Origin of the sequence: Allobacillus salarius, from assembly GCF_007559425.1 — a bacterium.
Lineage (GTDB): Bacteria > Bacillota > Bacilli > Bacillales > Alkalibacillaceae > Allobacillus > Allobacillus salarius.
The window spans coordinates 173014-230684 of the sequence record NZ_VMHE01000001.1; the positions used below are offsets into that span (position 1 = coordinate 173014).

61 protein-coding genes, 6 tRNA genes and 2 riboswitches (2 of these 69 only partly in view) are annotated in these 57671 nt (G+C 37.5%); of the genes, 24 read left to right on the plus strand and 43 right to left on the minus strand.

Annotated features, from left to right (window positions below):
* The 14 genes from accC to FPQ13_RS00985 all read right to left on the minus strand — a co-directional run.
* Positions 1-94, minus strand: the 5' portion of a protein-coding gene (accC, locus tag FPQ13_RS00920; protein WP_144087421.1) for an acetyl-CoA carboxylase biotin carboxylase subunit. 1268 nt of this gene lie to the left of the window's left edge; the window shows 94 of its 1362 coding nt (coding positions 1-94); its start codon is at positions 92-94; the stop codon falls past the left edge of the window.
* Positions 95-107: 13 nt separating this feature from the next.
* A complete protein-coding gene (gene accB / locus FPQ13_RS00925) occupies positions 108-623 on the minus strand; it encodes an acetyl-CoA carboxylase biotin carboxyl carrier protein (RefSeq protein WP_144087422.1) in 516 nt (171 codons plus the stop codon).
* A 248-nt stretch (positions 624-871) separates the two neighbouring features.
* Positions 872-1576, minus strand: a complete 705-nt coding sequence (locus FPQ13_RS00930) for a SpoIIIAH-like family protein (RefSeq protein WP_144087423.1) — start codon at positions 1574-1576, stop codon at positions 872-874.
* Between the two features lies 1 nt (position 1577).
* A complete protein-coding gene (gene spoIIIAG, locus FPQ13_RS00935) occupies positions 1578-2198 on the minus strand; it encodes a stage III sporulation protein AG (RefSeq protein ID WP_144087424.1) in 621 nt (206 codons plus the stop codon).
* Positions 2199-2202: 4 nt separating this feature from the next.
* Positions 2203-2799 carry a stage III sporulation protein AF gene (spoIIIAF, locus tag FPQ13_RS00940; protein ID WP_186279499.1) on the minus strand — a complete coding sequence of 199 codons (597 nt, stop codon included), beginning with the start codon at positions 2797-2799 and terminating at the stop codon, positions 2203-2205.
* Positions 2800-2811: 12 nt separating this feature from the next.
* Positions 2812-3978 carry a stage III sporulation protein AE gene (gene spoIIIAE / locus FPQ13_RS00945; RefSeq protein WP_144087426.1) on the minus strand — a complete coding sequence of 389 codons (1167 nt, stop codon included), beginning with the start codon at positions 3976-3978 and terminating at the stop codon, positions 2812-2814.
* Between the two features lie 16 nt (positions 3979-3994).
* Positions 3995-4387: a stage III sporulation protein AD gene (gene spoIIIAD, locus FPQ13_RS00950; protein ID WP_144087427.1), complete on the minus strand. Its 393-nt coding sequence runs from the start codon at positions 4385-4387 to the stop codon at positions 3995-3997.
* A 13-nt stretch (positions 4388-4400) separates the two neighbouring features.
* The gene (gene spoIIIAC, locus FPQ13_RS00955; protein ID WP_144087428.1) at positions 4401-4610 is read right to left on the minus strand and encodes a stage III sporulation protein AC; all 210 of its coding nucleotides are present in this window, start codon (positions 4608-4610) and stop codon (positions 4401-4403) included.
* An 18-nt stretch (positions 4611-4628) separates the two neighbouring features.
* Positions 4629-5141 carry a stage III sporulation protein SpoIIIAB gene (gene spoIIIAB, locus FPQ13_RS00960; protein WP_144087429.1) on the minus strand — a complete coding sequence of 171 codons (513 nt, stop codon included), beginning with the start codon at positions 5139-5141 and terminating at the stop codon, positions 4629-4631.
* Positions 5083-6078: a stage III sporulation protein AA gene (gene spoIIIAA / locus FPQ13_RS00965; RefSeq protein ID WP_144087430.1), complete on the minus strand. Its 996-nt coding sequence runs from the start codon at positions 6076-6078 to the stop codon at positions 5083-5085. The genes spoIIIAB and spoIIIAA overlap by 59 nt, the downstream gene beginning before the upstream one ends.
* A gap of 267 nt (positions 6079-6345) precedes the next feature.
* Positions 6346-6906 carry an elongation factor P gene (gene efp / locus FPQ13_RS00970; RefSeq protein WP_144087431.1) on the minus strand — a complete coding sequence of 187 codons (561 nt, stop codon included), beginning with the start codon at positions 6904-6906 and terminating at the stop codon, positions 6346-6348.
* Positions 6907-6929: 23 nt separating this feature from the next.
* Positions 6930-7991 (minus strand): M24 family metallopeptidase, encoded by a 1062-nt coding sequence (locus FPQ13_RS00975; RefSeq protein ID WP_144087432.1) that lies wholly within the window; start codon positions 7989-7991, stop codon positions 6930-6932.
* A gap of 13 nt (positions 7992-8004) precedes the next feature.
* A complete protein-coding gene (gene aroQ, locus FPQ13_RS00980) occupies positions 8005-8439 on the minus strand; it encodes a type II 3-dehydroquinate dehydratase (RefSeq protein WP_144087433.1) in 435 nt (144 codons plus the stop codon).
* Between the two features lie 80 nt (positions 8440-8519).
* On the minus strand, positions 8520-9002 hold the full coding sequence (locus tag FPQ13_RS00985) for a YqhR family membrane protein (RefSeq protein WP_144087434.1): 483 nt from the start codon (positions 9000-9002) through the stop codon (positions 8520-8522).
* Positions 9003-9125: 123 nt separating this feature from the next.
* Here FPQ13_RS00985 and FPQ13_RS00990 point away from each other — a divergent pair, with 123 nt between their 5' ends.
* Complete coding sequence (locus tag FPQ13_RS00990; protein WP_144087435.1) at positions 9126-9485, plus strand: SA1362 family protein; 360 nt, start codon at positions 9126-9128, stop codon at positions 9483-9485.
* Between the two features lie 165 nt (positions 9486-9650).
* Here FPQ13_RS00990 and FPQ13_RS00995 read toward each other — a convergent pair whose 3' ends face one another.
* Positions 9651-13337: a vitamin B12-dependent ribonucleotide reductase gene (locus tag FPQ13_RS00995; protein WP_144087436.1), complete on the minus strand. Its 3687-nt coding sequence runs from the start codon at positions 13335-13337 to the stop codon at positions 9651-9653.
* Between the two features lie 293 nt (positions 13338-13630).
* Here FPQ13_RS00995 and FPQ13_RS01000 point away from each other — a divergent pair, with 293 nt between their 5' ends.
* Positions 13631-14023 carry a rhodanese-like domain-containing protein gene (locus FPQ13_RS01000; protein ID WP_144087437.1) on the plus strand — a complete coding sequence of 131 codons (393 nt, stop codon included), beginning with the start codon at positions 13631-13633 and terminating at the stop codon, positions 14021-14023.
* 49 nt (positions 14024-14072) lie between these two features.
* Here FPQ13_RS01000 and FPQ13_RS01005 read toward each other — a convergent pair whose 3' ends face one another.
* The 4 genes from FPQ13_RS01005 to gcvT all read right to left on the minus strand — a co-directional run bounded on the left by FPQ13_RS01005 (position 14073) and on the right by gcvT (position 18940).
* Positions 14073-14858: an SDR family oxidoreductase gene (locus FPQ13_RS01005; RefSeq protein WP_144087438.1), complete on the minus strand. Its 786-nt coding sequence runs from the start codon at positions 14856-14858 to the stop codon at positions 14073-14075.
* A 158-nt stretch (positions 14859-15016) separates the two neighbouring features.
* Positions 15017-16480, minus strand: coding sequence for an aminomethyl-transferring glycine dehydrogenase subunit GcvPB (gene gcvPB / locus FPQ13_RS01010; RefSeq protein WP_144087439.1), 1464 nt, complete (start codon positions 16478-16480; stop codon positions 15017-15019).
* On the minus strand, positions 16473-17822 hold the full coding sequence (gene gcvPA, locus FPQ13_RS01015; RefSeq protein WP_144087440.1) for an aminomethyl-transferring glycine dehydrogenase subunit GcvPA: 1350 nt from the start codon (positions 17820-17822) through the stop codon (positions 16473-16475). The genes gcvPB and gcvPA overlap by 8 nt, the downstream gene beginning before the upstream one ends.
* 14 nt (positions 17823-17836) lie before the next feature.
* The gene (gene gcvT, locus FPQ13_RS01020) at positions 17837-18940 is read right to left on the minus strand and encodes a glycine cleavage system aminomethyltransferase GcvT (RefSeq protein WP_144087441.1); all 1104 of its coding nucleotides are present in this window, start codon (positions 18938-18940) and stop codon (positions 17837-17839) included.
* A 61-nt stretch (positions 18941-19001) separates the two neighbouring features.
* Positions 19002-19085: riboswitch (glycine riboswitch) on the minus strand.
* A gap of 3 nt (positions 19086-19088) precedes the next feature.
* A riboswitch (glycine riboswitch) is annotated at positions 19089-19177 on the minus strand.
* Between the two features lie 125 nt (positions 19178-19302).
* Between gcvT and FPQ13_RS01025 the strand changes: the two genes are divergently transcribed.
* Together FPQ13_RS01025 and FPQ13_RS01030 are read left to right on the plus strand one after the other, a co-directional pair.
* A complete protein-coding gene (locus FPQ13_RS01025; protein WP_144087442.1) occupies positions 19303-20907 on the plus strand; it encodes a DEAD/DEAH box helicase in 1605 nt (534 codons plus the stop codon).
* Entirely contained in the window at positions 20894-21700 is an 807-nt protein-coding gene (locus tag FPQ13_RS01030; RefSeq protein WP_144087443.1) for a YqhG family protein, read from the plus strand. Before FPQ13_RS01025 ends, FPQ13_RS01030 begins: the two co-directional genes overlap by 14 nt.
* A 104-nt stretch (positions 21701-21804) precedes the next feature.
* On the opposite strand, the gene FPQ13_RS01035 is transcribed toward FPQ13_RS01030, so the two are convergent.
* The gene (locus FPQ13_RS01035; RefSeq protein ID WP_186279500.1) at positions 21805-22320 is read right to left on the minus strand and encodes a shikimate kinase; all 516 of its coding nucleotides are present in this window, start codon (positions 22318-22320) and stop codon (positions 21805-21807) included.
* A gap of 33 nt (positions 22321-22353) precedes the next feature.
* Between FPQ13_RS01035 and comGA the strand changes: the two genes are divergently transcribed.
* The 9 genes from comGA (at position 22354) to FPQ13_RS01080 (ending at position 26708) form a co-directional block, all read left to right on the plus strand.
* Positions 22354-23373 carry a competence type IV pilus ATPase ComGA gene (comGA, locus tag FPQ13_RS01040; protein WP_144087445.1) on the plus strand — a complete coding sequence of 340 codons (1020 nt, stop codon included), beginning with the start codon at positions 22354-22356 and terminating at the stop codon, positions 23371-23373.
* The gene (locus FPQ13_RS01045) at positions 23330-24373 is read left to right on the plus strand and encodes a type II secretion system F family protein (RefSeq protein ID WP_144087446.1); all 1044 of its coding nucleotides are present in this window, start codon (positions 23330-23332) and stop codon (positions 24371-24373) included. Before comGA ends, FPQ13_RS01045 begins: the two co-directional genes overlap by 44 nt.
* A gap of 20 nt (positions 24374-24393) precedes the next feature.
* Positions 24394-24720, plus strand: a complete 327-nt coding sequence (comGC, locus tag FPQ13_RS01050) for a competence type IV pilus major pilin ComGC (protein ID WP_144087447.1) — start codon at positions 24394-24396, stop codon at positions 24718-24720.
* Positions 24710-25192, plus strand: coding sequence for a competence type IV pilus minor pilin ComGD (gene comGD, locus FPQ13_RS01055; RefSeq protein WP_186279501.1), 483 nt, complete (start codon positions 24710-24712; stop codon positions 25190-25192). The genes comGC and comGD overlap by 11 nt, the downstream gene beginning before the upstream one ends.
* Positions 25193-25277: 85 nt before the next feature.
* Entirely contained in the window at positions 25278-25511 is a 234-nt protein-coding gene (locus tag FPQ13_RS01060) for a hypothetical protein (protein ID WP_144087449.1), read from the plus strand.
* Positions 25489-25935, plus strand: a complete 447-nt coding sequence (comGF, locus tag FPQ13_RS01065) for a competence type IV pilus minor pilin ComGF (protein WP_144087622.1) — start codon at positions 25489-25491, stop codon at positions 25933-25935. Before FPQ13_RS01060 ends, comGF begins: the two co-directional genes overlap by 23 nt.
* The gene (locus tag FPQ13_RS01070; RefSeq protein WP_144087450.1) at positions 25886-26293 is read left to right on the plus strand and encodes a hypothetical protein; all 408 of its coding nucleotides are present in this window, start codon (positions 25886-25888) and stop codon (positions 26291-26293) included. Before comGF ends, FPQ13_RS01070 begins: the two co-directional genes overlap by 50 nt.
* A gap of 12 nt (positions 26294-26305) precedes the next feature.
* Positions 26306-26377 (plus strand) — tRNA-Gln (locus FPQ13_RS01075).
* A 91-nt stretch (positions 26378-26468) separates the two neighbouring features.
* A complete protein-coding gene (locus tag FPQ13_RS01080; RefSeq protein WP_144087451.1) occupies positions 26469-26708 on the plus strand; it encodes a DUF2626 domain-containing protein in 240 nt (79 codons plus the stop codon).
* 111 nt (positions 26709-26819) lie between these two features.
* Here FPQ13_RS01080 and FPQ13_RS01085 read toward each other — a convergent pair whose 3' ends face one another.
* Positions 26820-27443: an MBL fold metallo-hydrolase gene (locus tag FPQ13_RS01085; protein ID WP_144087452.1), complete on the minus strand. Its 624-nt coding sequence runs from the start codon at positions 27441-27443 to the stop codon at positions 26820-26822.
* Positions 27444-27603: 160 nt separating this feature from the next.
* On the opposite strand from FPQ13_RS01085, the gene FPQ13_RS01090 reads away from it, so the two are divergent.
* Positions 27604-27777, plus strand: a complete 174-nt coding sequence (locus FPQ13_RS01090) for a DUF2759 domain-containing protein (protein ID WP_144087453.1) — start codon at positions 27604-27606, stop codon at positions 27775-27777.
* Positions 27778-27971: 194 nt separating this feature from the next.
* Here FPQ13_RS01090 and FPQ13_RS01095 read toward each other — a convergent pair whose 3' ends face one another.
* From FPQ13_RS01095 to FPQ13_RS01115, 5 genes are all read right to left on the minus strand, one after another.
* Complete coding sequence (locus FPQ13_RS01095) at positions 27972-29858, minus strand: LTA synthase family protein (protein WP_144087454.1); 1887 nt, start codon at positions 29856-29858, stop codon at positions 27972-27974.
* A gap of 124 nt (positions 29859-29982) precedes the next feature.
* On the minus strand, positions 29983-30174 hold the full coding sequence (locus tag FPQ13_RS01100; RefSeq protein WP_144087455.1) for a YqgQ family protein: 192 nt from the start codon (positions 30172-30174) through the stop codon (positions 29983-29985).
* A 36-nt stretch (positions 30175-30210) separates the two neighbouring features.
* Positions 30211-31752: a rhomboid family protein gene (locus FPQ13_RS01105; RefSeq protein ID WP_144087456.1), complete on the minus strand. Its 1542-nt coding sequence runs from the start codon at positions 31750-31752 to the stop codon at positions 30211-30213.
* A gap of 30 nt (positions 31753-31782) precedes the next feature.
* Positions 31783-32271 carry an endolytic transglycosylase MltG gene (locus tag FPQ13_RS13700; RefSeq protein WP_246065296.1) on the minus strand — a complete coding sequence of 163 codons (489 nt, stop codon included), beginning with the start codon at positions 32269-32271 and terminating at the stop codon, positions 31783-31785.
* Between the two features lie 14 nt (positions 32272-32285).
* Positions 32286-32525 carry a hypothetical protein gene (locus FPQ13_RS01115; RefSeq protein ID WP_144087457.1) on the minus strand — a complete coding sequence of 80 codons (240 nt, stop codon included), beginning with the start codon at positions 32523-32525 and terminating at the stop codon, positions 32286-32288.
* Positions 32526-32686: 161 nt separating this feature from the next.
* Here FPQ13_RS01115 and rpmG point away from each other — a divergent pair, with 161 nt between their 5' ends.
* Complete coding sequence (gene rpmG / locus FPQ13_RS01120) at positions 32687-32836, plus strand: 50S ribosomal protein L33 (RefSeq protein ID WP_144087458.1); 150 nt, start codon at positions 32687-32689, stop codon at positions 32834-32836.
* A 168-nt stretch (positions 32837-33004) separates the two neighbouring features.
* Entirely contained in the window at positions 33005-33592 is a 588-nt protein-coding gene (locus tag FPQ13_RS01125; RefSeq protein ID WP_144087459.1) for a 5-formyltetrahydrofolate cyclo-ligase, read from the plus strand.
* 130 nt (positions 33593-33722) lie between these two features.
* Here FPQ13_RS01125 and FPQ13_RS01130 read toward each other — a convergent pair whose 3' ends face one another.
* The 3 genes from FPQ13_RS01130 to FPQ13_RS01140 all read right to left on the minus strand — a co-directional run bounded on the left by FPQ13_RS01130 (position 33723) and on the right by FPQ13_RS01140 (position 37927).
* A complete protein-coding gene (locus tag FPQ13_RS01130; protein WP_144087460.1) occupies positions 33723-35828 on the minus strand; it encodes a peptidoglycan D,D-transpeptidase FtsI family protein in 2106 nt (701 codons plus the stop codon).
* Between the two features lie 87 nt (positions 35829-35915).
* Positions 35916-37121 (minus strand): MFS transporter, encoded by a 1206-nt coding sequence (locus tag FPQ13_RS01135; RefSeq protein ID WP_144087461.1) that lies wholly within the window; start codon positions 37119-37121, stop codon positions 35916-35918.
* A gap of 197 nt (positions 37122-37318) precedes the next feature.
* Positions 37319-37927: a superoxide dismutase gene (locus FPQ13_RS01140; protein ID WP_144087462.1), complete on the minus strand. Its 609-nt coding sequence runs from the start codon at positions 37925-37927 to the stop codon at positions 37319-37321.
* Between the two features lie 204 nt (positions 37928-38131).
* Between FPQ13_RS01140 and cydD the strand changes: the two genes are divergently transcribed.
* Both cydD and cydC read left to right on the plus strand, forming a co-directional pair.
* Entirely contained in the window at positions 38132-39859 is a 1728-nt protein-coding gene (gene cydD / locus FPQ13_RS01145; RefSeq protein ID WP_144087463.1) for a thiol reductant ABC exporter subunit CydD, read from the plus strand.
* Positions 39856-41556: a thiol reductant ABC exporter subunit CydC gene (gene cydC / locus FPQ13_RS01150; RefSeq protein WP_144087464.1), complete on the plus strand. Its 1701-nt coding sequence runs from the start codon at positions 39856-39858 to the stop codon at positions 41554-41556. The genes cydD and cydC overlap by 4 nt, the downstream gene beginning before the upstream one ends.
* Before the next feature lie 121 nt (positions 41557-41677).
* On the opposite strand, the gene cydS is transcribed toward cydC, so the two are convergent.
* From cydS to FPQ13_RS01200, 11 genes are all read right to left on the minus strand, one after another.
* Positions 41678-41791, minus strand: a complete 114-nt coding sequence (gene cydS, locus FPQ13_RS13975) for a cytochrome bd oxidase small subunit CydS family protein (RefSeq protein ID WP_377863226.1) — start codon at positions 41789-41791, stop codon at positions 41678-41680.
* A gap of 14 nt (positions 41792-41805) precedes the next feature.
* Positions 41806-42819: a cytochrome d ubiquinol oxidase subunit II gene (locus FPQ13_RS01155; protein WP_144087465.1), complete on the minus strand. Its 1014-nt coding sequence runs from the start codon at positions 42817-42819 to the stop codon at positions 41806-41808.
* On the minus strand, positions 42816-44156 hold the full coding sequence (locus FPQ13_RS01160) for a cytochrome ubiquinol oxidase subunit I (RefSeq protein ID WP_144087466.1): 1341 nt from the start codon (positions 44154-44156) through the stop codon (positions 42816-42818). Before FPQ13_RS01160 ends, FPQ13_RS01155 begins: the two co-directional genes overlap by 4 nt.
* Positions 44157-44450: 294 nt before the next feature.
* Positions 44451-45845, minus strand: a complete 1395-nt coding sequence (locus tag FPQ13_RS01165) for an MDR family MFS transporter (RefSeq protein WP_144087467.1) — start codon at positions 45843-45845, stop codon at positions 44451-44453.
* A 178-nt stretch (positions 45846-46023) separates the two neighbouring features.
* Positions 46024-46116 (minus strand) — tRNA-Ser (locus FPQ13_RS01170).
* 10 nt (positions 46117-46126) lie between these two features.
* Positions 46127-46203, minus strand: a tRNA-Ile gene (locus FPQ13_RS01175).
* A gap of 11 nt (positions 46204-46214) precedes the next feature.
* A tRNA-His gene (locus tag FPQ13_RS01180) sits at positions 46215-46290 on the minus strand.
* A 29-nt stretch (positions 46291-46319) separates the two neighbouring features.
* Positions 46320-46393: transfer RNA gene (locus FPQ13_RS01185), tRNA-Met, on the minus strand.
* A gap of 3 nt (positions 46394-46396) precedes the next feature.
* Positions 46397-46471: transfer RNA gene (locus FPQ13_RS01190), tRNA-Asn, on the minus strand.
* Positions 46472-46902: 431 nt separating this feature from the next.
* The gene (locus tag FPQ13_RS01195) at positions 46903-48534 is read right to left on the minus strand and encodes a Na/Pi cotransporter family protein (protein ID WP_144087468.1); all 1632 of its coding nucleotides are present in this window, start codon (positions 48532-48534) and stop codon (positions 46903-46905) included.
* Positions 48535-48650: 116 nt separating this feature from the next.
* The gene (locus FPQ13_RS01200; protein WP_144087469.1) at positions 48651-49289 is read right to left on the minus strand and encodes an NfeD family protein; all 639 of its coding nucleotides are present in this window, start codon (positions 49287-49289) and stop codon (positions 48651-48653) included.
* 192 nt (positions 49290-49481) lie between these two features.
* On the opposite strand from FPQ13_RS01200, the gene ispG reads away from it, so the two are divergent.
* Positions 49482-50594 carry a flavodoxin-dependent (E)-4-hydroxy-3-methylbut-2-enyl-diphosphate synthase gene (ispG, locus tag FPQ13_RS01205; RefSeq protein WP_144087470.1) on the plus strand — a complete coding sequence of 371 codons (1113 nt, stop codon included), beginning with the start codon at positions 49482-49484 and terminating at the stop codon, positions 50592-50594.
* Positions 50595-50649: 55 nt separating this feature from the next.
* Here ispG and FPQ13_RS01210 read toward each other — a convergent pair whose 3' ends face one another.
* The gene (locus FPQ13_RS01210; RefSeq protein ID WP_144087471.1) at positions 50650-51072 is read right to left on the minus strand and encodes a hypothetical protein; all 423 of its coding nucleotides are present in this window, start codon (positions 51070-51072) and stop codon (positions 50650-50652) included.
* 162 nt (positions 51073-51234) lie between these two features.
* On the opposite strand from FPQ13_RS01210, the gene FPQ13_RS01215 reads away from it, so the two are divergent.
* Positions 51235-51507 carry a DUF2624 family protein gene (locus FPQ13_RS01215; protein WP_144087472.1) on the plus strand — a complete coding sequence of 91 codons (273 nt, stop codon included), beginning with the start codon at positions 51235-51237 and terminating at the stop codon, positions 51505-51507.
* A gap of 7 nt (positions 51508-51514) precedes the next feature.
* Here FPQ13_RS01215 and FPQ13_RS01220 read toward each other — a convergent pair whose 3' ends face one another.
* Both FPQ13_RS01220 and FPQ13_RS01225 read right to left on the minus strand, forming a co-directional pair.
* Positions 51515-52405: a deoxyribonuclease IV gene (locus FPQ13_RS01220; RefSeq protein WP_144087473.1), complete on the minus strand. Its 891-nt coding sequence runs from the start codon at positions 52403-52405 to the stop codon at positions 51515-51517.
* A 17-nt stretch (positions 52406-52422) separates the two neighbouring features.
* Complete coding sequence (locus FPQ13_RS01225; protein ID WP_144087474.1) at positions 52423-53742, minus strand: DEAD/DEAH box helicase; 1320 nt, start codon at positions 53740-53742, stop codon at positions 52423-52425.
* Between the two features lie 147 nt (positions 53743-53889).
* On the opposite strand from FPQ13_RS01225, the gene FPQ13_RS01230 reads away from it, so the two are divergent.
* From FPQ13_RS01230 to FPQ13_RS01245, 4 genes are all read left to right on the plus strand, one after another.
* Positions 53890-54879, plus strand: coding sequence for a 4-hydroxy-3-methylbut-2-enyl diphosphate reductase (locus tag FPQ13_RS01230; RefSeq protein WP_144087475.1), 990 nt, complete (start codon positions 53890-53892; stop codon positions 54877-54879).
* A gap of 498 nt (positions 54880-55377) precedes the next feature.
* The gene (locus FPQ13_RS01235) at positions 55378-56331 is read left to right on the plus strand and encodes a glycine betaine ABC transporter substrate-binding protein (RefSeq protein WP_144087476.1); all 954 of its coding nucleotides are present in this window, start codon (positions 55378-55380) and stop codon (positions 56329-56331) included.
* 25 nt (positions 56332-56356) lie between these two features.
* A complete protein-coding gene (locus FPQ13_RS01240; protein ID WP_144087477.1) occupies positions 56357-57508 on the plus strand; it encodes an ABC transporter permease in 1152 nt (383 codons plus the stop codon).
* Positions 57501-57671: the 5' end (the start) of an ABC transporter ATP-binding protein gene (locus FPQ13_RS01245; protein WP_144087478.1), read on the plus strand. The gene runs 759 nt beyond the window's last position; only the first 171 of its 930 coding nucleotides appear in the window; the start codon lies at positions 57501-57503; its stop codon lies beyond the right edge, outside the window. Before FPQ13_RS01240 ends, FPQ13_RS01245 begins: the two co-directional genes overlap by 8 nt.

A 57671-nucleotide genomic window follows, 5' to 3' on the forward strand; every position in this document is an offset into this window, starting at 1 on the left:
ATACAGCGACACTCTCAATGCCCATTTCTTTACAAGCACGAATAATTCGCACCGCAATTTCACCACGGTTGGCAACTAATATTCGTTCGATCACGGACAATCCCTCCTTACGCTTTTTTAATTCTAAACAACGGTTGTCCGTATTCAACCAACTCGCCGTCTTCAACCAATATTTCCACAATTTCTCCGTTTACTTCGGCTTCAATTTCATTGAATAACTTCATTGCTTCTACGATACATACGATAGAGCTCGCTTCGACTCGATCTCCAGTATTTACATATGGACCTTCTTCCGGTGAAGGAGCAGCATAAAATGTTCCGACCATTGGTGAGGTAATCTCATGATCATAATCTGTATGAGTGGCTGTTTCTTCTTGCTTTTCTGATGATTCGTCAGTTGCTTTTTCTGTTTGATTAGCAGATTCAGACTTTTCAACCGTAGGAACTGAAGCTTGCTGCTCAGTTCGCTGTGCAACAGATGGCTGAACGACTGGAGCAGCTTGTACTTCTCCTGTTGCTTTCTTTAAATGAACCTCTGCATTTTCAGTTTCATACTTAAATTCTGTAATGGATGACTCATCAATTAGTTTTATTAGCTCCCGAATCTCTTGTACCTTTAGCATATTGATTGGCACTCCTTTTCGATTTTAATCATGCGTTAATGATTTAATTGTACGATAAATGATGTTCCATGTTCAACTTAATTTTCACAACAATTTGCCAACAGTAAATATAATCGAATTCAGTTTGCCCGCTGATCTCTCTCATTCCAACAACTATCACACCACATTTTTTGAAATAACACATAAAAAAACACCAACCAAGATTCAATAATCCCGATTGGTGATTAGTAGGTTGTATCAATTCTATTTTAAGCTTGGTCTTCTTGATTTTGTTCCTGGTCTTGTTCATCTTCCTCTTCTTGTTCTTGCTGCTGGGCATCATCCGATTGTTCATCATCATCTTCTTGCTCTTGATTTTGAGCATCATCCGATTGTTCATCATCATCGGACTCCTCTTGCTGACTTACCTCTCCTTGGTACTTGACTGTAACGTCCAACATACCAAATTCATCACGTGCCATTTGCATAATGTGGTTGGCATCAGTTTTAGATAATTCATTAGCCATAACCGTGACATTTACTTTATCATCGGCTTTTCGAACAAGGACATCTTCATAATTTTTCTCTTGAATAATCATCTTCTCAAGCAGAGATTCTTTTTGAGACATTGTTTCAATCGAATAGATTTGATCCATCGCATCATTTTTTTCTTCACTAGTTGCTGTAGTGGAAGATATGACTTCTGATAGCTTTTCTTTCATTTCACTTCTAGAGTCTTCCGTCTCAAGACGAATCGTTTGAAAGTAATCTCCCGTAGGCAATTCAGATACGACAAAGTTCTCACTTTCAGCCCCGTCCCCTTCTTCTTCATCTGAACGTTCTTCCTCTGTTTGCTCATCCTCTAAATCGGTCATTGCCGCCTGATCATCGCCCGGAAGCATATAATAAACACTTAACACAATCAATAAACTCAACATCGTAATTAACCAGACTGTCTGTTTTTTTAAAACCATTTTATTCCTCCTGACTTTTTGGCATTACTGCTATTCGGTGTGTAGATACATCTAGTAAACGTGAAACTGAATCGATTACCATTTGCTTAACTTGAATTTGATCAACCCCCTCTGCAATGACTAACACCCCTCTGATTTCTGGGTTTCTTGTTTGTATCAACAATGGTTCTTCATTATTGTTTTTTCGGATAAGTACTGTTTGGTCTTCGACTGTCTCGTCATCAACGGTCCTTGTACCGCCATTTTGATCATTTTCATCTGTTTTTTGATAGCTAGTCGTTTGATTCTTTTCGTAGATTTTTAAATCCGACGCATTTAATTGAACGACAACTTGTACATTCGATACGCCGGCCAAAGAGTTCAACGCTTCTGTCAGCATATTTTCTGTTTCTTCTTGAATTTGTGTAATATTTCGTTCATTCGTTTCTTTTGTGGCTTCTTTCTTCAGAAAAACTTCTTGTTCGTCTGTCATTGGTTGCTCATCCTCTTTCGAAGAATCCGGGAAGATATTTGAAACGAGTATGAACAAAATTCCAACTAGCCCAATTAATAAAATATATGATTTTTTAGTAGGTTTTTGACCTTTTTCCGAGTCAGTTTGAAACCATTGTTTAAGACCCATCGGATCATCCTCCTTCCCATTCAATTTCAATTGCCTGAAGAGGAAGATCTAATAATGAAGAAATCGACTTTGCGATTTCTATATCACGATCTCTCCGGTCTGTATGGTTATTAGCAGGGATTGATATCGTTTTAACTGGTTCGACCATATCTTGTTGCTGTTCTTCAAGCTTAAATGTTATTTCATCCATTTGCGGTTCTTCTTCGGATGTACTTTCTTGCATTTGGATAGAAATGTCTTGAATATTCACACCATATGTAGCCATCAACTCCTCACCTACCGTATTTTCTACTTGCTTTTCTAGCTGTTCTAATATATATGCATCAGTAGAGGCTTGTATTTCTATTTTTTTATCAGAAATCTCTTCTTTTATTGCATCTTCTCCTTGCATGAATTGCTCCAACTGAATTTGAGAGATGATTTGATCAGGATTTACTTGAAATATCATCTTTAAAGGATGAAGAAATAATAGAAATACAATTAACCCAAATACGAGCTTTATCACTTTTTCATGCGAATTTTTTGGAATCAATAAGGAGACGATTGTCGCCAAGAATATGAATAAAACAATTTGTGAAACCCAGTTCATCAAAAATGACATCGCCATTCCCCCTTATCGGATCATCAGTGTCATGTTACTGACGATTATCAACATGACAATCGCAAAGAAAAACATAAGTGACATTAGTAATAGAGCTACTAGAATATAAAGAATATATCTCCCCATCACATCGATTAAATCGACGACTGGACCATCAGCAATTGGCTGAAGGACTGCAGAGGTCACTTTAAAAATCAATCCAATAACAAGCACTTTAATGACTGGGAATAAAGTAATTAATAGGATGATGATGACACCTGCTATGCCAATTGAATTTTTTAGTAATATGGAAGCGGATAACACGGTATCCGTAGCATCCGTGAACATCCGACCGATGACTGGAATAAAATTACTCGTTACATACTTGGCAGCTCTAATGGCAACACCATCAGTTACAGCCGCATTTACACCTTGCAAAGACATGAGTGAGACAAATAGCGTTAAAAATGCACCCATTATGACGAATGCAACATATTTAAATAAATCAGCCAGCCGTGAAACGTTAAACTCTTCATTAATGAAACTAGCAATATGCAAAATGGCTGAAATGAATAGTAATGGCAATACCAATTTACTGATCAACACGCCCGAAACTTGTGTAAACAAAAGAATTAATGGTTGGAAAAAAGCAACCGTCGCTATATTTCCGAATGAAGCCATTAAACTTAGCATGAGCGGCAATAAGGCAAACATGAAATGACTTAAGGACTCAATAGTTTCCGTCGTGTAATTAACGGCTTTATAAAAGCTGGAAATTGCTATTGTCAATAAAACTCCAAAGATTACTAAGTAACTAATTTTACTGACTGAACTATTTTCAAATGAACCGACAAGAATTTTCAAAAAAACACTCAATAAAGAGAGTAAAAAAAGCATGCCGATCAACTTGCCATTCGTTCGCCATTCTTCTAAAAAAAATAATAGAAAACCGTTAACCCAATCTTTAATTGAAAAAATTGAACCATCCTTTACAGCATCTAACCAATGTTCCTCTGCTGAAAATGGTATGAATTCACGGTATTGTCTGAGTGCATCCTGCCAATAGACTTGCATCTCACCAGTATCAATCCATTGCTCATTCAGTTCCAAGTCCGTTTGCTGTCCCTCCGCAGTTGTATATACAGGAATAAAAACGAAGAGCATAATGACAACGACAGAGAAAGCGACGAAAAACCGCATCGATCTAAACTCCTTCTTATTGCGGGATAAATGACATCAATGTTTCAAGAACTGAGATGAAAATGGGTAAAGCAAGCAGTAGTATAAAAAGCTTGCCGACAATTTCAACCTTGACGGCGACTGAGTTCAATTGAGCATCTTTCAAAAGCTGTGAGATAAACTCTGTTAAATATGCCACGCCGATTACTTTGATCATCGTATCTAAATGAAGCAGTGATACATCGAATTTAGAGACAATGGACTGAAATAAATTGAAGAGTTGTTCGACTTGGTTCAGTACAAACAGAAAAACAAAGATTCCAAGGAGCAAAACGAGCAAAAAACTAATAGACTCATTTTGTTCGCGTACGATGATGACCAACATTGCTGCGACCATGATGATAACGAAAAGCTGTAAAATTGACCCCATGTATACCGTTCCTTTACAAGATCATTTGTAAGATAAAGACGGATTTAATTTGATTGAACAAACGGGATAAGTAATCGATGACGATAACTAAGACGATAATAAACCCAATTAACGTTGCCCAGTGAGCAATATCTTCCTTACCCATTTGTTTCAGAACGGTATGAATGATCGCGACAATAATGCCAACACCTGCCACTTGAAACAAAATATAAATATCTTGCATCGATTCATCCCTCCTCTCCTATATCAAAACCAATACAATCAAAACGCCAGTCAGCAAGCCCAATGTTCGACTCATATTCGCAAAGCGTTTCTCCTCTTCAACAGACTCATTCAACTGTTTGTGTAAATGAATCGATGCTAACTCAATTTGTTTCTTTTGTTGTACTAGATCATGCAAACCTAACGTATTCCCAAATTGCTTCAATACATGAAGATCTTTTTTTGTAAGCGCCAATCGGTGGGAATGAATATGGATTGTCTCCTGCCAAACGTCTTGAAGTGAACCATCAACGTTTAGAAGTCGTTTATTTATATCATCGAAGAAGTTGCTTACCGGCTGGCTCAATTGTTCAGAGAGTAACTGAAACAATGATTGAATTGGTAGCTTTCCAAATGTCATTTCAGCCTCCATTAGTTGAAGTGCTTGAATAAACTCTCGTAGTTGATTCGTTCTACCTTTATACCTATTTGATTTATCTAGCCCTACCCACGTGCACGTGAACAGGATGAGCAGCATGCCGATCCATTTCATGCTGTACACTCCTTATCGTCTTGTCTCTTTTGATTTCTTCAAATCGATGGTCATATACACTTTTGACAGTGCCTGGTTTCGACAGTCGATCTAGAAAAACAAAGCGCTCTATCGCTCTTTCACGAATCAGAGTTTGAATAGAAGGGCGTTTTTGTACGTCCTCTATTGAATCTCCGTGAACAGTGCAAATTAACTTAACTCCTGCATAGATTGCTTCAAGCAGACCGCGTGTGTCTTTTTCATGACCGATTTCATCGACAACAATCACTTCTGGTGACATCGATCGAATCATCATTAAGATTCCTTCTGCCTTAGGACAATCAGACATAACATCCGTTCGATTCCCAACAGGATGTTGCGGAATGCCGTTTAGCGTCGCTGCAATTTCATTTCGTTCATCGATTAATCCGACTCGATGATGACGAAAACCATTCTCAGCATCGCTTATTTGTCTGATGATATCCCGTAAGATAGTCGTTTTACCTGTTTTTGGCGGACCGACGATTAACGTATTCAACACGTTCGATTGGTTGTCCATAATCAAGGGGCTGATCATTTGAGCTGAACCGATGACTGCTTTCGCCACCCGGATATTAAAAGATGAAACATGACTAATGGCCTTAACTGAACCATCCTGAACATTCACTGAACCACTCAGTCCAATCCGGTGACCACCTTGCAACGTAATGAATCCTTTTTTCAACTCTTCTTCTAAGCGGTATACAGAATGTTGACTGATTCGAGCTAAAAATCTTTTCGACTCCTCTTGTGTAAGCTGAATGGAACGAATAACAATCGATTTGGACGTTAAAACGACTTCAGTCGGCCGATGTACGCGAAGTCGAATTTCTTCTAATTCTTTCAAATCTTTTTCTGAAACAGATTCTTTAATTTTACTTGCAATATATGGTGGCAATACGTTAAATATCTCTTCCAAAAGACTTCCCCCTTGCTTGTCTTATCTCATTCTATGAGTCCTCTGTTTCAGTTATGCGTTTGAAATCTATTAAGCGAAGTATAATATTTGAGTATTTGGTAAGATAGTTTAAAGAGGATTGGAAAAAAACTTTTGTGAGGAATGATCTTATAAATAAAGGGATCCTAGAATTGCTAATTGAATTGATATCATCATTTTGAATATAAAAAAACCTGCTATGAAAGTTAACATTCAACTTTCATAACAGGCATATGTTGAAATCAAATTTTAGTGAGCTCTCGATACATATTTACCTTCGCTCGTACTGATGATCAATCGGTCTCCTTTGTTCACAAAGAAAGGTACTTGTACGGAATATCCTGTTTCCAATTTGGCAGGCTTTGTTCCGCCACTGGCTGTATCTCCTTTAATTCCTGGTTCAGTTTCAATAACTTCAAGCTCTACGTTTTTCGGTAATTCGATACCTAATGTTTTTCCGTCATAAATCATAACGGTAACTTGGCTATTTTCCTTCATGAAATTTAGTTCTTCTTCGATTATATCTCCTGGAATATCCAGTTGCTCATACGTTTCTGTATCCATAAATGTATGGTTGTTATCTGATGCATATAAATATTGCATTGGACGACGGTCCAGATGTGCTGTATTCACCTTTTCTCCTGCTCGAAATGTTTTTTCTTGTGTATTTCCGTTTTCAAGATTTTTTAATTTTGAGCGAACGAACGCTGCACCTTTACCTGGCTTTACGTGTTGAAATTCAAGAACTTGCCAAATGGAGCCATCTAATTCTATCGTTTGTCCTGTTTTAAAGTCGTTTACTGAGATCATTTATATTCCTCCTCTACTCTGATTTACAGAGTAATTAATTCTTTTGTTGAAAAGTTCAATGGTTCATTGCCATTTTCGGTAATAACAAGGTCATCCTCAATACGGCAACCGCCGACATTAGGAACGTAAATACCTGGCTCGATTGTTACTACCATGCCCGGCTTCAACTCGGTATCTGACTTCAATGATAAGCTTGGAGATTCGTGTACATCCATACCTAAACCGTGACCTGTTGAATGGCCGAAATAAGAACCATATCCTTTTTCTTCGATGTAATCACGAGTAAGTGCGTCTGCTTCTCTACCAGTAATACCCGCTTTAGTTCCTTCCATTCCTTTGAGTTGCGCTTGCAAAACCGTGTCATAAATCTCTTTTAATTGATCACTAACCTCACCAACAGCTACCGTACGTGTAATATCTGAGCAATAACCTTTATACAACGCACCAAAATCAAGCGTTACTAACTCTCCTGTTTGAATCTCTTTATCCGAAGCAACTCCATGCGGTAAAGCTCCTCGGTAACCCGAAGCAACAATGATGTCAAAAGATGAGGATGTCGCTCCTTGCTTTCTCATAAAGAATTCCAATTCATTCGACACATCAATTTCTTTGACGCCTGGTTTAATAAAACCTTGAATATGTTCAAAAGCAGCATCTGCAATTTTTCCAGCTTCTTTCATAATGGCAAGCTCTTCTTCAGATTTAATAATACGTAATCTCTCTACTAGACCATTAACCGGAACAAATTCACACGTTAATTCTTTTTGATACTGTTCAAAAATTGCGTAAGTCAGATTTTGTTTTTCAAATCCTAATTGTTTGATTCCAAGTTGATCAACTTGTGAAGCTACTTCAAGGTGAACTGGACCTTTATGTTCTACAATCGTAAAGCCCTTTACTTGATCCTTCGCTTGCACTGTATAACGAAAATCAGTAATGAAAACAGCATCATTTTCAGTTACTAGTACGACACCGGCAGTTCCTGTAAATCCGGTCATATAACGTCTGTTCTGTCCATTTGTAATCAACATACCATCAACATTTTCTTCTTTCATGATTTGTCTGAGCTTATGTAGTTTCTCCATGATTTTCTCCCCTTTATGATTGTTTGTTCAAGAATGAATAAGCAGCCATTAAGTATCCATCAATACCGAAACCAGTAATTTGTCCGGAGACGACAGGAGATAGATACGAATGTTGTCGAAAAGATTCTCTCGCATAAATATTCGAAATATGCACTTCCACGACAGGTGTCGCAATGGCCTCCACAGCATCTCTTATTGCAATGCTTGTGTGTGCATAAGCACCAGGATTAAAAATAATCCCTCCATATTGACCATTCGCCTCATGAAGCGCGTCAATGAGTTCACCTTCATGATTTGATTGAAAACTCACCAACGAAATATTGTGCTCAGCTAATAACTTACGCACATTTTTTTCAATCGAATCCAAATCAACCGTGCCATACACTTGAGGATTTCTTTTTCCAAGCATATTTAAGTTCGGTCCATTTAGAAGTAGAATCTTTTCCATGCCTATTCCCCTTTTTTTCTACAATAAATTTAGTTTATCATAAAATGTACAGGCATGTTATTCATCCGATTATTGGTACCTTATTCTTGAAAAGTAATTCGTTCACCATTGGCGTCAAAAGCAATTGTATAGGCGACAAAAACACCGTACATAACAAATTGGCAAACTGTTGCCGTTATCGTATCCACCTCTAATTCATTAAAATTTGGAACATAAGAAAAATAAGGATTAAGAAAAATGAAAAAGATTGCCCATAATATCAATCCATAGATTACACCATGAATGACTCGTGCAAACTTTTTAAAGAAATAATAATAAATAATTGCCGGTATTGTACCTAATAAGCCAAGAATAAAGAGGCTGATCAGTTCGCCGGTCAACCCTTCTGTCCAACTTCCTGAGAAAAATGAACGTAGAATAAAACTCGCATGTGATACGGTTGAAAATGACATAAAATAACCTACCGAACTCATTGCTCCCCATAGTAATGCGCCTACAAAACCCGTTACCAAGCTTTTAACCAGCAAATTTTGGTTTTTTCTTGGATAATTCTCCTCATTCATCAAATCACCTCGGTTTTAATTTGGACAAATTAGGGAAAATCATACTATGAAAATAAGTATATAGATATCTAAAAGTGGTATAATGATGATAAATAAAGTTTGGACCGAAAGGAGTGCCTAATCATGAAGTGGGGTAAATGGATAGCTTATGGGATTGCCATTCTAGCTGTAATTGGATTAGTAGGTCAATTGATTATGAATCCTGGTGGCTTTATGCGCAATATGTTGATGATGGTCGGCGCTGCAGTTGTGATTGGATTTCTACTCTATTTCTTCTTAATTCGCAGAAGAAGCAATGTGAGTAGTGGTTATAAAAAGGCACTGAAACAATCAAAGCAAATGTACGGAAAGTCAGGCTCTAAAGTTAAGCCAAATATGAATGCGAAGACGAGTGGCCAACCGAAACTACAACGCATGCCACGAATAAGAAAGAAATCGGGTAATCAACCCCATTTACGTGTAATCGAAGGCAATAAAAAATAAAATTCGTTTCACGACAAACATCTATGATTAAATATAACCCCCCAGATTTGGATTATTGAAATCAAAATCTGGGGGGTTATTTGGATATCTAGCTACCTAAATAAGATGAAAAACTTAAAAAAAGATGATCCCGCATGAATAACGAGATCATCTTTTTGTTATTTCTTACAATCCACACTTCAACTGTGCACCACAGTTTGTACAAGTATTACATCCTCCGACGTCTTCTATACTTCCTTTACGACAAACCGGACAAGTATCACCGATTTCAGAACCGATGTTCATATTCGTCTTTTCCAATTCCTTAACAGTGTCGACAAGAACAACTTTCTTTTCTTCTTCCTCGAACAATTCTGTCTGCTCAGAGAAATCATTTTCTTCGGCTTTCAAGGTTAATACTTGGCTATCTCGACTACCGTCTACATAAACCGTACCACCTTTTGCACCGCCCTTATAAAGTCGTCTGTATACTTGTTCTACTTGATCAACACGGTATCCTTTAGGCGCATTGACCGTTTTTGAAATAGAGCTGTCTACCCACCGTTGAATAACACATTGTGTATCAGCATGTGCTTCTGGCGATAGACTCATTGCTGTAACAAACCATCTCGGAAGGTTATCTGGATCTTGCTCTGGGTGAAGTTCTAAATATTCGTTCACAATATCTGCTTTCACTTCGATGAATTTACCGAGTCTTCCACTTCGGTAGTAAGTGAAGGAGAAATATGGCTCCAATCCTGTTGACACACCGACCATCGTCCCTGTGGATCCGGTTGGCGCAACTGTTAATAAGTGCGAATTTCTAATTCCATATTGTAAGACACCTTCGCGAATATCTTTAGGCATCTTCTGCATATATCCTGTATCAATAAATCGCTGTCTAAGTTCTTTCGTTTCTTCTTCAGTTTCTCCGACTAAGAATGGGAAGCTTCCTTTTTCTTTAGCCAGTTCAATTGATTCACGGTAGGCAGTCGTAGCAATCGTTTCAAAAATCTCATCGACTAATTGATTGCCTTCTTCGGAACCATATTCAGTTTCACAGTAAATCAAGAGATCGTGTAGCCCCATGACGCCTAAGCCGATTCTTCTTTCCCCTAATGCTTGTACTCTATTGTCTTCAAGGAAATACGGCGTTGAATCAATGACATTATCTTGCATACGTACGCCGACTTTTACAGTTTCTTTCAACTTTTCAAAGTTAGGTTTCGCTTGTTGCTTGTCAGCAATTGCTGCAAGATTGACTGCTGCCAAGTTACAGACGGAATAAGGTGCTAGTGGTTGCTCTCCACAATTGTGAACAACAACCCCATTCGCAATTAGTGAATGAGTCTCTGGTTCTGTAATATCGTAGACAGTAACTAACTCGCCATCCTCAATTCGATTAACTGTTGTAATGAATTTTTCGTTTTTACGAGAAGATTTAGGGACAACTGCTAACAAATCTTCTTTTCGTTGAATGTGTTTGAAACCAATTTCTTTTTTAAACAATGACAAGTTGTTTCCTGAAATTATTAGTTCATAGAATGGTTTGCTCTCATAAACTTTTTCTTCATTATTTTTTGTTACATAACGGAATTGTGTTTGGTTATTCTTTTTACGGAAATAGATTTTACTATGGATTCCATAATTTAATAAAAGTAATTGCGCGTCTTGTAATAATTCCTTAGACGAAGAAGTCAAACGAACCGTGCGATGGTTTTTATCTTTTGTATAAACTGTACCATCCGCACAGAATAGTCCGCGTAAGTAATTCGTTACCGTTGATTTGGAAGCGGTGAAAATCGCTTCTGGAACTCTTTTTTCGTGAGCCCGGCATGCTTTCATTCCTAGCGCTTTCATTTTCTCTGTGAAAGCCTTTCGGTTATAGCTTACTTGGAAAGTACCGTTTTGCCTCTCCATCACTTTTGGTGTGAAACCACTTAATTCACGTCCGATATCAAGTATTTCAGGAATGATTTCTTGATCGTCTTTACCAAAAACAAGTCCAACACGATTATCCTTTGAAAGCCATCCATCGCCAGTTAACCACCCAAGGAATAATCCAGTTCTTTCACCAATCTCATCTGTTTCAGCGAATCCCCCTTCGCCGGATTGAATATAGACAAGATCTTCTTTCGTTAATTCCTGTGCTTCTTTCCATCCTTGGTCGGTATATATTCGATGGTCAGGCGTGACGTTCAACTCCATGCCATTTTTTAAGTGTACTTTTAATGTTTGTTTTTCTCCGGTTGGAAACACAATAGCTTTACGGTGTGCAATGCCTGATGCTTCGTATTCCCGTCCATTGACAACCTTTGCCTGTTCTATCAAACGATTGTCTGTCGCTGTCAGAAATGATTGCCCGCCTACTTTTTTATATAAATCTTCAATCGTTATTAATCCGAATTCTGTAGAGATTCGTGTAGATGGATGGAAACACGGATTCGTGGCGACTACTTTTTGACCATAAGCAGTAGCATTTGTTTCCTTATTCGCATTATCGATAAAGAAGATTCCTGGTTCTGCAGAATAAGTCGCACAAATATTAATTAGATTCCATAAATCGTTAGCTTTTATCGTTTTGTACGTACGTACCCCGAAACCTTGCTTTTCCCATTCACGAACATCTCCAACCTCGTGCCAATAGTTATTGTAATAATCCATTTGTTCGTCTGTATAATTTTCAACGTCTGGAAATCTTAATTCATACATCTCATCCTGCTCGACGGCTTCCATAAATTCATCTGTTATACAAACTGAAATATTAGCTCCGGTCAAAAATTCCGGGTGGTGTACACTATAAGTTCCTCCGTCACGAAGCTTTTCTTCAGCATCTCTTATGTTTTGATCAGAAAAGCCTCCCTGGCCGGGAATGTGTTTATAATTGACAACACCTTGATACATTTGTGCTTCTGTTTCAGTTAACGGTGTGAATTTAAGCTTGTCTTTGGCCATTTGCTGGATGGTTTCATCTTCAATATTTTCAATTAGATATCTTAAAATTCTCGGGTTTTGCATTTTAGAGATAATGAATTCAATAATGTCTGGATGCCAATCATTTAACATAATCATTTGCGCACCACGTCTAGAACCGCCTTGCTCTACCAAATGTGTTAGTTTGGCAATATCATCCAGCCAAGATACGGAACCTGAAGATTTTCCATTTACACCTCTTGCTAGTGCGTTACGAGGTCGAAGAGTCGATCCATTTGTTCCGACACCACCTCCACGTGACATAATTTCCATCACTTGTTTACGGTGGTCGCTAATCCCTTCACGTGAGTCTTTTACGAATGGCATGACATAGCAATTGAAGTACGTTACATCTGTATTTGAACCTGCACCGTATAAAACTCGACCAGCAGGAATAAAGTTCAAATTAGAAAGCTCATGATAAAATTTCTTAAACCATTCTTGCTTTTTATTAGGGTCGGTCTCTACTTCAGCAAGTCCCGTTGCGTTTCTCAAAGCAATTTGTTCATAAAAAACTTCAAGCGGCTTATCAATCGTACTTAATGGACGAACAATCTTGCCACTTTCTCGTTCCTCTTCTTTTTCTAATACATGTAAAAATTCATCTTCAACCTGTACGGTAGCCTGGTTGTTGTTTTTATTAATCTCTGTAATGAATCCTGTTCCTCTTGCAGGGAACTTCGGGTCTTCTTTAATGGTCAAGACGACAAAATCGCCGGTTTTCAATGTTTTTTTCTCTGTGTCTTTAAAAGCATATCGATCTAACATGACTAGACGAGATACACCTTTATGTGTCGTTTTCATATCTGATGTAATTGGATGTACCTGTGTAAATTGTTTAATATCCTCATTCAATTGTTCAATATCCAATGTAGCGGTTTTTTCTTTTAAACTTTGCATCCGTTACACTCCTTCACCCAAGAATTCGACAAAACTCATCGATTTCTGCTATTATATATATTGTTTTCACCATACCAAACCGATTACAAAAAAGCAATACATTTTTCCATATATAGTTCTTTAATATCAATATTACCACTATATATGGTGTTCGAAACATTTTATATAGATAAATTCAAAAACTGTATACCTATTGGGTTTAAGCCGTTTTAAAAAAATCATGATATACCTTTGAATCTTATATAAAATCTATTTATAATATACAGTAGGGAAAAGAAAAGAGGGGAATTCAATTGGATATTTTATTTACAATCTTAGTCATCGCAGCGATATTGATTGTATTCGTTGTCATTCAAAATATACGACGTCAACGTTACTTGAAAACTTTAACGGAAGATCAATTTATCGAGGGATATCGTAAAGCACAATTGATTGATGTCCGCGAGCCACAAGAATTTGAAAGAGGACATATTCTCGGCGCTCGCAATATTCCTATGACACAAATGAAACAACGGTTGAATGAGATTCGTAAAGATAAACCAGTCTATTTATATTGCCAAAGAAGTTCTCGTTCAAATCGTGCAGCAAGCCTTCTGCACAAAAGAGGCTATGAAAATTTGAATCAGCTAAAAGGCGGATTCAGTAAGTGGACAGGTAAAGTAAAAACGAAGAAAAAAGGATATTAAATAAAAAATTGTCAGCCTAGGAGAAACACCCTGGCTGACAATTTTTTATTTAGAGTTCAGCTTCCCATCTCTCTTGTTGCATCTCTTTCATCTTGTCTTCGGTTTCTTGTGGGAAAGCAGTACGATAGTTATGATGATCTTGTGGGATCACTTCGATCATTTTATCAATCATTTCTTTCGGATCGTATTGGTTATTTAAACCTTTTTCTTTTTCCTTCATATCATCTGCATCGCTAAAGTTGGTTTCTGGATCAAACCATTTCCATTGTTCTTCTGCAGCCCGATCATTAAATCCGGTATTAAATGGGCCTGGGTTAATCGTGCCTACTTGTACGTTAAAAGGCTTTAACTCTTTTGATAAGCTAGATGCCATTGCTTCAATCGCATGCTTTGTAGCAGCATAAGGACCACCATATGGCGCACCGAGAACCCCGGCAATGGAACTCATAAATACAATTTTTCCTCTTTTTTTACTAACAAATTGTTTTGCCGCAAATTGGACTGATTTTAAAGTTGCGAATACGTTGATTTCAAAGATTTGACGAAAACGCTCCATAGGCACTTCTGCCAATGGTCCACGCTCATTAATCGCAGCATTCGCTACAAAAACATCAAAATCATATCGATTAATCTGGTTTAAATCGATTTCATTCGTAATATCTAATTTAAATACATCCATTTTTAAATTTTGATGATCTATTTCACGCATCAACGCCGTTTTTTGTGATGTCGTTTCTGTCGTCGCAATAACGTGATGACCTTTTTTCGCCAAGCCAATCGCGGTCCCTTTCCCTAAGCCGCTTCCAGCACCTGTAATGAATATCGTCTTGCTCATAAACGAAGCCTCCTTCTTTTATGTCTCTTCAATCATTTTCTTCCCTTATTACACAGACATAAACGATTGCTTGTTTGTCGCAATTCGAATCGCCTTTAAGGGTAAAACAAAACCCGAACGAGCAATGATCCTTGCTTCATTCGGGTTTTATTCATTATCTATTCTTTTTCATACTTCAATACAGGTTTTCTAGCTGCCAATGTCTCATCCATTCGACTAACTACCGTCGTATGTGGTGCATCTTGGACGATTTCAGGGTCTTCTTTTGCTTCGTTGGAAATTGAGATTAATGCATCGATAAACTCATCCAACGTTTCTTTTGATTCCGTTTCTGTCGGTTCAACCATCATTGCTTCCTCCACATTCAGTGGGAAGTAAATGGTTGGCGGGTGAAATCCGAAATCAAGTAGGCGTTTCGCAATATCCAGTGTACGAACACCTAGTTTTTTCTGCTTTTTACCAGATATAACGAACTCGTGCTTACAATGTTGATCGAAAGGTAATTCAAATTCATCTTGTAAGCGACGCATCATGTAGTTTGCGTTCAATACGGCATTTTCACTAACTTGCTTTAAGCCATCAGGTCCCATTGAGCGGATATACGTATATGCACGTACGTTAATACCAAAGTTTCCGTAATAAGGTTTAATGCGTCCAATGGAGTCTGGACGGTTGTAATCAAAAGTGTATTGATTGTCTTTCTTCGTCAATACAGGTTTTGGCAAAAATTTTGCCATCTCTTCGGTAACACCTACTGGACCTGAACCAGGACCCCCACCGCCGTGAGGACCAGTGAATGTTTTGTGTAAGTTCAAGTGAACTACGTCAAAGCCCATATCACCTGGTCTTGCATATCCCATAATGGCATTCAAGTTCGCTCCATCATAATACAAACGTCCGCCAGCTCCATGAACGACTTCAGCCATTTCAATAATTTCTTCCTCGAATAAGCCGAGCGTATTTGGATTCGTCAACATTAGTGCTGCTGTTTTCTCGCTGACTACCCGCTTTAAATCGTCTAAATCAACAAGACCACGATCATTTGTTTTTACAGTGACCGCTTTAAAACCCGCTACCGCTGCAGAAGCTGGGTTTGTACCGTGTGCAGAGTCAGGAACGATGACTTCCGTACGCTCTGTGTCCCCGTTGGACTCATGATAAGCACGAATCATCATCAATCCAGCCCATTCCCCTTGAGCACCTGCTGCTGATTGTAGGGTAAATTGGTGCATACCTGTAATGTTTTCCAATGAAGTTTGCAAGTCGTACATCAACTCCATTGCTCCTTGAGCAGTCTCTTCGGCTTGATACGGATGTACAAAACTGAAACCAGGCAAGCGAACGATCTCTTCGTTGACTTTCGGGTTATATTTCATCGTACAAGAGCCCAATGGATAAAACCCTGAATCAATTCCGTGGTTTCTTTTTGATAGTGCTGTATAGTGACGAACGATTTGTAGTTCACTCACTTCAGGTAATTCTGGAGCTTCTTTACGGATATACTCATCCTCAAAATCTGCATCCAAATCTACATCCGGAACATCTAGTTCAGGTAATTGATATCCTTTTCGTCCTTCTTTACTCATATCAAAAATCAACGGAAAGTCTTTTTCTTTAGCCATGGATATCACCCAATTCTTTAACAAATTGATCGATCTCTTCTTTCGTTCGTATTTCTGTGACAGCAATTAACATATGGTTCTTTAACGATCCATCTACTTTACCTAGGTCAAATCCTCCGATGAAGCCTTTATCAATTAATTGATTATTCACATGGTTTACGTCTTGGTCCAGTTTTACGACAAACTCATTGAAGAAACGGTTACTGTATAACACTTCAAACCCTGCATCTTCCAATACTTTTTTAGCATAACGGGCTTTTTTCATATTTTTTGTCGCCATTTCCTGAATTCCACGCTTACCAATCACACTGAGAAATACGGATGTTGCCAGTGCGTTTAACGCTTGGTTCGAACAAATGTTGGATGTGGCTTTATCACGGCGAATATGTTGCTCACGTGCTTGTAAAGTTAAAACAAAGCCCCGGCGTCCATCATCGTCAACAGTTTGACCAACTAGACGACCTGGTACTTTACGCATTAGTTTTTTGTTCGTCGCAAAGTATCCACAGTGCGGTCCGCCAAACTGTGCTGGAATACCAAACACTTGTGTATCACCAACAACAATATCAACTCCAAATTCTCCTGGTGGAGTTAGATAGCCTAGAGCAAGTGGGTTGCTCGATACAATCGTCATCGTCTTTTTCTGTTCGCCAACCAATTCCTGGACCTCTTTTAACGGCTCTATTTGTCCATAAAAGTTTGGATATTGAACGACAACACTTGCCGTGTTATCATCCAACTCAGCTTTTAAATGATCTAAATCAGTCAACCCATCTTTGACGTCAATTTCTACAACTTCTACATCCGGTCCGGCTGTATATGTTTTAATGACATCCATGGACTCAGGATGAATCGCTTTAGAGACCAATACTTTGCTTCTTTTCGTTTGACCTGCACTCAAATTCACCGCCTCAGCAAGCGCAGTTCCTCCGTCATACATGGATGAATTTGCAACGTCCATGCCAGTCAATTCACAAATCATCGTTTGAAATTCAAAAATAGCTTGAAGCTCACCTTGTGAGATTTCTGGTTGATAAGGCGTATAAGCTGTATAAAACTCAGAACGGGATATCATGTGATCGACAACGGACGGCATGTAGTGATCATACACACCCGCTCCCAAGAACGATACATGTGATTTTGTATTTACGTTTTTAGCTGCAAGTTGTGTCAGTTCTTTCGTTAACTCATGTTCGTCTTTGGCTGGTTTCACATTCAATTCGCCATGAAAGCGAACTTTTTCAGGTATGTCAGCGAATAGCTCATCGGTTGATGTAACGCCAACTGTATCTAGCATTTCCTTTTTATCTGTTTCTGTCATAGGAATATAACGATGTTGCATAGATCAATCACCTCTTACTTTCGTTTATAAAATGGAGTAGGTATAATTTTTGCTTTTAACGTTTTTTTACGGACTTGAATGTCGATTTCTTCTCCTTCATTCGCAAGTTCACTTGGAATGAGCGCCGTACCTAAATTTTTGCCGAGTGTCGGTGACTGTGTACCTGAAGTCACATGACCAATGACATTCTCGTTTTTTAAAACTTCATACCCATGTCTAGGAATCCCTTTATCAAGCATCTCAAATCCGACGAGTTTTCGAGAAGCGCCGTTCGTTTTTTGCTCGGTTAAGGCTTCTTTTCCGATAAAATCGGCTTCTTTGTCAATCTTTACTGCAAAACCTAAACCTGCTTCAATAGGCGTGATTTCTTCAGAGAGATCCTGACCGTATAGTGCAAGTCCTGCTTCAAAGCGAAGTGTATCACGAGCTCCCAAACCAACAGGTTGAATTCCTTCTTCCTCACCAGCTTCGAGAATCGCTTTCCAAAGACCGGCAACAGAAGATGATTGCAAATAAATTTCGAAACCATCTTCACCTGTATAGCCAGTTCTAGAAACAATCGCTTTACCTTCAATTCCGTAAAATTCCACGGAATCATCAAATCGGAAAAACTTAATTTCTTTCAAATTTGAATCTGTTAGCTTTTGCAAGATTTGTTCGGCTTTCGGGCCTTGAAGTGCAAGTTGTGCATATTCTGAAGATACGTTTTCAACTTCTACTCCATCCGTTTGGTGCTGTTTTAACCAATTGAAGTCTTTCTCGGTATTGGCAGCATTCACTACGAGTAAGTAATCATTCTCATCCAGTTTGTATATAAGAAAATCATCAATGACACCACCACGTTCGTTGCACATGAACGTATACTGTGCTTGACCGATTTTAATCTTAGACACATTGTTGGTGACCATCTTCTGTAAGAAGCTTTCGCTGTTTTCTCCTTTTACAGCAATCTCACCCATGTGTGAAACATCAAATAACCCCGCCTTCTCACGAGTCGTGTGATGTTCTTCTTTAATTCCGGCAAATTGGACAGGTAATGCCCATCCCCCAAAGTCAATTGTTTTTCCTCCATATTCCTTATAAACCGGATATAGAGGTGTTTGCTTTAACTCACTCATAAGTCCCCTCCTCCATTAAACATAAAAAAAGAGAATACCAAATAAAAGCATTCGGAATTCTCTCTGTCCTGTCACCTGAAAGTTTCACAGAAATCAATCACTGCTTACATCTTTGGTGGTCTATAAGTCTAGACTCTCTCCAGAGGTGCGTCCTACAAGGGTCTTTTTGCCTGAGAGATTCGTATTCCTACTTGCTCCGTCGGCGCTGGCTATCCCAGTCTCTCCCCTTATAATCATTCGCGTGTTGATATTCTATTTTTTGCACATACTACTCTTAAGATTCTTTATTTATATTATACCATAATAATCATTTTACTGTAAGCGGTTTTAAGAACTCGTCAGAAAAGGAGGAATTGTTTGGCATGAACATTCAAATCAACCAACAATTAGTATCAGCGTGTCAAGAAATAAAGGAACAGACAAGTTGTGATTGGAAGACATTCAAGCAAGCCTATCATATTTCAAAAATGAAAAGTACCCAGGGAGAACGCCTTGCATCCCTTGCTTTCTTACCTGAACTACAGCCAATGCCACACCAAAAAGAAGCTGCTGAGAAAGTCCTTCATGAGATGCACGGGCGTGCTATTTTAGCTGATGAAGTAGGACTTGGTAAAACAATAGAAGCTGGCTTGATCCTTAAAGAATTAATGATCAAGGGCCTAGTGAAGAAAGTCTTGATCTTGGCACCTTCTTCATTAATTCGTCAATGGGAACAAGAAATGAATCAAAAGTTTTTTATTCCCGCAAGGGCCAAGCACCGCTCCTACGATTGGACGTTATATGAAGTTGCCGTGTCTTCTATTGATTTGGCAAAAAAGTCACCTCACCAGGAAGAAATTCTTCAACAAGATTACGACATGTTAATTGTTGACGAGGCCCATCGTTTAAAAAATAGTCAAACGAAAAATTATCAATTCGTCAAAAAGATTAAAGCAACTTATTGTTTATTACTGACAGCGACACCTATACAAAATAAGTTGGACGAAATCTATAACTTAGTTCAGATTGTAAGGCCCGGTCTATTAGGTGAGAAAAAAGCGTTTAAGCAAGAATTGAAAAAAGATCCAGAAACACAAGAAGCAATGAAACAATTGATACAAACATCAATGGTGAGAAACTTGCGCAAAGAAACGCAGAACCAGTGGACTGAACGAAACATTGAAACAATTTACGCTCAATTTTCTGATGAAGAACAAGCATTTTACGACTCGATTGATAATAAACAATCCAATCATGCATTGACACAATTAACGATGAAGAGAGGATTTTGTTCGAGTAGGGAAGCTTGCTTTCAAATGTTAGCAAAAAATCAAACGCAGCATGCGATTGATCGTATTAATGAATTAAAAGAGCTTCCTCAACATGCAAAAGCGATTCAAATGATGAACTTTGTAAAAGAACTCGGTGAGAAATGCATTATTTTCACTGAATATAAAGCTACGCAAATTTATTTACAATGGGTACTTCATCAACACGGTTTATTAGCTGTTACTTATAACGGTGATTTTCGAAAAAGCAAAAAACAATGGATGCTCCATTTATTTGAGACGAAAGCCGATGTATTGATTACCACGGATGCTGGAGCAGAAGGTCTTAATCTACAACATTGCCGAAATATGATTCACTATGACCTTCCTTGGAATCCGATGAAATTAGAACAACGGATCGGAAGAATACATCGATACGGCCAAACGAGAAACGTCCAAATATTTTATATGATTCTTAAAAACACAGTGGATGAAAAAATACTCAATCTTCTTTATGATAAGCTCGATTTATTCGAGGGTGTCGTTGGAGAGCTCGATCAAATTTTAAGTGATATCGGGGTAGGTAACTTTGAAGATGAAATGAAAGAAATCCTTTCTGAGTCCTCTAGTGAACAAGAAGCATCCATAAAACTAGATAACTTGATTGAAGTGGCTAAATCGCATCAATCTGAAAGGAAGGCTTTTAATGAAACAAGCTGACATTCAATCATTTTTAATTGATTTTTTTACATCGAGACAAGCATCTATTGTAGAAAAATCAGACGGTATTTTAACGGTTAAGCTTACTGAACAACTAGATGAGCAATTGATGAATCGACCTTTTTATTGGCAGTATGTAAAGAAGCTCGGTAAAGTCGGCGAAACAATGAGTGTCACTTTTATTACAGATGAAGAAAAAAGAGATCAACAAAAAGGTGAATGGATCCATTTTGGTTCTCCTCGGCTAGACCAAATCTTCCACATTATTCAAAGAGAAGGGGCATATACCGTTCTTTATGAAGATTGCCAGTCCAACAGTACAACGAAAACGCCACTGCATCCATGGTTAATATGCAATATACGTGTGAAATACCGTGGTTTTCTTTCCAAAGATGAGCTGGTGAGTGTGGGCATTCGGTTAATCGACGGTACAATGCGCTTTCAAATGATGGATGAAATTGAACACAAAAACTTTGCTTCATCTGTTCCAAATTTTTGTTTCACTTTACCGACGATTATTTCTACCGAACGAGCTGTTGAGCGAGTAACCGAAGAGCTCCAACAACGCATCAAACAAAAATCAACGCACTTTGTGAATAAATCCCATCGACTATATGAACGTGAAATGAATATGCTGAAAAAACTGATCATAGATGACGAAAAAGACGATGCAGAACATCAACGGGCAAAGGTTCAAATATTTGAACGATTGTATCCACAAGTAGATTTAGAATGGATTAATTTAGGTTACTTTTATGTATCTGAGCAAATGTCGAAAGAATTAATTTCTTAAAAAGTGATAATGTGATTACTTTCGTTTTATTTTAGATTTCATTAATAAAAAGCATCATAATAAGAAGTGCTTAGGGAGATAAGCTCATTATCTCCTTTTGACTTTTATTTTTCCGTTTTGTATAACTGTAATAGATTGATAATCTCTTGAGCTATTTCGTCTTGTGATCGACCATCTGTCCAAATGATGTAGTGAGCAACTTGTTTGTACAAGCTCTCTCGGTCTAAAAACAGCTGTCTTCTTTCTTCCACCGGCTTTCGCCAAAGTGGCCTCGTGTCCTGTTCTCCTGCTAACCGCTTCATAATCTCTTCAAAAGATGTTCGTAGCCATATTGTATTGAACTGTTCTTTTAATTGATTTCGATTTTGCTCTTTCGTTATAATTCCGCCACCTGTACTTACAATCACATTTTGATCAACCCATTTATTGAGTTCCTCTCCCTCTTTCTCTCGGAACCAATTTTCTCCTTTTGTTTCGAATATTTTTTTGATTGTCATATTGGTTTTTTTCTCAATCTGTTCATCTACATCAATTACAGGATAAGTTAATTCTTTTCCTAATATCTGACCAATCGTTGTTTTACCCGATCCCATAAACCCAATGAGAGCAATTGACTTCATATTTATCATCCTTTCATAAGGAGGTTGTCATTATTGAAGCAACCAGAAGTGTTATCCAATACTATACTAACGGACGCTACAACATATTTAGCAACAGACATTCACTTCTCTCCTGGACCAAATGAATGTCATATTTATTTTCGCATTAATGGCTATCGCTGGTTCTATAAAAAGATTCCTCGCAAACAATATCAATCATTATTAAGTTACTATAAGTTTCGATCAGGGATGGACATTGCAGAGAATCGTTTACCTCAAGATGGCACACTCTCTTCACAAGTAAAAGATAACACTTATTTCTTACGCTTATCCACTCTTCCTCTGAAAGACACAGAAAGTTTAGCTATTCGTGTGCTACCAGAGCAATATGAACCGAACATTGAAGAACTTTTTGTTTTTTCAAAACAAGCTCGACAACTAATGAAATGGTTGAAAAGCTCATCAGGCATCATATTATTCACAGGCCCAACAGGTAGCGGTAAGTCCTCGACAATGTATGCTTTACTAAAACAAGCAACGAAGGAATATGGGTATCAATCGATTACGTTAGAAGATCCGATTGAGCAATCCGTAGAAAAGATTTTGCAAGTTCAAGTGAATGAAAAATCAGGATTTGATTATGATGTTGGCTTGAAAGCAGCCTTGCGACATGATCCGGACATTATTATGGTCGGTGAAATCAGAGATGATAAAACAGCAAAATTTGCGATACGAGCAGCCCTCACTGGTCACCTCGTTTTATCCACGATTCATGCAAGGAATACATTCGGTACCTTAACTAGGTTAAAACAGATGGGCATTCCTTCGAGTGATTTACACGAATCAATTATTGGTATTGTTGCTCAGCAACTTGTTGAGTTATCACCGACCTATAAAGAAGTAAATCATTCCTCAAGATCTGCTATAGCTGAATTACTCTCAGGTCAGGCTCTCGAACGTGCAATTAATGGAATCTCACCGAACAATTCTAAAGAATTCCTTTCACTCGATCGAATAAGGAGGAAGGCTCATGCTGAAGGGATTATTCAGATCGAATCAGACCAAAAAGCTTAACCTTACCACCCAAGTGACTTTTTTAAATCGGATGGCCAAATTGCTCGAACGAGACCATTCTATGAAGCAAGCATTGGAATTTCTAACGTATGATCCACAGCTCGGACAGCTTGCTAAACAATTTGTCGGTTCGTTAGAGAATGGCACATCGTTAAAAGAATGTTTTAAACTATATGACTTCCAGCCGATTGTTGTATCTTTCCTGTTTTTCTCTAACGAATCCGGGAATTTAAGTGGGCATCTCATTCATTTGAACAGATTACTGACGATGAGACTGGAATTTCAAACAAAACTTAAGAAACTACTTAGGTATCCTCTTTTTCTCCTGACTGTATGTATTATTCTGTTAATAGCCCTAAATACATTTTTATTACCTATGTTTGAAAGGTCGTTCCGTAGTATGGGAACAGTTGGTTCACTACCAACTTACCAGTTAATTCTACAAGTTACGCAAACACTATTTCTTATTTTTCTAATTGGTGGTGTAATTACTGCGCTGCTTTTTTATAGATTTCACCGACAATCCACAGTCGAACAAAAAATTGCAATGTATGAAAAAACTCCACTTCTTCACGGCATTTTTAAGATGCTCATTACTGCACAGCTATCCTATCAATTAGCTTCACTATTACAAAGCGGCAAAACAATCAAAGAAGCTATAATGATTATTCAACAGCAAGACTATATGCCATCCATCCAATATTTCGCCTCATTGCTTACCGATCACCTGCAAACAGGAATGTCCTTATACAACGCTTTTAAAGATCTCCCTCTTATTGAGTCAGAGTTTAAATTGATGATCAAACGCTCTACTGAGCAAGGTACATTAGCGAAAGACCTTCAGAACTATACAAACCTTGCCATTGATTCGATGGAGGAAAAATTAAAAAGCGTGATGATGATGATACAGCCTGTTGTTTATATCATATTGGGACTGATGATTGTCTTGATCTATTCGTTCACCTTATTTCCTATGTTTCAAATGATTAACCAATTATAACGATAAAAAGGAGCTTAATGATGAAAAATATATTTAATCAAAAAGGATTCACGCTTATAGAAATGCTAATTGTATTACTAATTATTTCAGTATTAATTTTAATTACTGTACCTAATCTAACAAAACATAATGATACCGTAGACGATAAGGGCTGCGAAGCATATAAGAAAATTGTATCTTCACAAGTTCAATTATATAAACTCGAAAATCAGAAATTCCCGACTATTGATCAACTGGTCGACGGTGCTTATATTGAACAACCTGCATGTCCAAATGGATCTCATTTATCCATTAACACAACCACAGGTGAAGTAACAGAAGTAAGTGGGGCTTCCAGTGGAAGTTAAAGCCTCCAATCAAGAAGGTTTTACTCTAATTGAAATACTCGTTGTATTATCCATTATTTTAATCCTCTCTCACTTCTACCTGTTGGCTCACAGCCAAAAACCAACTAAACAAACAATGGATCAATTCCTGGAAACATTCGAAAATGATCTTTTTTACTTGCAACAATACACAATGACGTACCAAATTATTCCCCAATTGTTTTTCGACCCATCTAATCATATGTATACCATTCGCCATGCTTCCTTAGATCAACCTCTTCTAGAGAGGAAATATCGTAAAGACATACGTATTCAGCTCAATAACTTTAAAAATCCTCTTACATTTACTACCCGAGGAAATTTATCAAGTCCAGGAACTTTTTTTATCCATTTCGGTGACCAAATATATGAATTAAAATTCCCATTCGGAAAAGGACAATTCCATGTTGAAAAACTCGAAGCTAATGTGCGTCCATATCACACGGTCATCTAAAGGATATTTTTTAGTAGATGTTTTGTTAGCGTTTAGTTGTCTGCTGATCATTACTACTTTTATTTTACCGGTGATACACCATGCCATGAACCATACCGAAACAATACGGCAAGCGATGATTGCAGAAGAACATATATCACGGTTGGTAATCCGTTCAATTGGCAGCAATGTGCAAAATGAAAAAGTGATAATTGATGGTTTTCATTTCACTTGGAATACAGAAAATCTTGAGAATAAACAAGTTGGATGTTTGTCATGGATAGATCGACGCAACAACGAAGAAAGTATGTGTCTTTATGTACCTTTATACAAAGAATAATCAGGGATTCACGTTACTGTCCACTTTGATTGCTTTGACAATTCTTATGTTACTTTCATCTCTTATCCTCCCACTATTAGTTACCGTACAAAAGATTGAGAGTCCAACCTATAAAAAAGATTACGAATGGAGACAATTTCATTTTTACTTAATGAAGGAGTTTAATGAAGCTCAGTTTGTAACGATTGAAGACCAAGCTATACAATTTCATTTACCCAATAATATTGTTAATCGTTATGAATTATATTTTGATAAGATTCGTCGTCGGGGAAACGAAAGTGGCCATGAAGTTATTTTAACTGATGTGATCGAATTATCGATACGAAAAATTGGTAACCACTTATTTTCTATATCTGGCGAAAGGAAAAATGGTTATGCATATACCAAATATTATTCATTCCCGATTAAAACGATCGCTCACTAATGAACAAGGTTTTGTATTCGTATACTTGTTAATCATTTTGCTAGTCGTTACGACGGTTCTTTTACACCATCTGAGCTTACAACATATACAGACAGAGAATTTGTTGTTAATTCAAGAACAGCATAAAATCCAACAATTAATTCAAGTTGCACAGCATGACCTTCAAGAAATAATTGACCAATCTTCAGAGACAAACGGAACCGTCCTATTTGAATATTTCGTAGGTCAGGTAATATGTCACTACACACTTGAATCTCCCTCTACTTATCAAGTACAATTGATTGTAGAAACACCACGAGGAACGACATATAAAAATACGACATTGATGAATAAAAGTGAAGCAATACGGCCAGAATAGTGTTGTATCAATTGGGCTGTAGCCAAGCGGTAAGGCAACGGGTTTTGGTCTCGTCATGCCCAGGTTCGAATCCTGGCAGCCCAGTTTGCTTTTCCGTCATAATTTATTCATTTACAATAAACATTGCTTCGTATATAATATGTCTGACGAGTTCCTATGAGAAGGAGGAATAGACATGGATCGCGTTTTTCGCGGAATAGCATTTTGGACGGGTATTTTCGCCGTCATGTTCTATGTTGGTGACATGATCAACATGTCTCTATTATTCTTAGCACAAACGGTCTTCTTCTTGGGAATTGGTTACTTAAACCTATCTGAGCGTCTTTATATGTATATCTTTGGTGCTTACTTAACAGTATTTATGATAGGTTTCACATACTATGTAACCTTCCTTTTAGAACCTGGATTTGCTTAATTCAAAGAAAACAGAGACTAACTTGTACGAAAGCAGACTTGTATCTGCTAAATGAAAAAGAAGGCAACCGATTAATGTTCGGTTGCCTTCTTTTTTGTTCTCATTAAAAACTCAGATTAAAAACGAATTAGTTCTTTTCTCCTCACCAACTTGGGTAGCCGGTCCATGCCCAGGATATACCGTCGTATTTTCTGGTAGTGAAAGAATATGCTCTGTAATTGAATGAATTAATGTCACATGATCTCCAAATGGTAAATCTGTTCTACCAATCCCTTGCCGGAATAGCGTGTCTCCTGCAAATATTACAGCATCATCATTAAACCAAAAAGAAACACTTCCGGGTGAATGACCTGGTGTATGAAAAACCTCGAATGAAAAGCTTCCCATTTTATGTTTTCCTGGTTTGATCGAATAATCTGCTGGTTGTGACGTCGAAATAGTACCGACTTGAAAAAGCTCAGAACCATTCAAAGATGGATCTGTTAACCATGAAGATTCTTCTTCATGTATGTATACAGGTGCTTTTGTTTCTTCGCGTAATGACTCAACCCCACCAATGTGATCAAAGTGTGCATGTGTCAAAAGAATGGCATGTAACCTAAGATTGTTTTCTTCTATTGTATTTAATACAGTCTCAGGGTCGCCACCCGGATCAATCACAAGAGCTTCACCATCTTTCTGTAACAGATAACAATTCGTACCTAACAGTCCCAGTTGGAATATTTGGATATTCATATCTTCTCCTCCTTGATATGTGTATTTTTGGTGAAAATACTCGACAGGATAGTCTTTTTCTTATAAAATAGATTTTAGCTTGTGAATACGTATATTTTTATCTTAATGGACTATGTTATCATAACAATAGGAACTATGGCATTCAAGGAGGACTATAAAAATGGTATTGGCAATTATATTTCTACTCGTTGCAATTGTATGTATTTTTGGTACATTACGTTCAATCAAAAACCGTAATTTCTTAGCAGTATTTTTTGCAGGTGCAACTACACTTTTATTTGGTTGGTTCTCAATTATGACAATCATCTCTGAGATCTCATCCATGGTATCTTAATCAACATTTTAGCGATTAAGTATTCTTTACTTAAAAAAATTAGTTGTAAACAAGTACTTATATCTTAACATGAAGGGGACAAATCTTAATGATTTGCCCTCTTTTTTTACAGACTGCTTTCTCAACGGCAAAACAAAACCCGAACGATTACAGTTCGGGTTTTACTTTACATCTGAACTTCACTTCAGGTTGCATTATTCCACTTCTTCCTCAATAATTTCTCCTTTATCGAAATTATAAAAACGGAATAAATCTCCATAAATGATTTCATCAGAGTATTGCAGTTCTTGCATCGCCTGTTCCAAAATATCTGTACAATTGCTGTCATCTGCAATATCGCCAGTTGAACGTTCATAACAAACTTCACTTGTATAAATGAAATCATCACCAACAACTGTGCCATCTCGCATTGCGATAAACCCTTTTCGTTCCTCGGAAAATAAATCATTACCAAAAACAATGTCATTTTGATTTTCAATATCCAACATATTCAAAATGGTCGGTTTGAAATCAATTTGACCCGTGACCTGTGAGATCACTTGATTGTTTTCATTTCCAGGAATGTGAATGAGTAAAGGTACTCTTTCTAACAGAACTTCGTCATAGGGTGTAATTTCATCTTTTCCAAGAAACTGTGCCATCGCTTTGTTATGATAAGAGCTTATCCCGTAGTGATCTCCCATTATGATAATGATTGAATCCTCATACTTGCCAGATTCTTTCAGCTCATCGAAAAACACTTCCAACGACTCATCAAAATATCGAACCGTTTGGAAATATTGATTTAATGTCGTTGAGTTTGAATCAAATTGTTCGATTGTCGTTTTTTTCTCTGGTATTTCAAATGGAAAATGGTTCGTTAAAGAGATCATTTTTAAATAATAAGGTTCTTCTAAATCTTTCATCATGTCGACTGATTGCCTGAAGAATTCCTTATCTTCGAGGCCCCACCCGAAGGAGTGTTCATCACTAATTTCATATGATTGTTGATCGAAAAATTTATCGTATCCCAATGATTCATACATCGTATTACGATTCCAAAAACTTCCGTTATTCGCATGCATAGAGTAAGATGAGTACCCTTTTTGTTTTATTATTTTAGGTAACGAATGAAATTCATTTTGGGCGTGTGTAAAATACACGGCACTATTTGGTAAAGGATACAAACTGTTATCTAAAATAAATTCGTGGTCAGAAGTTTTTCCTAATAGCGTTTGATGATAAAAGTTATCGAAATAATAGCTATCTTCCACTAAATCATTCAGAAACGGAGTGATTTCTTCTCCGTGTAATTCTTTATTGATCACAAAAGATTGTAGTGACTCTGCAGCGATATAAATAATGTTTTTATCTTCTGCAATTCCTCTCATGTCTGTTGAGGTTACTTTGTTGGTTGATCGAATTTCTTTATCTACATATTTTTCAATCTCGCTCATTTCCGAACCATCAGCAAATAACCGTTTTGATTGTGTGGACGCAGTCAGGACCATATCATACGCATGAAATGCAAAAATTCCCACATTTTTCACTAAGTATTCACGGTCAAATCCACGCTTGAACAACATCGGTCTTTCAATTTCAGCAAGTGTCAAGTTGAGTGCTAATGCCGCTAATGAGACGACAATAAGCTTCCTTTTGAACAGACCAGAGTATAATTTGACTGGGAATGTTTCTTTTCTTGCAAAGTAAAAAATGAGAATCACATCTAAAAACAATAAGATGTCGGTAAGATAAAACAAAGAAAACACACTTGAACCTAAATCTCCAGCGTTGTTAACTTGGAATAGAGTCGGAATCGTCACGAAGTCTGTGAAATTCCGATAATAAAGCAAGTTCGCGAAAACAATTAAACTCATTACGAGTGAAACATATTTGATGTATCGCTTTTGGTTTTTAGGTTTCATCCAAACCGCAAGAAACAAAATGAATGCACTGATTGCTAATGCATTGATGATTAAGATTGTCTCCTGAAAGATGGATTCAATTGAAAGGTTAAAATAAAAGCGGTAGACAATATATGTTTTTACTCCTAGGAGTATTGCTGCAATGATAAATAATGGTATTTGTTTTATTTTGTTCATTTGAAGTCTCCTCACTTTTATCCCGATATAACTCCTACATTAATAAGACGAGTTATTAGATTAAAAGTTTCAAATCATATCGTATTTATTCTTCCCGTTATATGTTACAAACAAACGGGGCTTTTTAACTATATTTATTGCGCACCTGTTTAATTATAAAAAGCGCACGCATATATTCTTCATTGGTTATCAGTTTATTTTGATATAATTCATTAATCTCTTGTTCCATCAAGTTAAATTCAGCTAACCGATCACCAATATAAATAAAAATTCCATATTTCTTTAGTAATTGAAGCACATCAAGAAAGGTTTCCATTACTCCACCCACTACGTTCGTATAAACTTAACATTTTTATATCTTTAATTTTTGATAAAATTCCTCAAATTGCTCGTTGTCTGGCTGTAACTCAATGGCTTTCTCAGCATATTTTAATGCTTCGTCTTCCTCCATTAATCGTGAATGAATAACCGCTAAATTAAAGTAAGCTTCTGCAAAATCTTTATCGATTTCCACAGCAGTGTGGAAGTCTTCTTCTGCCAAATCAATTTCTTTTTGCTCGAAATAAGCCACACCTCTATAGAAATAAAGATACGCCTCTTCTCTTCCTCTATCTAGCTCATCGTTCACTAACTCAATCGTCTCATTGTATAAACCTTCACCAATTAGTTCTTGAGCAGTTGCTGAAAATGTATGTGGATTATCAAGACTGCCTGCTCGGTTTACTCCGTATAAAACCAAACCAGCTATAATTACAATGTACATAAAAAATGCAATGAACTGCTTTATGAAAGCTTTTTTGTACGGCAAGTGAACAATTTGTGAGGCAATGAAACCACCAATTAAGCCACCCAAATGCGCACCATTATCGATTTGAGGAATTGTAAATCCGAAAACTAAATTTATACCAATTACGATAAATAAACTAGAGCCCATCGTCTGAAAGAATAAGCGTTTATAATGCACTCCAAAAAATAGGAGCGCACCAAACAATCCAAAGATTGCACCAGAAGCACCTGCTGCTATCGCATCATTTGTCGCAAAACTTGCCACACCACCAAACAGTCCTGAAAATAGGTAAATGAACAAGAATCGTTTACTTCCGAATATACGTTCAACCGCTTCACCTAAAAAATATAAAGCCATCATATTCATGAACAAATGCAACGTGCCTATATGAAGGAACATGGAAGTAAATATGCGCCACCATTCACCCTCAATAATAGCCGGATTATATTTAGCACCAAAATCAATCAAATCTTTCGTGTTTGTTGAACTTCCGACAGATTCCATATACATAAAAATGAATACATTAATCGCAATCAATAAAAACGTCCATCTTGGCTTTCCGAAGTGGAACGTTTCTTTAATTTCACGTTGTTGTTGTTTGTACGTTGAAAGGAGTTGCTGCTCGATATAATGAGTGTATGATTCTTGCTCTTCAATCGTTGGATACTCGGCAAATAATGTTGATGATTCTTTTCCCATGCGGCTTAAAAAACGATTGAATTCCTCTTGTACATATTCTTCACTAAATAAATAAACGGAGGAGTGCAATCGTTTATTATTTTTCAGTTGTCGGTCTTTCAATAAAGGTTCCCAATGATCCACAGGTAAAAGATCGCTCACATAAATAAAGTGAAAAAAATAATTTCTGCGGCCACGAACTGGGTTCTGTCTAAATATTGACTTCGTCTTTTCTTGGACATCTCGCTCGAGCTGTCTTGCCCAATCGAACGTCTGTTGACTAAGTGTAACAATATGCGTAGAACCCTTTTCAGTTTTTTCTAGAACATATTCTTTTTGATTAGGCATAATTTGAACGAGATTAAATTGTTCATGGTTAACTAAATATTCAACTGTCTTCAATAGTGTATATCGTTCAGTTATATACAATGTTACAGCTCCTCATGATCAACTGAGGCATCACCGTGTGATCAAATTGGCAATTTCCTCAATACTCATTGATGAATTCATTTCATAAGAACCTAATTGAATCGTCTGACTTAAATCATGCTCTGCCAAATAATCAATAAATGGCTTTGTATCATTAATTATTTCATTTCTTTCTAACAGGTCAGCGATATCGGATGAATTCATTCCTTGTTCTATTTCCAAAACGTAACGAAAAACGTCTTTCTCACTTGAAGACGCCGATTCATCTGATTTGCTGTTCTCTTTTTCTAACGCATCCAGTTGTGCCCTTAACTCTTCATTTTTATTCAATAAATTAGTATATTCATCTTGAGACACTAACTTAAGCTCTTGCTCCTCAATATATGTTTGGATCTCTTTTTCCGGAACATTTGAAGAATCTTTTGACTCGTTAGAGTTTCCTTCCATCCAATAAATAATTCCAAAGATGAATGTTGCTGTTAACAGACCTACAGAATAGGCCATAACCATACGTTTCAATTAGCTTTCACCCTTTAGCTATTCCAGTGACTAGTGTTTTGATCTTTTTGATAATCTCGTACATCAAGCGGCTCTGATAGCAATTCTTCTTCTAGAACCTTCATTTTATTATTGATTAAATAACGATCCTGTAAGGAAGAAATACGTAATTGTTCAACTTGATATTCAATTTCTTTTAGTTGATCGTTCATGAAAAAAGATAAAATAAACAATGCGACTCCAATAGTACCTACACTGATTAATGCGATGATCAATACATACACCTCATTTTGTAAAATCCTAACTTCTAGTTTATCATAAATTCAATTGACGAGGCAGTAAAATTGTAACAGTTCTATTTCAATGCTTGAAACTCGAATTGTTCTTTGGTATGATAATGAAGTCAAAATGATAAGTGCAGAATGGAGGAATCATGATGCGTGAACAAATTACTTTAGCGTGCACAGAAACAGGTGATCGTAACTATATTACAACGAAAAACAAGCGTACGAATCCTGAGCGCCTTGAATTGAAAAAATATAGTCCGCGTTTGAAAAAACATACGCTACATCGTGAAACGAAGTAAAACAGTAGGTGCCTGCCTGCTGTTTTTTTATATAGGAAACTCCTGCGTATTTAACCATCCATTTTATGGAATACTCTTAATAAGTCCGACGATTTACAGTTAGATCTTCATACATTCGTGATAAGCTAATGATAAACATTCTACAATATCGTAAAGGATAGGTGCTAAATGTCCAAACACGTCTACCGTACACTCAGTAAGCGATTGCTTCATCATATCCCTCGCCAATACAAGGATGATTGTCTCAATAGCATGATGGTACATTTGCAGGAAACGAACTTGTGGCAAGAAGCTGATACAGTCGCACTCACTATTCCCCGAAATAATGAACTGAATGTTGAAGAAATCATTAAGGCTGCTTGGAAGTCAGGAAAACAAGTGGTTATACCTAAATGCTTTCCCAAAAAAGATCATCACATGGAATTTTATTTATATACCAATAAAAAAGAATTAGAAAACGTATACCTGGACTTGTATGAACCTAAGGATCGCCGGGAAAAAATAGTCGATAAAGATTTCATCGATCTTATAATTGTTCCTGGCTTATTATTTGATCCTAAAGGTTATCGCATCGGCTATGGCGGTGGCTATTACGACCGGTATTTAGTTGATTATCCGAATTCAACCGTTTCTTTAGCGATGGAAGAGCAAATCGTCCAATATATACCTTTTGATGATAATGATATTCCGGTTGATTTCATCATCACTGAAGATCGGATGATTCATTGTGAAATCGAACGGAAGAAAAGCTCCTAATCGAATTGAATCACCCGTTAGAAACAAACAAAAACGTGCTAACCCAGGAATGAAACTTCACCTAGGGAATAGCACGTTTTCCGGTGATTCAAATTCTGTTTTGGAACATAATTTCTTTTATAATCCTTTTTTATTCTTCTTCTGATTGATCCTCTTCTGATTCTTCTTCCGAGTCATCTTCATTAGAACCTTTTAGCCGTTCTTCTTTTAAGTCGAAATAAGTGTCCAATGCCCTTCTGCCAATTCGGTGGTGAACTGGGTAGTCACCGGTTCCTAAATATGGTGCCATGACGGCAAAAGCGATTTCCGGTTCATCGAAAGGTGCATAGCCGACAAGGTTGTAATTATTGACATCGTCGTGCAGTGTTTTCGTTTCGTTGTCCCAGTAAAAAGCCTCCGCAGTTCCCGTCTTACCAGCTGGGTTATACTCAGCATCACCAAAATGCGTGTAACCTGTTCCTCCACTTTCTTGAAAGACTCGTCGCATACCTTCTTGGACTCTTTTTAAATAAGTGTCTTTCATTTCTATTTTATTAAGAATCGTCGGCTCGTTTACTTTATATAGAGGTCCTAGTTTTTCTCCTTGTGATGAATTATGAATCTGCTTGACGAGATACGGTTTCATCCGATAACCGTCGTTAGCAATCGTTGAAATATACTGAGCAAGTTGCATTGCTGTGTAGTTTCCGAACTGACCGATTGCCATATCTTGAAGTTCACCGGCATCTGCAGTGTCAATATTCATGTTTTCTTCATAAGGAAAATCAATTCCTGTTTTGGCTCCAAGACCAAATTGTTTATAATAGTTACTCATTTTTGTATAAGCCTCAGGATTATAATTGATGGATGATTTATTATAGTAATAATTATTTTCGCCACCCATTCGCATCGCGATGAAAAACATATACACGTTGGATGAGCGTTTAATCGCATCAATATCATTCACTGGCCCTAAATCTCTCCATGACTTTTTCCTTGGTCCATTCGCTATACGAATCGGCCTGTCAGTAATCACTTCTCCTGGACGGATGACTCCTGAATCAAGACCCGCCAAGACTGTTGCGCCTTTTACCGTGGAACCCGGTAAGTACGTATCATAGAGCACTTTATGAGATACATCCGTAAATTCATCTTCCCCTGTTTCAGAAGGATTGTATTGTTGTCCACTTGTTGCTAAAACTTCTCCCGTTTTTGGATTCATCAAAACTATGACCGCATGTCTGAACCATCTGTTTTTTCCCGGATGTTTTTGCACCGCTGCCTTAACTTCTTCCTGCACGATTTTATCTACTCGCTGCTGAAGTTCCATATCAACAGAAAGGATCAAGTCTTTACCTCTTTGTCCTTCACGGATTGTATTTGAGTCGATTACAGTACCGCTCGAATCAGTAATATGTTCTTTGATTTCTTTATTTCCATTTAAATATAGCTCATACTCATTTTCAATACCACTTCTACCGACACGGTCATTTCGACTATAATTTCTCGCGAGAAAGTATTGGTCCTCATCTTGCGGAATTCCTTGTTGCTGGCTTGTTATTCTTCCGATGTAACTTGCAAACGTACTACCAAATAAATAATCACGTTCCCAATCTGTCGTGACATTGATTCCCGGTAATTCATGCAAGTTTTCACCGATTCTCATATATTCTTCTACAGTGATGTCTTCATATTGAATAATATGAGGCGTCAGCTCGTATGCTTTGTCTAGTTCTCGCTTAATGGCCATTACTTCAAGTTCTTGTTCAGAGAAGTCTTCTAATTCGTCATCAGTGATCTTTTCAAGCATCACATAATATTGATCTTGATCACTCAATTCCTTTTCTTCTTCTGTTAATCGTTCATATGCCTCTTTTTTATTATTAATGATCCAGTAATCTTGTTTGTTTCGTTTGGTTACTGGCTCCGTATCCATTTCAATATATTCTGCTAATTTTTCAGCAATTTCCACATTATCTTCCGGTTGAACATGCTTCTTTGGTGTATATGTAATAGCGAACTCCGCCTTATTGTCGACGACGAGTTCACCGTTACGGTCGTACATCTTCCCTCTAGGTACAGGTGTAGCAGAAGTTACTCGCTCTGTTCGGTCAAGTTCTTCTTGTGCATCCATGCCGAATAAAATTTGGACGACTCCGAGTTGTAAAATCAAACCGGAAAATAATAGAAAAATGATAAAAAACAATATATTTAAACGAAGAGGCAAATGTGATTTTTGCTTCTTATTCTTCCCCATCGTTTGAGCTCTCCCTTAATTCGAGTGAATTTGACAAGCTCTATTATATCATCAAATTAACTCATTTTCATGAAGAACTTCTGACTTTTACTCGATTTTTCGGATTTGTAGCATCGCGAATAGATAGCCTAAACCGAATAGTAGTAACGAGTACCGTAGCCATTGAATCTCATGGAAGTATTGTAAACCAAGCCAAAACAGTACTAGTGAAATGACTCTGCCGAAGTTCAATATAATTTCTTTAAAAACGACGTATTCAACCCGGTAATCCCTTGCATTCCTTGCCTGGCCAATGACATCGTAAGAGATGGACATGAACGGAGCAAAAAACAACGGAAAAGATAATCCAATCATCATTCCATATATATAAAGATCTACTGCGGTATTTGCATAAATAATCCAAATAACAGCAATGTATAGAGCGACAGAGCCAATAAATATAAATCGTTTCCGTTTAGATGGTTTCAACCAGCGATTCAATAACTGATATACCAATAACGATCCACCTGCATAGATAAAATTATAGATTCCGATGGTCATTTCTCGGTCGGTGATCATGAATACCCAAAGACCGACTGCAAATAAAAACACACCGTCACGAAATCCTTGTAGAAAGTGTGCATTCATCATTCGATACCAATTCGGGTTTTCCTTCCGCTCTTGTATTGCTCTACGAATAATGTACTGCCCGCTCGTTCGTCTGCGTTCAAGAAAGATACTGGTTATTACAGCTAATAAGAATAACAGAAACGATAAAAAAAATATCGTTAAATAGCCTTTGAATCCAGACAACACGGTAATTAAATACCCTGCAAATAACGGACCGATCATCCAAGCGATTGATTGCAATGTCCCCATCGTGCTATTGAAATAATCACGCGTGTGTGGTTCCGTCACTTCAAATGTCAACACATTAAATGCCAGCAAATAAAAACCGTAACCCGCTCCAAGAATAGCGCCAAGCAGTACATAAAATGATGAAGCGTGACTCCCTAATGACAAGAGACCAATAAAAAACAGTGAGATGAGTATAATTCCGACACGTAAAATGATCACTCGATCGAAGCGTTTTACCCATTTGCCAGCAATGATAAAAATAAACAACTGCGTTAAGTAAATGGAAATATTATACACGGCGAGCAATTCAATATTGTGAGATTGTTTCCAGAGAAAAATATTGACAAAAATATTGGACATGCTTAAACCAAGTGTATATAACGCAGAGATTGCTAGCAGATAAAATAAATTTTTTCTCTCGTATTCAGTTACGTCATCCCGATGGCGAAGTTTCATTTAGCTCCCTCTTTTCACTCATTAGTCTAAACAAGAGGAAACCAGTTATGCACGCTAAGCATTGCTGATTAAATGTACGAAATCTTCACATTCACATAACAACTTTTTTTATATAACTTCAATTTATTACATCAAAAAAGCTCTCTTCAAAGCAGAATAATGCTTTGAAAAGAGCTCATGAAACATGTTATTTCATTTTATTTAGCGTCTTCATAACGCTTGCTTACTTCATCCCAGTTTACAACGTTCCAGAATGCTTTAATATAGTCTGGACGACGGTTTTGATAGTTCAAGTAGTACGCATGCTCCCAAACATCCAAGCCAAGAATTGGCGTTTTACCGTCCATAACAGGAGTGTCTTGGTTAGGAGTAGAAGTAATTTCTAATTCTCCATTATTTACAATTAACCATGCCCAGCCAGAACCGAAACGTCCTGCTGCTGCGTTTGCGAATTCATCTTGAAATGCTGAAAAGCTACCGAATTTTTCGTTGATCTTATCAGCTAACTCACCGCTAGGTTCTCCTCCGCCGTTTGGAGAAAGAACTTGCCAGAATAGTGAGTGGTTCGCATGTCCACCACCATTGTTTCTTACTGCTGTTTGAATATCACTTGGTAGAGAATTAAGATCTTTTAATAACTCATCCAATGATTTGTCTTGAAGGTCAGAATGCCCCTCTAAGGCAGCATTTAATTTCGTCACATAGGTGTTATGGTGCTTCGTGTGGTGAATGTTCATTGTTTCTTTGTCGATGTGTGGCTCTAGTGCATCATATGCATATGGTAGTTCTGGTAATTCAAAAGCCATGATGAAATTCCTCCTTCAATAATTTAATACATGGAAAATCAAAATGAATTTCCCAACACCTTTAAGGTTATCAATGGTTAGAAGTTCCTGCAAGCTTTATGCTCTATTCAAATTGTTAAATCCTTGTCATTCTTTACGAGCGATTCAGCATTGATCTCATGATAAAATAAATACAAACAAACCTTTAGGGAGACACGAACCATAATGGATATAAAAAAGATAATCCGTGAACAAAAACATAAACTCATGTGGATTTTATTATTCAGCATCCTACTGGCTGGCATTATTGTCTTCCAAGCTTTTTTAATTGTTGAAATCATTCAATCGATTTTTGTTGAAAACGAGCCATTTGAAGCTGTCATTACTTTACTAATTCTCCTATTCATCTTCCTAATCGCACGCGTCCTTATTATTCATCTCATCGGTTCAGTTAGTCTAAGACTCGGATTTCAAGCTAAGAAAAAAATCAGAAGTCAATTATTGAACCATTTTTCAACTAAAACCATAACACCGACAAACGAAGACCAAACTGGAAAAAAAATAAGCTTGATGTTAGACACTGTAGATGAAGTAGATCCTTATTTTAGTGAGTACTTGCCTAAAGTCATTCAAGCATCGACGATTCCAATAACAATCTTGGTCGTTATTTTCTTTTTCAACTATCCTTCTGGATTAATCATTTTATTCACCGCTCCTTTTATCCCTTTATTTATGGCGATCATTGGGATGAAAACGAGAGATAAATCTGAAGAACAAATTGAACAAATGAATGCTTTTTCTGCGCAATTTCTCGACACTCTCCAAGGATTGAAAACATTAAAGATATTCGGTAAGTCTAGACAGTCTGAAACGAAGATCGAAACGAGCACGTTGGGATTTCGCGATGCAACGATGGATGTTTTGAAAGTCGCATTTGCTTCAGCGTTTATGATGGAGCTAATATCCATGTTAAGTATGGGATTAATCGCGTTGGAAGTATCCTTTCGAATGATCATATTTGATACGATTACTTTTCATACTGCATTTTTCGTTCTTTTATTAGCTCCCGAATTTTATGTATTTTTGAAAGAATTAAGCAGTGCTTTTCATTCCGGCAGGGAAAGTTTGACAGCCATAAAGAAAATAGATGAGGAAATTTCCACTGAGTCACAGGATGTCAGTTGGGGTAACCATAAGCTGCAGAAGGACTCTCCATCTACCATCAAACTAGACAATGTTGAAATGCAATACCCTAACGAAGGTTTCTCACTTGGCCCGATCAATCTTCATATTGACCCGTATGAAAAAATAGCGTTAATCGGTGAAAGTGGATCTGGAAAAACGACTTTATTTCATCTATTAGCTGGCTTGATGGAACCAAAAGCAGGGACAATCTATTTGGATGGTTATGCCAAATCAGATGTCGATTCATCCTCTTGGTTTAATCAGCTAGGTTATCTGTCACAAAATCCTTATATATTTGCTGGAACAATCGCAGAAAACATATCGCTTAGCACGAACAAACGAGTCAATGATCAAGATATTTGGAATGCACTAAAACAAGTCGAACTTGATTCTCTTGTTTCTACTTTAGAAAATGGCATTCATACGACGGTCGGTGAAGGTGGACGAGGTCTATCTGGTGGCGAAAAGCAACGGTTAGCACTTGCACGAATCTTAGTGAAACAACCTTCAATTTTATTATTTGATGAACCAACGACTGGGCTTGATTTAAAAACGGAAAAAGTCATTCAAAATACGCTTGAACAATTAACTGAAAAAATGACGGTCATTACGATTGCTCATCGGGTAAAAACAATTCAATCAAGTGATCGTATATGGATAATGGAAGATGGCAAAATTGGAGCAGATGGTACACATAAAGAATTGAAGCATTCCAACAAGTTCTACCAAAGCTTGATCACATCAACGAGAAAGGAGAACATTGAATGACAAATCTACGGATAGTAATAAACGAAATTTTAAAAGAGAAAAAAGATGTTCTTCTATCTGTGTTGTTTGGGTTCATTGCAGGAATGGCAGCGATTGGCTTATTTTCAGCAAGTGGGTATTTACTATCCAAAGCAGCAATTGGTGTACCACTCACTGCATTGACTGTCGTCATTGCGATTGTTAAATTGCTTGGCGTTACGAGAGCGTTTAGTCGCTATGGTGAGCGTTATTATTCACACCGTGCCAGTTTTACGGTTCTCGGACATATCCGCAAAACGTTCTATCGAAGACTTGATCAATCATTCTCATCTCTCATGCAAAAATATCAATCCGGTGACTTGCTCTCACGTATGGTTGGGGATATTGAATCATTGCAAACCTATTTCTTACGCGTGCTATATCCACCAATCCTGCTCTTTTTTATTTTCTTGACGACGATTTTCTTTGCGTCCTTTTTCTCATTTTGGATTGCTGTCATTATATTCATCGGCTTTATTCTACAAGTTTTAGTCTTGCCATCAGTTTTTTATTGGTGGCTGATGAAAACGAATCCGAATGTACGAGCGACTCGCACTGCATTATCCAATGACTCGGGTGAATATCTTTTTGGGTATAAAGAGCTGAAAATTTTCCAACGAGAAAAATACCAAAAAGATAAATTGATCAATAAAAGTGACCACTACGAACAATCCGTATTTAATCAAAAAAGAAAGGAACGTTTGCATCAATCCATTTACACATGGGTCGGCTATTTTATCATTTGGCTTGTTTTAGCTACAGGTGCCTATTTTGTATCAGATGGTGATTTGAACGGAATCTATTTGGCTGTCTTCCTATTACTAACAATTACATTGTTCGAAAACAGCGAGGTATTAAGTGCCCTTCCGATTCATCTAGCAAATAGTCAAGAGGTTAGCGAACGGTTAAGCGAAATAAAGCCCATCGTTCAAAATGAAAGGAAGACAACAGCCCCTTCCTTCGAATCTTTGCGTATCAATCAACTGACATTCCGTTATGACAACGCACTTTCACCCGCATTAATTGATGTTAGCTTTCATTTAAACAAAGGAAGTAAAACAGCTATCGTAGGGCCTAGTGGTTCAGGTAAGTCGACAATCATTGATTTAGCCCTTGGCATTGAATCTACACAAACTGGTTCTATCGAATGGAATCACATACCGATTTCACAGCTTGAACCGAGTTCTATATGGAACCGATCAAATGTTGTATTACAAGAAAACCATTTCTTTTATGGGACTGTTCGTGATAATTTGCTAGCGGTATCATCGTATTCAGATGTTGATCTCGAGAACGCTCTTCGTCGGGTAAACCTACCTTATTTAAACCTTGATTCACTTATATTAGAAAAAGGCAGTAATTTATCAGGCGGAGAAAAACAACGTTTAGCAGTTGCAAGAATATTGCTGAATCCAGAAGCTGAGCTTTGGTTATTGGATGAACCGACATCAAGCTTAGATACAAAAAATAAGGACAATATATATAAACAACTTTGGAATGAAACAAAAAATAAAACCGTACTATTGATTACACATGAACTAACTCACTTAGAAGACATGGATCAAATTATCGTTCTACAAGAAGGTAAAATTGTTGAATCAGGAACATATGAAGAGTTAATGAACCGTAAAGGTGAGTTTTACCAAATGAAGCAAATTGAAGACTCTGTCTTGTTATAAGGATCATCGAGAGTTAAAAAAGTTTGAGTTATATAATTAAGATTGAATTATATCAAAACCCCAGTTAGGGCTTATGCGTTGGCCACTAAGTGGGGTTTTGTTATTTCTCTATTATTTATCGTTATTGTTCGTCGTCATATAAAGAAGGACTCTCTTTTGATGCGACCCAAAAGGCTAAGAAAATCGATCCGATTAACACAATCGGTGGTGCATAGATAATTAGTAGTTCTTCCATATCATTCACCTCAACTATTTATCGCCTTGAATATATCTCTTGTCGAATAAAAATAACCTGAAAACTAAATACAATGACGGAACGAGCATAACAAATCCTAGAATGAATACTGTGATTAATGATATCGCCATTGTATCGTTTGTAAATCCGTCATTTACTGTTAAGTGAGGATAAAGCAAATACGGATACTTCGAAATGCCGTACGCATAAAAAGCAAATGCGAACTGTCCGAATAACAGCGTTACTGACCAGCCATAATTTTTCTTTTTGATAAGAAAATATACAGAACCAATAAAGAATATAAAGGAGATGGCAAACATCCACCATAAGTCAATGATCAATTCTAAATGATCTGGATTATGCCAGCGTAGTTCGTATATAATCCCACCAGCAGTAACAATCAGAGGCACAGCCCAAATTAAAGCGTATTTTCGCATTAAGTTGGTTGCATTGGTATCGCCTGCTTTATCTGCATACCACGTTAGGAAGACGGCTGAAATATACAATACAGCAACGACAGCCAGAACGACAATACTCCACGTCAATGGGCTTGTAAATAATGACCAATAGTCCAAGATAGGTCCAGAGTCAGTTATTTCAATAAATCCTCCTTCTGAAATAGCGAAAACGACAGAAAGAGATGCTGGAAATAGTAAACCTGACACCCCGTACATAAATGCATATCCATTATGTCCTGTTGGTCCATAGGTTTCGAAAGCATAGTACGAACCGCGTATTGCTAGTAAGATCAGTGCGATACTGACTGGCACTAACAAAACACTTCCATAATAATAAGCAGTTGATGGGAAAAAACCGACAATGCCTACGAAGAAAAACACTAGAAAGACGTTCGTGATTTCCCAAACAGGCGAAAGATACCGCTGAATAACCTTTGTTAATATATGCTCTTTCCCGGTTAATTTACTGTAAGCATTAAAGAACCCTGCACCGAAATCTATGGAGGCGATCATCACATATCCAAATAAAAATGTCCATAAAACAGCCATACCTAAAATCTCATAGCTCATCGACCCTCACCACCTTGTAATGATGCTAGATCATTTTCTACTGGGTTTTGTTTAAACATACGCGTGAGCACAACGACGACCCCGATACCTAGTATTAAGTACAGAATCGCAAACAAAACAAACATCAATCCGACATGATCACTTTGTGTTGCCGCTTGGTCAACAGTCATAAAACCTCTTAAGATCCATGGCTGTCTCCCGAATTCAGCTAGCCACCATCCTGATTCGATCGCTATCATAGATAAAGGGCCACCTAGCAAAATACAAAAACGAAACCATTTTTGTCGGATCCAATTCCAGTTGTACCGCGTTCCAATTACATAAATCAGCCCTAAGAAAATCATCAATGAGCCTATTGTAATCATAATGTCGAAGAAATAGTGAATAAACAAAGGTGGTTGCTCTTCTTCCGGGAATTCATTTAACCCTATCACTTCAGCAGATGGATTATTAAACGCTAAAATACTTAATGCATATGGAATCTCAAGCGCATAGCGGACGTTTTGATCGTCATCCAATATACCCATATATATAAGTGGTGCTTCTGTTTCTGTTTCAAAATGCCATTCTGCTGCAGCTAACTTTTCTGGTTGGTGCTCTGCCAAGTACTTTCCAGAAAAGTCTCCGATTAATGCTGATGCAATTGCAAATACTAAACCAACTTTCATCGTCAAGTGCAAGCCTTTTTTATGATAGGTTTGTTTCGAACCACGCAATAAGTGAAAGGCAGCGATTGAAGCCAAAATAAATGCTGAAGTCATGAACGCAGTAGCGACAACGTGTGTCACTTTTGTCCAAGTTGCAAGGTTGAACATTGCCATCAGTGGATTCACGCTTGTTAACTGTCCATTAACGATTTCAAACCCTTCAGGCATATTCATAAACGCATTGACCGTTGTTATAAAGAATGCCGACATTGCAGCTCCTATAGCAACTGGTACGAGTAATAATAAATGTTTTTTTGGATTTTCAAAGCGATCCCAAGTATATAGATAAATACCTAAGAAAATTGCTTCAAAGAAAAAAGCGAATACTTCCATGAATAAAGGTAAGGCAATCACATGCCCGGCTAATTCCATGAACCTTGGCCAAAGGAGGCTTAATTGCAAGCCAATCGCCGTCCCAGTAACTACACCAACAGCTACAGTTACAACAAATCCTTTGGCCCATCTTCTCGCCATTAATAGATAATGAGGGTCATTTCGTTTTATGCCGATCCACTGTGCAATCATAATCATTAAAGGTACGCCAACACCAATCGTCGCAAAGATAATATGAAAGCTTAGCGTCAACATGGTAAGCATTCTACTTCCAAATACCGGATCATCAAATAACATGCTTCTCCCCCCGTCGAGTAATATCATCTATCAATTACTATTATACCCTATCTGATCTTGACTAAAGCTTATATCTATGATGGTTATATGGCTTTATTATGTACTATTTGTGAATGAATTCTCAATTTGCTAAAACGAATAAAAAATACACTTTTAAGTATCTTGAATCTATTAAAATGATGGAAACTGTCGTGATATTCTTGGTTTTCCACAATAACATTAAAACAAACCTTTGTTGATCGAACAAAAGACAGACCTCCAGAGAGTCAATACTCATAGAGGTCTGCTAAATACTTATAATGTTGCTCGATCCGATCGATTATTGATAAATAACGACAAAATAAACCCTATTATAGAGATTATCGCTGCAACGTAGAAGGATACAACTACACCATTAATTTCACCGGCGACTCCGGCATTCGGTGTAATTTGATGTGTCATAACGGAAACGAGCAAAGCTGTTCCTACCGCACCTGATATTTGACGAAACGTATTATTCATTGCCGTACCATGTGGCAAATATTTCTCAGGTAACACATTCAGACCAGCTGTTGTTGAAGGCATCATAATCATCGCAATAGAAAGCATACGCAACGTATTTGACACCGTTAAATATAAAAACGATGTGGACTCGTCTAAATTTGTAAACAACAATGTTGTCAGAAAGAGGCCCAATGAACCGATAATCAGTAACCAACGTGGTCCAAACTTATCAAATAACGTTCCTGTCACAGGATTCATTAGTCCCATTAAAACTGCCCCAGGCATTAACATGAGACCTGAGTCCAATGGAGAAAAGCCAAGCATATCTTGCATAAAGATTGGCAGTATGATTGCTCCGCCGATCATTGACATAAATGAAACCATACCAATTACTGTCGCAATCGTAAATGTTTTAAATTTAAAGATTCGAAACTCCAAGATTGGCGTTTCCATTCGTAATTGTAAACGAATGAAAAGGAATAAAGTGATTGAACCTACTAATATAGAAATAATGGTTTCTGTCGCCAGCCAACCAGCATCCCCTGCTACACTGAAACCATAAAGTAATCCACCAAATCCAAGTGTAGACAAAATGATTGATGGAATATGAACGGATGGGTATGTTTGTTTCGTTATGTTCTTTAAAATAAAATAAGCAACAATCATATCGAATATCGCTATTGGTAAGACAATATAAAACAAAATACTCCAGTGATGATTTTCAACAAGATAACCGGATAACGTTGGACCGATTGCTGGTGCAAAAGCAATAATCAGACCAAAATATCCCATCGCTTTTCCTCGTTTATCAATCGGAAAGATTAAAAAGAGAATCGTTTGCATTAACGGCATGATAATTCCAGCACCAGAGGCCTGAAAAACACGTCCGACTAGCAGAACTTCGAAACTCGGTGCAACCGCACATAATAAGGATCCAAACGCAAAAAGACCCATTGCTGTCAAAAAGAGTCCACGCGTTGTAAATCGTTCAATCAAAAAAGCAGTAACAGGTATCATAATCCCGTTAACTAGCATAAAAATGGATTGAAGCCATTGACCTAAGTTTGGATCAATCTGTAAGTCCCTCATTATATATGGTAACGCCGTGCCCAATAAGGTTTGATTTAGAATTGCTACAAAAGCCCCAGATAATAAGGCGATCATTAAGGGAACTTTTTTTATTTTACTTCGTTCTTCATCTGTCATGGTGAACCTTCCTTCTACCTTCGCAAATTAAGTATTAGTATAACAATTTAGTAACCCGAAATAAATAAATATGATTAATAATATTATTCATAAAATTTACTCGCATAATGGCTTATATACATGATAAAAAACAAAAACTCTAAAAGTCGATTGACTTTTAGAGTAATTATTTTATGTATGGCGGAGGAGGAGGGATTCGAACCCCCGCGGGCCGCAAAGCCCCTGGCGGTTTTCAAGACCGCTCCCTTCAGCCGAACTTGGGTACTCCTCCGAAGAGTAAATGGTGGACCCTGCAGGACTCGAACCTGCGACCGATCGGTTATGAGCCGATAGCTCTAACCAGCTGAGCTAAGGGTCCTAAGTATTTAATGGGGCGACCGGTGGGAATCGAACCCACGAATGCCGGAGCCACAATCCGGTGCGTTAACCACTTCGCCACGACCGCCATATGTAAAATGTTTAATTCATAAAAAATAGCGGCGGAGGGAGTCGAACCCACGACCTTACGGGTATGAACCGTACGCTCTCGCCAGCTGAGCTACGCCGCCATATGGCTCCAGCGGCAGGATTCGAACCTGCGACCAATTGGTTAACAGCCAACTGCTCTACCACTGAGCTACGCTGGAATATAATAAAGTAATTTTTACGTGGTACACGCTTTGCTTAATATGCTCAGTGCTCGTCGTGTATCCACTCCTCGCAAACCTACACTGAAGCTTCTCAAGATGTTTACGGTTCGCTACGCTGGAATATAATAAAGTAATTATTATCTGAAACACGCTTTACTTAATATGTTCCGTGTTCGTCTATCTTATTTCGTTCACTTCGCAATTTTCGACGACGAAATATAATTTATCATGTTCCTTCATGATTGTCAATCCTATCTCCATAAAGTTTTCTTTTAAAATTTTATTGGAAAATATAAAAAGGTCAAAAATTAGGATAAGACTTACCAAAACAGTCCTTTAGAACCGTTAATCTACCTCCAGTAACCTGCAAATTTCATAAAATTATAACCGCCCTCTATGTTAGAAAGCGGTCATACATACCATTTCATTTAATGATTGTTTTTGACTTCTTGCGCTACGTTTGATGCATGATCTCCTATTCGTTCTAAGTTACTAATCATATCGACGAATACAATTCCTGCAGTCCCATTACAGATCCCTTTATTTAGACGTAAAATATGATTTTTTCGATAAACTTTTTCCATATTATCAATTGCATTTTCTTTCGCCATTACAGCATCGGCTAGTTCGACGTCCATTGTTTCGAATGCTTCCAAAGCTTGTGAAACTGTTGAAATAGTTAAATCGAGCATTTCATTTAAGTCTTGCATCGCATCTTCAGTAATAATGACTTTATTCGTGAGTTTATACTCATTTAGCTCAAGAACGTTTTCAAAGTGGTCCCCTATCCGTTCGATATCGCGGACAATATTCACGATACTGGAGTGTAACGTACTATCCGCTTCAGTAATCGATGTACTAGAAATTTGTACAAGATAGTTCGTGATCTTTTTATCCAAATCATTTATCGCATGTTCGAATTGATAAGCCATTTCGGAGTGTTTTCCACTGTTAGTATTCACGTAATCCCTTGTCTCTTGCAACCCTTGTACAGCTAATTCGCCCATACGCAACGTCTCTTGTTTAGCTTGGTTAATCGCCACAGAAGGTGATTGCGCAATAAATATCGGGTCCAAATGTTTTGGTTTATAATCAATTACTTGATCCTCACCAGGAACAATTTTCGTAACAAGTACAGCCAATAAAGCTATAAACGGAAACTGAATAATCGTATTCGTAATATTAAACGTACCGTGAGCAAACGCTATGGTCATTTTCGGTTCCAATGCCAGCACTTCTTGCATCCAAGAGATTAAGCTTGTAAATGGAGGCAAAAGTATTAAAAAGAGTATTGCCCCAACTAAGTTAAATATAACATGCGTTGCTGCCGCTCGTTTTGCTGCTACACTGGCGCCTATTGCTGCAATAACGGCCGTAATGGTTGTACCGATGTTATCGCCGAATAAAACAGGTAATGCAGCGGCTAACTCAATCGCGCCTTCCGCATGTAACGATTGCAAAATCCCAATCGTTGCCGAAGAACTTTGCACGATGACTGTAAAGATTGTTCCGACTAACACTCCTAATAGTGGTATTTCACTCATCGAAACAGTTAATTCTTGGAAGGTATCTAAAGTTCGAAGTGGTTTCATACCTTCACCCATTAGTTCGAGACCATAAAACAACGCACCAAAACCAAAGAAAACTTGTCCCAAATAATTAATCCGATTATTTTTAAAGAAAAATAGTAATAATGTACCTACTGCAATTATCGGAAGTGCATATGCAGAGATATCAATACCGATAATGAACGCAGTGACCGTTGTACCGATATTAGCCCCCATAATGACTCCTATTGCCTGTCTAAGGGTCATAAATCCCGCGTTAACCAAACCAATCGTTAACACAGTTGTTCCTGTACTCGTTTGTATTAATACGGTAACGACTATACCAGCGAGAACTCCCATAAATGGGTTCGTTGTAAAACGATCTAAAATTTCTCTTAGTTTATCGCCGGCTGACTTTTGGAGGCCATCCCCCATATATTTAATTCCGAATAGAAAAATTCCTAATCCACCAATGAATAGGAATATCATTTCTTGAACAGATACATCTCCCATTGATTTCACCTCTGTTTAATTATTAACCCTTTCACATTATGTAGAACAAAGTCGTTTATTGTAAACGGTTAAGGTGAAAAATTTACACAATCTTTACAATCGAGAATAATGGTAAATTATTCTGTAGATCGGTCGACCTCTTTAACTACAATCCTTGTTCCCTCAATTTGCACAATCTCAACCTTTTTATCCATTTCAATCCACTTTCCTTCAGAAACTGCACTGTATTTTTCTTCATTTACTACAATCGTTCCCGTCGGTCGCAAAACCGTTTTTGTAATGCCTCTTTCTCCGAGCAAGCTTTTATATTCGTCATTTAATGAATTGTACCCCGCTTCACTCGTCAGCTGATCTTTCAAAGCAATTTTTGACCACATATTCCTTTTCGGAAATACTTTTAATAAAAACAAGCTACTTAAACTACCTAACAAAACACCCGCAGAACTATAAAAAGATGCTATCCAACCTGGTGCAGTATAACCGATTATAAAAATCATCAGTAATAAACCAATAACACCCAATGTACCATCATTAATTAACTTTCCGTCTAAGACTACTAACCCAAGTCCTACCAAGAAAACTGCAGTAATGATCAGTAATTGTAAAGAGTCCAGATAAAAAGAAAAGTAATACGCTATAAATCCAAGTCCTAAAATTGCTCCTACACCTTTAATTTTTACAAAAAGCTCACCAAACAAGAAAAACAACCCTAAAAAAGGAATTAAAAACACGAAAAAATTATGATCTAAAAGCATTTCTCTCCCCCGCATTTCTACATGACTAAATATTTTTATTCTTCTCTTTATTTTATATAATAATATTGTAGAAATAAACTAATATTGAAACCAATACGTTTTATCAAGTGTTAATATGGTAAATTGAATCGGTTTTGTGTTATTATCTATATTGGATATTTATTTTTCTAAAGATTAAAGGAGAGTTGTAGCATGCCTGCAATTACACACCGTAAGGATACGAGACCTGTACGTGTAGGAGATGTTGTCATTGGTGGAACAGACGAAGTTATTATTCAATCGATGACGACAACAAAAACACACGATGTTGAAGCTACTGTTGCAGAAATTCATCGGTTAGAAGACGCCGGCTGTCAAATCGTTCGTGTAGCATGTCCAGATGAACGTGCAGCAAATGCACTTCCAGAGATAAAGAAACAAATTAATATACCGCTTGTCGTTGATATACACTTTGATTACCGTCTCGCACTGAAAGCGATTGAAGGCGGCGCGGACAAAATCCGTATTAACCCTGGTAATATCGGTAAAAGAGAACGTGTTGAAGCTGTCGTAAACGCAGCGAAAGAAAAAGGAATTCCAATTCGAATTGGAGTCAACGCGGGATCATTAGAAAGACACTTGTTAGAGAAATATGGATACCCTACAGCCGAAGCAATGGTTGAAAGTGCTCTTGAGCATATTAAAATACTCGAAGATCTAGACTTCTACGACATTGTCGTTTCATTGAAAGCATCTGATGTTAACTTAGCGATTGAAGCATATGAAGAAGCTGCTAAACAAATTCAGTATCCGCTTCACCTTGGTATCACTGAATCAGGTACATTTTTTGCTGGTTCTGTAAAAAGTGCAGCAGGTCTAGGAGTTATTTTAAACAAAGGGATTGGAAGTACGCTTCGAATTTCTTTAAGTGCTGACCCTGTACAAGAAGTGAAGGTAGCAAAAGAATTGTTGAAGTCATTCGGCTTAGCTGCCAACGCTGCAACATTAGTTTCATGCCCTACTTGTGGAAGAATCGAGATCGATTTAATTTCCATTGCGAATGAAGTCGAAGAATACATTCAAAAAATCCACGCACCTATTAAAGTTTCTGTACTTGGTTGTGCCGTAAACGGACCAGGTGAAGCGAAAGAAGCAGATATAGGTATTGCAGGAGCACGCGGCGAAGGTTTACTATTCCGTCACGGAAAAACCGTCCGTAAAGTCCCTGAAGAAACCATGGTTGAAGAATTGAAAAAAGAAATCGATATTCTTGCTGAAGAGCATTATCGAAAACAAGAAGAAGAAAAACAAAAACTAAACACGTAACCTTACTAAGACAAAGCCGGTGATGAGAATATACGCTCGTTACCGGCTTTTTTGTCTAAATAATTGGATTCACCATCAGTCGGAAAATGACCGCAAACATTGATAATATAATGGCAGCGTTTCCCAATATCAAGCTGTTTTTCCGTATTGCATATACGCCCAACACTCCTCCAACTATAGCGAAAAATATCGTCCATATAAAGAACGAAATCACCGCTACGCTAAGTGCTAACCATCCCCATCCGTGCTGTGCACGTACTTTCATATTCGTTCGTTTATCATATTTCTTTACTTCTGAACGACTTGATTCATGAGGATTAATCGCTGGTGCATCCGCAGTAAATTCCGTATCATAATGATTTATTGACTCTACTTCTTGTTCCGAGTCTGTGTTTTGTTCATTGACATGACTGGTTGATGTGAAATCATCCTGGTTAGAAGTGTATTCTGATTCATTATTATATTGATCATCTTTCATGATTGCATGCCTCCACTTTATTTTCGTATCTTTAGTCTGTGTATAAGTGGTTATTTTATGAATGAAAATTATTATTTTCGTCACAATTGGGTTGGTTCGCATGAGCCATCCTCGTTGTTCATACATATATATAAATGAAATGACTACAGAAAGGTTGATCCCATGATTAAGCAACTCGTTCGGATGAAGTTAGCACAAACTTCACCAAAAGAAATCGTTCAATATAGTCAACGGTACAATATTCCGCTTACTATGAGCCAATCTGAAGAATTACTCGACTTCATCCACACAAAAAAAATCGACCCTTTTTCGGAAAAGGATCGATTGAAAACATTTTCTTATATTGAACAAAATATAGGTCGTCGAGAAGCCAATAATGCGAAGAAATTATTGGAAAACTTAGCTAAAGAGTATAACTTAGACCACTTGTTATAGTTTACCCTTATTGATTAACAATTTTATCTTTTAAATCTTCATCGAAAGCGCCGTTTTTCAACATGTCAATTTCAAATTTGTAAGGTGGCTTTCGGTTCTTTTTATCTTCACCGACATACGGTGTTTCCAATATTTTAGGTACTTCATTAAATTCAGGGAGATGAATGACACGGTGCAATGCCTCAAACCCAATGTGACCGAATCCAATATTTTCATGTCTGTCTTTTCTTGCCCCTCTTTCATTCTTACTGTCGTTAATATGAAGTACCTTTAAACGGTCCAATCCAATAATGTCATCAAATTCTTTTAACACGCCGTCCAAATCATTCACAATATCATAACCGGCATCATGGACGTGGCAAGTATCAAAGCAAATAGATAAACGATCATTATGAGTGACACCATCAATAATGTTGGCGAGTTCTTCAAAGCTACGACCACACTCTGAACCTTTTCCAGCCATTGATTCTAAAGCAATTTGAACGGATTGATCTTTTTCAAGCACCTCATTCAACCCTTCGATGATTCGCTTGATTCCAACATCAACTCCAGCTCCGACGTGAGCTCCTGGGTGTAAGACAATTTGTTTAGCACCGAGAGCCTCTGTCCGTTCGATTTCACTACGTAAGAAATTGACACCTAATTCAAAGGTTTCAGGCTTCGTTGTGTTCGCAATATTAATAATATAAGGGGCATGGACAATGATTTCATTGATTCCATGCTCTTTCATATGAGCTTTACCTTGCTCAATATTTAACTCCTCTATTGCTTTTCTTCTTGTATTTTGTGGCGCCCCTGTATAAATCATAAATGTGTTGGATCCATAAGAAACTGCTTCTTCACTGGATGCCAATAACATTTTCTTTCCGCTCATTGAAACGTGTGAACCTAAAATCATTCCCGTCTCCCCTTCCACTATTTTCTCTTTTTCCGAAATTGGTCTCTTTTCATTTGTTGTTTAATTCGTTCTTGTTCAGACTTCATTTTCTTTTTATAGCCAGGTTTCACTTTTTTCTTTCTTCTGACTTGTTGCCACGCTTGTGCGTCTAGTTCAGATTCTTTCCTCTCACGCTTTTTCCGTTCATTCCATTCTTTGACTTCAACCCATTCACCTTGTTTAATATCCATATTTGTGAATGACAAGCCTCGTTCTTCTAATTTTTCAATTAAAGGTAAATCTTTTTCTTCATAAAAACTTACGGCTGTCCCTTCAAGCCCCGCTCTTGCGGTACGGCCTACACGGTGAATATATGAATCCATTTCTTGTGGTAACTGCGCGTTAAAGACATGACTAATTCCAGGAATATCGATTCCTCTTGCGGCTAAGTCAGTCGCCACAATATATTGAAAACGTAATGATTTTAATTCTTGAAGCATACGCTTTCGCTCACGAGGTTTTAATCCCCCATGTATTAAACCAACTTCAAATCCCTTCGAAATTAATTCATTCGCCAACTCATCCGCATCTTCTTTCTTATTCACGAATACTAATGCGATATATGGATTAATTAACTCCGAAGCTTTGATTAGCAAGTCCGCTCGATTTCGGTGCCGCAATGGGACTAAACGGTGCTCCAGTTTCTCTGGTCCAAACGAACCGTGATCTATTTCGATATGGAGCGGATTATTTAAATAACGTTTCAATAACGGCTGCAAGCCTTTTGGAATCGTTGCAGAAAAAATCATCGTTTGAACATCTTCTTTTAAGCGGTATAAAATTTGATCAACTTCATTAATTAAACCTAAATCGATCGTCAAATCAGCTTCATCAAGAACGACTGTGTTCACAGACGCCGTTTTAATTGCCTGCTCCTTCATAAAATCAAGGATTCTTCCAGGCGTACCAACAATTAAATGTGGCTGGTTTTTCATTTTTTGTAATTCGCGGTTTTTATCTGTGCCACCAATGACCAACCGAGCATTCCATCCAACCTGATCATCTGCGAGATGAATTATTTTTTTGACTTCATCAAAAATCTGAATCGCCAACTCACGTGTCGGTGCGATTACAATTTTTTGTACAGATGCATCTGTTGTGTCGATTTGTTCGAATAACGGGATTAAATAAGCATGCGTTTTCCCAGAACCTGTCTGAGATTGTCCAATAATACTCCGATTACTGAACGACTGAGGGATCACCTCATGTTGGATCTCAGTTGGCTTTTTAAAGCCTAATTGGTGAATAATTTGAAGCATATTCTCACTTAGTGCATAATCATTAAACATTTTAGTCATAAGACGAATTCTCCTTTAAAACTGCCATCTTTTATTATAAATCACAATAGAATGAATTGCCAACGACTTAACACTTTGTAAAAGTTACTCATAGGCCTTATAATAGGTTTAGAGAGATATTATTGCGATTTGAGGAGGAACCAATCAATGGAAGTCATCAAAATAGCCCCTAGAGGTTATTGTTATGGTGTGGTTGACGCAATGGTCATCGCAAGTAATGCCGCAAAGGATCCTAACCTACCTCGGCCAATTTACATTCTTGGGATGATTGTTCATAACAGCCACGTCACTAACGCTTTCAAGGATGAAGGGATTATTACGTTAGATCAACGTGGAAAGTCACGTTTAGAATTATTAAAAGACATCAATGAAGGAACGGTTGTTTTTACTGCTCATGGTGTATCACCAGAAGTAAAAAAAGTCGCTGAAGATAAAGGGTTAACTGTTCTTGACGCAACGTGTCCAGATGTAACTCGAACACATGACTTAATTCGTGACAGAGTAGCTGATGGATATGAAATTGTATACATCGGTAAAAAAGGTCACCCCGAGCCTGAAGGAGCTGTCGGTGTCGCACCAGACCACGTCCATTTAATACAGACAGAAGATGATGTCGATAACTTAACGATCGATCCTACTTCGAAAATCGTTGTCACGAACCAAACGACGATGAGTCAGTGGGATGTACATGACATTATGCTTCTCGTCCAAGAAAAATATCCACAAACAGAATTGGTTCAAGAAATTTGTATGGCTACGCAAGTTCGTCAGGAGGCAGTTGCTGAACAAGCAAAAGATGCGGACTTAACACTAGTCGTAGGCGACCCAATGAGTAACAACTCCAATCGGTTGGCACAAGTATCAAAAGAACTTGCCAATACAGAAGCATATCGAATTGCCGATGTTTCGGAAATCAAATTGGAATGGCTTGAAGGCTGCGAAAAAGTTGCCGTTACAGCTGGTGCTTCAACACCAACTCCAATTGCCAAAGAAGTCATCAAATTCATCGAGAATTATGATAAAAACGATGAATCGACTTGGTCAAGAGAAAGCCTTGTAACGAGCACAAAAATTCTTCCAAAAGTAAAGCCTAATAAAAAGCCTGCCAAAAAGAATCGTGCGACAATCAAAAAATAAAGTACATCTCGCAAGTAAATTTATACTGTTTCTGTAAGCCTCTCGCTTAGGCTTATAGAAACAGTTTTTTTATGCTCTCCATCTTGGTGATAGACAGTCCAGATTTCAGCTTTTCTATCGTTTATTCGTTTGTTTCTTATCTTCAAATATTCCTCGCCCCCCCCAATAAACCCCACCAACATAATCCGGTAGCACTTCCCTTCCGTTTTTATCGACATTTTATTCCAATATACTGAACAGGAAAAAATGCGATGTGAATTCATATAGTGTAGGATAAAACACAGGAGGGATATTCATGAGCTTTTATCAAGCTAACAAGAGTGAGATGTCGAAGCTTCATGTATTAAGTCACTCGAATATTTGAAATGGAAGAAAATAAAAAACAATAATTAAGATGATTACCTATTGTCTGGTAAATTTTGAACGAGTCCTGTATTATCAACCTATAAAGTTTTTATATATTAAAACTTATCAAAAAAACATACATCGGAGGTTTATATGAAAAAAAATACGTTATTATTGATTGCAGTTGGGCTAATATTTGTACTCTTAGCAGCTTGTAACTCTTCGACAGATGAAAAGAGTGAAGAAGCAGTCAATCCGGACGACCCAATCGTTGTCGGGTCTTTTGTGGATACAGAAGGTGGAATTTTAGGTAATATGGTTTTGCTAATCCTTGAAGAAAATGGATACAACATAACAGATAAAGTTCAGTTCGGTACACCTGATGTGCATAGAAACGCACTTTTACAGGATGAATTAGATATCGGAATCGACTATACAGGAAACGGACAATATTATGCTGAAAATGTCGATGAAGAAGTGTGGAGAGATGCATCAGAGGGATATGAAACCATAAAGAAATATGACAAAGAAAATAATGATTTAATATGGTTGGCTCCAGCTAATGCGAACAACACTGAAATGTTAGCTGTCAAAAAAGAGTTTGCCGAAAAGCATGATTTGAAAACATTAGATGATTTTGCGGATTATGTCAATGACGGCGGCGAAGTGACTTTAATCACGAGTCAGCTTTTCGCAGAGAAGAAATTAGGATTACTAGGAATGGAAGAAGAATACGGTTTCAATTTAGATTCAGATCAAACGATCATGCTTCCACACGGAAACACAGCTGAAATGATCAGTGCTCTTGTCCAAGGTACAGATGATGTCAATGTATCACTTGTCTATGGTACAGATGGCTCGTTACCTGATTTGAATTTAGTTGTTTTAGAAGACCCGCTTTCTATTCCACCTGTATTTGAACCGTCTGTCGTTGTCAGAGCAGAAGTTTTAGACGAATACCCTGACATTCAGAACATCATTGAAGATGTGTTTACGTCAATTGATTTAGAAGACTTACAACATATGAATAAAGACGTCATCGTAGACGGGCTATCACCAAAAGATGTCGCAAGAGACTATTTGACAGAAGAAGGATTTTTAGACTAAATACAGTCAAAAAGGTGTTGGATGAATGATTACAATAAATGATAAAACATTGCTGCTGCTATCCTCTATAGGAGCAGCAGCATTTGTTTTTTTGAATCTCATAAAACATAAGCCAAATCGAATTCTACCTGGAGAACCGTATACAAGCTTCGAGATTTTCGGAAATATAGGTATAACAATCCTTCTTGTATGGGGGGTATTCATCGTATTCTCTTTTGTTGAACTAAAGCATAAAAACAAAATCATATTTATATTAACAACAGGTTTGATAATCGCTTTATTTTCGTTATTACTTTCCAATGTTGAAGCGTTGATCGATGGGCAGTCTTCCGCGCGTATAAGTTTTTCAGCAGGTTTTTATGTGCAACTATTTTGTATATATATGCTTTTTTCGACTTATACAGAGCGGATTAAAAACCATACATATATAAAATGGATTGGATTATTGAGTATTGTTGGTTTTTTCTATTACTTTACGAATACAGACGCATTTTCAAATCTCTCATTAGTGAAAGAGTACACAATTAAAAAAGAGCAATTTTATGATCACCTTAGAATCCATGCACTTCTTACGTTTGCTTCGGTCATTACCGGTGCATTTATAGCAATACCGCTAGGATTTTTAGCGTATTCTAGAAAAAAATTAGAAGATAAAATTATGGTTCCATTAAGTATTATCGAAACGATTCCAACATTTGCTCTTTTTGGTGTGTTACTTGTTCCGCTCGCTGGCTTAGGAAGCCTTCCTTTCTTTGAGCAAATCGGCGTTAGTGGCATAGGCTGGGCTCCTGCTTATGTTGCCCTCACATTATACACATTGCTTCCAATCGGCCGAAATACATTAACAGGCTTTCATTCCGTTAATCAAAACGTTATTGAAGCAGCAACCGGCATGGGGATGAGCAACAGACAAATTTTACAAAAGATTGAGCTTCCATTAGCGTTTCCGGTTATTTTTACAGGTATACGCATAGCGTTTATTCAAACAATTGGTGGAGCTGTGCTCGCTGGTCTAGTCGGCGGTGGTGGAATGGGAACATTTGTATTTCTCGGGCTTGGTGAAGCATCGCCTGATTTAATTTTGTTAGGTGTCCTACCAATCGTATTTTTCACCATCCTGCTTGACTATATTTTACGAACCATCGAAAAGATAATCGGGGGTATAATCTATGATTAACATCGAACACGTGACAAAAAAATATGGTGACTTTACTGCTGTGAATGATCTCTCTTTGACCGTTGAATCTTCTGAGTTCTTAGTTATACTCGGTCCATCTGGATGTGGAAAATCAACTTTACTGAGATTAATCAATAAAATGATTGAAAGAAATGATGGGGTT

Bases quoted from the DNA above. Each gene is read 5' to 3' on its own strand.
- accB (WP_144087422.1), bottom strand. From the start codon at position 623: ATGCTAAAGGTACAAGAGATTCGGGAGCTAATAAAACTAATTGATGAG.
- FPQ13_RS00930 (WP_144087423.1), bottom strand. From the start codon at position 1,576: ATGGTTTTAAAAAAACAGACAGTCTGGTTAATTACGATGTTGAGTTTA.
- spoIIIAG (WP_144087424.1), bottom strand. From the start codon at position 2,198: ATGGGTCTTAAACAATGGTTTCAAACTGACTCGGAAAAAGGTCAAAAA.
- spoIIIAF (WP_186279499.1), bottom strand. From the start codon at position 2,799: ATGTCATTTTTGATGAACTGGGTTTCACAAATTGTTTTATTCATATTC.
- spoIIIAE (WP_144087426.1), bottom strand. From the start codon at position 3,978: ATGCGGTTTTTCGTCGCTTTCTCTGTCGTTGTCATTATGCTCTTCGTT.
- spoIIIAD (WP_144087427.1), bottom strand. From the start codon at position 4,387: ATGGGGTCAATTTTACAGCTTTTCGTTATCATCATGGTCGCAGCAATG.
- spoIIIAC (WP_144087428.1), bottom strand. From the start codon at position 4,610: ATGCAAGATATTTATATTTTGTTTCAAGTGGCAGGTGTTGGCATTATT.
- spoIIIAB (WP_144087429.1), bottom strand. From the start codon at position 5,141: ATGAAATGGATCGGCATGCTGCTCATCCTGTTCACGTGCACGTGGGTA.
- efp (WP_144087431.1), bottom strand. From the start codon at position 6,906: ATGATCTCAGTAAACGACTTTAAAACAGGACAAACGATAGAATTAGAT.
- FPQ13_RS00975 (WP_144087432.1), bottom strand. From the start codon at position 7,991: ATGGAGAAACTACATAAGCTCAGACAAATCATGAAAGAAGAAAATGTT.
- aroQ (WP_144087433.1), bottom strand. From the start codon at position 8,439: ATGGAAAAGATTCTACTTCTAAATGGACCGAACTTAAATATGCTTGGA.
- FPQ13_RS00985 (WP_144087434.1), bottom strand. From the start codon at position 9,002: ATGAATGAGGAGAATTATCCAAGAAAAAACCAAAATTTGCTGGTTAAA.
- FPQ13_RS00990 (WP_144087435.1), top strand. From the start codon at position 9,126: ATGAAGTGGGGTAAATGGATAGCTTATGGGATTGCCATTCTAGCTGTA.
- FPQ13_RS00995 (WP_144087436.1), bottom strand. From the start codon at position 13,337: ATGCAAAGTTTAAAAGAAAAAACCGCTACATTGGATATTGAACAATTG.
- FPQ13_RS01005 (WP_144087438.1), bottom strand. From the start codon at position 14,858: ATGAGCAAGACGATATTCATTACAGGTGCTGGAAGCGGCTTAGGGAAA.
- gcvPB (WP_144087439.1), bottom strand. From the start codon at position 16,480: ATGGCTAAAGAAAAAGACTTTCCGTTGATTTTTGATATGAGTAAAGAA.
- gcvPA (WP_144087440.1), bottom strand. From the start codon at position 17,822: ATGCAACATCGTTATATTCCTATGACAGAAACAGATAAAAAGGAAATG.
- gcvT (WP_144087441.1), bottom strand. From the start codon at position 18,940: ATGAGTGAGTTAAAGCAAACACCTCTATATCCGGTTTATAAGGAATAT.
- FPQ13_RS01025 (WP_144087442.1), top strand. From the start codon at position 19,303: ATGAACATTCAAATCAACCAACAATTAGTATCAGCGTGTCAAGAAATA.
- FPQ13_RS01030 (WP_144087443.1), top strand. From the start codon at position 20,894: ATGAAACAAGCTGACATTCAATCATTTTTAATTGATTTTTTTACATCG.
- FPQ13_RS01035 (WP_186279500.1), bottom strand. From the start codon at position 22,320: ATGAAGTCAATTGCTCTCATTGGGTTTATGGGATCGGGTAAAACAACG.
- FPQ13_RS01045 (WP_144087446.1), top strand. From the start codon at position 23,330: ATGCTGAAGGGATTATTCAGATCGAATCAGACCAAAAAGCTTAACCTT.
- comGC (WP_144087447.1), top strand. From the start codon at position 24,394: ATGAAAAATATATTTAATCAAAAAGGATTCACGCTTATAGAAATGCTA.
- FPQ13_RS01060 (WP_144087449.1), top strand. From the start codon at position 25,278: ATGAACCATACCGAAACAATACGGCAAGCGATGATTGCAGAAGAACAT.
- comGF (WP_144087622.1), top strand. From the start codon at position 25,489: ATGTACCTTTATACAAAGAATAATCAGGGATTCACGTTACTGTCCACT.
- FPQ13_RS01070 (WP_144087450.1), top strand. From the start codon at position 25,886: ATGCATATACCAAATATTATTCATTCCCGATTAAAACGATCGCTCACT.
- FPQ13_RS01080 (WP_144087451.1), top strand. From the start codon at position 26,469: ATGGATCGCGTTTTTCGCGGAATAGCATTTTGGACGGGTATTTTCGCC.
- FPQ13_RS01085 (WP_144087452.1), bottom strand. From the start codon at position 27,443: ATGAATATCCAAATATTCCAACTGGGACTGTTAGGTACGAATTGTTAT.
- FPQ13_RS01090 (WP_144087453.1), top strand. From the start codon at position 27,604: ATGGTATTGGCAATTATATTTCTACTCGTTGCAATTGTATGTATTTTT.
- FPQ13_RS01095 (WP_144087454.1), bottom strand. From the start codon at position 29,858: ATGAACAAAATAAAACAAATACCATTATTTATCATTGCAGCAATACTC.
- FPQ13_RS01100 (WP_144087455.1), bottom strand. From the start codon at position 30,174: ATGGAAACCTTTCTTGATGTGCTTCAATTACTAAAGAAATATGGAATT.
- rpmG (WP_144087458.1), top strand. From the start codon at position 32,687: ATGCGTGAACAAATTACTTTAGCGTGCACAGAAACAGGTGATCGTAAC.
- FPQ13_RS01125 (WP_144087459.1), top strand. From the start codon at position 33,005: ATGTCCAAACACGTCTACCGTACACTCAGTAAGCGATTGCTTCATCAT.
- FPQ13_RS01130 (WP_144087460.1), bottom strand. From the start codon at position 35,828: ATGGGGAAGAATAAGAAGCAAAAATCACATTTGCCTCTTCGTTTAAAT.
- FPQ13_RS01135 (WP_144087461.1), bottom strand. From the start codon at position 37,121: ATGAAACTTCGCCATCGGGATGACGTAACTGAATACGAGAGAAAAAAT.
- FPQ13_RS01140 (WP_144087462.1), bottom strand. From the start codon at position 37,927: ATGGCTTTTGAATTACCAGAACTACCATATGCATATGATGCACTAGAG.
- cydD (WP_144087463.1), top strand. From the start codon at position 38,132: ATGGATATAAAAAAGATAATCCGTGAACAAAAACATAAACTCATGTGG.
- cydC (WP_144087464.1), top strand. From the start codon at position 39,856: ATGACAAATCTACGGATAGTAATAAACGAAATTTTAAAAGAGAAAAAA.
- cydS (WP_377863226.1), bottom strand. From the start codon at position 41,791: ATGGAAGAACTACTAATTATCTATGCACCACCGATTGTGTTAATCGGA.
- FPQ13_RS01155 (WP_144087465.1), bottom strand. From the start codon at position 42,819: ATGAGCTATGAGATTTTAGGTATGGCTGTTTTATGGACATTTTTATTT.
- FPQ13_RS01160 (WP_144087466.1), bottom strand. From the start codon at position 44,156: ATGTTATTTGATGATCCGGTATTTGGAAGTAGAATGCTTACCATGTTG.
- FPQ13_RS01165 (WP_144087467.1), bottom strand. From the start codon at position 45,845: ATGACAGATGAAGAACGAAGTAAAATAAAAAAAGTTCCCTTAATGATC.
- FPQ13_RS01195 (WP_144087468.1), bottom strand. From the start codon at position 48,534: ATGGGAGATGTATCTGTTCAAGAAATGATATTCCTATTCATTGGTGGA.
- FPQ13_RS01200 (WP_144087469.1), bottom strand. From the start codon at position 49,289: ATGCTTTTAGATCATAATTTTTTCGTGTTTTTAATTCCTTTTTTAGGG.
- ispG (WP_144087470.1), top strand. From the start codon at position 49,482: ATGCCTGCAATTACACACCGTAAGGATACGAGACCTGTACGTGTAGGA.
- FPQ13_RS01210 (WP_144087471.1), bottom strand. From the start codon at position 51,072: ATGAAAGATGATCAATATAATAATGAATCAGAATACACTTCTAACCAG.
- FPQ13_RS01215 (WP_144087472.1), top strand. From the start codon at position 51,235: ATGATTAAGCAACTCGTTCGGATGAAGTTAGCACAAACTTCACCAAAA.
- FPQ13_RS01220 (WP_144087473.1), bottom strand. From the start codon at position 52,405: ATGATTTTAGGTTCACACGTTTCAATGAGCGGAAAGAAAATGTTATTG.
- FPQ13_RS01225 (WP_144087474.1), bottom strand. From the start codon at position 53,742: ATGACTAAAATGTTTAATGATTATGCACTAAGTGAGAATATGCTTCAA.
- FPQ13_RS01230 (WP_144087475.1), top strand. From the start codon at position 53,890: ATGGAAGTCATCAAAATAGCCCCTAGAGGTTATTGTTATGGTGTGGTT.
- FPQ13_RS01235 (WP_144087476.1), top strand. From the start codon at position 55,378: ATGAAAAAAAATACGTTATTATTGATTGCAGTTGGGCTAATATTTGTA.
- FPQ13_RS01240 (WP_144087477.1), top strand. From the start codon at position 56,357: ATGATTACAATAAATGATAAAACATTGCTGCTGCTATCCTCTATAGGA.